The sequence below is a fragment of the Streptomyces massasporeus genome (genome assembly GCF_014648995.1).
Taxonomy (GTDB): domain Bacteria; phylum Actinomycetota; class Actinomycetes; order Streptomycetales; family Streptomycetaceae; genus Streptomyces; species Streptomyces massasporeus.
This window is the reverse complement of record NZ_BMSE01000003.1, coordinates 57,672-114,636: the sequence shown is the minus strand read 5'-3', so window position 1 is coordinate 114,636 and position 56,965 is coordinate 57,672. Positions and strand designations below refer to the sequence as shown.

52 protein-coding genes and 1 riboswitch (2 of these 53 only partly in view) are annotated in these 56,965 nt (G+C 72.3%); of the genes, 34 read left to right on the top strand and 18 right to left on the bottom strand.

Annotation, left to right across the window (positions count from 1 at the left end; genetic code table 11):
* From coaBC to IE153_RS09750, 3 genes are all read left to right on the top strand, one after another.
* Positions 1–217 carry the 3' portion of a bifunctional phosphopantothenoylcysteine decarboxylase/phosphopantothenate--cysteine ligase CoaBC gene (gene coaBC, locus IE153_RS09760; RefSeq protein WP_189589362.1) on the top strand. It extends 986 nt beyond the left edge of the window, so only the last 217 of its 1,203 coding nucleotides appear in the window; its start codon lies off the left edge, out of view; it ends in the stop codon at positions 215–217.
* A gap of 237 nt (positions 218–454) precedes the next feature.
* A complete protein-coding gene (metK, locus tag IE153_RS09755) occupies positions 455–1,663 on the top strand; it encodes a methionine adenosyltransferase (protein WP_185009075.1) in 1,209 nt (402 codons plus the stop codon).
* Positions 1,664–2,081: 418 nt separating this feature from the next.
* On the top strand, positions 2,082–4,235 hold the full coding sequence (locus IE153_RS09750) for a primosomal protein N' (RefSeq protein WP_189589361.1): 2,154 nt from the start codon (positions 2,082–2,084) through the stop codon (positions 4,233–4,235).
* 129 nt (positions 4,236–4,364) lie between these two features.
* Here IE153_RS09750 and IE153_RS09745 read toward each other — a convergent pair whose 3' ends face one another.
* Positions 4,365–4,916: a hypothetical protein gene (locus IE153_RS09745; RefSeq protein ID WP_189589360.1), complete on the bottom strand. Its 552-nt coding sequence runs from the start codon at positions 4,914–4,916 to the stop codon at positions 4,365–4,367.
* Positions 4,917–5,239: 323 nt separating this feature from the next.
* Between IE153_RS09745 and fmt the strand changes: the two genes are divergently transcribed.
* Positions 5,240–6,172, top strand: coding sequence for a methionyl-tRNA formyltransferase (fmt, locus tag IE153_RS09740; protein ID WP_189589359.1), 933 nt, complete (start codon positions 5,240–5,242; stop codon positions 6,170–6,172).
* A gap of 139 nt (positions 6,173–6,311) precedes the next feature.
* Complete coding sequence (locus IE153_RS09735) at positions 6,312–7,730, top strand: RsmB/NOP family class I SAM-dependent RNA methyltransferase (RefSeq protein ID WP_189589358.1); 1,419 nt, start codon at positions 6,312–6,314, stop codon at positions 7,728–7,730.
* On the opposite strand, the gene IE153_RS09730 is transcribed toward IE153_RS09735, so the two are convergent.
* Positions 7,711–9,852, bottom strand: coding sequence for an MMPL family transporter (locus IE153_RS09730; protein WP_189589357.1), 2,142 nt, complete (start codon positions 9,850–9,852; stop codon positions 7,711–7,713). The two genes, IE153_RS09735 and IE153_RS09730, sit on opposite strands and share 20 nt — an antisense overlap.
* A gap of 164 nt (positions 9,853–10,016) precedes the next feature.
* Here IE153_RS09730 and rpe point away from each other — a divergent pair, with 164 nt between their 5' ends.
* The 7 genes from rpe (at position 10,017) to IE153_RS09695 (ending at position 17,338) form a co-directional block, all read left to right on the top strand.
* On the top strand, positions 10,017–10,703 hold the full coding sequence (rpe, locus tag IE153_RS09725) for a ribulose-phosphate 3-epimerase (protein ID WP_189589356.1): 687 nt from the start codon (positions 10,017–10,019) through the stop codon (positions 10,701–10,703).
* A gap of 78 nt (positions 10,704–10,781) precedes the next feature.
* Positions 10,782–11,825, top strand: a complete 1,044-nt coding sequence (locus IE153_RS09720) for a sugar-binding transcriptional regulator (protein ID WP_189589355.1) — start codon at positions 10,782–10,784, stop codon at positions 11,823–11,825.
* Between the two features lie 24 nt (positions 11,826–11,849).
* Complete coding sequence (locus IE153_RS09715; RefSeq protein ID WP_189589354.1) at positions 11,850–12,203, top strand: barstar family protein; 354 nt, start codon at positions 11,850–11,852, stop codon at positions 12,201–12,203.
* A 108-nt stretch (positions 12,204–12,311) separates the two neighbouring features.
* Positions 12,312–13,754: a GuaB1 family IMP dehydrogenase-related protein gene (locus IE153_RS09710; protein ID WP_189589353.1), complete on the top strand. Its 1,443-nt coding sequence runs from the start codon at positions 12,312–12,314 to the stop codon at positions 13,752–13,754.
* 318 nt (positions 13,755–14,072) lie between these two features.
* Positions 14,073–15,542 (top strand): amino acid permease, encoded by a 1,470-nt coding sequence (locus tag IE153_RS09705; protein WP_189589352.1) that lies wholly within the window; start codon positions 14,073–14,075, stop codon positions 15,540–15,542.
* Positions 15,543–15,552: 10 nt separating this feature from the next.
* On the top strand, positions 15,553–16,005 hold the full coding sequence (locus tag IE153_RS09700) for an Lrp/AsnC family transcriptional regulator (RefSeq protein ID WP_189589351.1): 453 nt from the start codon (positions 15,553–15,555) through the stop codon (positions 16,003–16,005).
* 136 nt (positions 16,006–16,141) lie between these two features.
* Entirely contained in the window at positions 16,142–17,338 is a 1,197-nt protein-coding gene (locus IE153_RS09695) for an MFS transporter (RefSeq protein WP_189589350.1), read from the top strand.
* Here IE153_RS09695 and IE153_RS09690 read toward each other — a convergent pair.
* Complete coding sequence (locus IE153_RS09690; RefSeq protein ID WP_189589349.1) at positions 17,307–17,873, bottom strand: Repetin; 567 nt, start codon at positions 17,871–17,873, stop codon at positions 17,307–17,309. The genes IE153_RS09695 and IE153_RS09690 overlap by 32 nt on opposite strands.
* A gap of 299 nt (positions 17,874–18,172) precedes the next feature.
* Here IE153_RS09690 and IE153_RS09685 point away from each other — a divergent pair, with 299 nt between their 5' ends.
* Complete coding sequence (locus tag IE153_RS09685) at positions 18,173–18,961, top strand: carbon-nitrogen hydrolase family protein (RefSeq protein ID WP_189589348.1); 789 nt, start codon at positions 18,173–18,175, stop codon at positions 18,959–18,961.
* Between the two features lie 52 nt (positions 18,962–19,013).
* Positions 19,014–20,726, top strand: coding sequence for a flavin monoamine oxidase family protein (locus IE153_RS09680; RefSeq protein ID WP_189589347.1), 1,713 nt, complete (start codon positions 19,014–19,016; stop codon positions 20,724–20,726).
* Here IE153_RS09680 and IE153_RS09675 read toward each other — a convergent pair.
* Positions 20,723–21,442, bottom strand: coding sequence for a DUF5995 family protein (locus IE153_RS09675; protein WP_189589346.1), 720 nt, complete (start codon positions 21,440–21,442; stop codon positions 20,723–20,725). The two genes, IE153_RS09680 and IE153_RS09675, sit on opposite strands and share 4 nt — an antisense overlap.
* Positions 21,443–21,617: 175 nt before the next feature.
* Here IE153_RS09675 and IE153_RS09670 point away from each other — a divergent pair, with 175 nt between their 5' ends.
* Positions 21,618–22,748, top strand: a complete 1,131-nt coding sequence (locus IE153_RS09670; protein ID WP_189589616.1) for a glycoside hydrolase family 6 protein — start codon at positions 21,618–21,620, stop codon at positions 22,746–22,748.
* On the opposite strand, the gene IE153_RS09665 is transcribed toward IE153_RS09670, so the two are convergent.
* Positions 22,727–24,106 (bottom strand): uracil-xanthine permease family protein, encoded by a 1,380-nt coding sequence (locus IE153_RS09665; RefSeq protein ID WP_097215500.1) that lies wholly within the window; start codon positions 24,104–24,106, stop codon positions 22,727–22,729. The genes IE153_RS09670 and IE153_RS09665 overlap by 22 nt on opposite strands.
* An 88-nt stretch (positions 24,107–24,194) precedes the next feature.
* Positions 24,195–25,400 (bottom strand): MFS transporter, encoded by a 1,206-nt coding sequence (locus IE153_RS09660; RefSeq protein WP_189589345.1) that lies wholly within the window; start codon positions 25,398–25,400, stop codon positions 24,195–24,197.
* Positions 25,401–25,534: 134 nt separating this feature from the next.
* Between IE153_RS09660 and IE153_RS09655 the strand changes: the two genes are divergently transcribed.
* On the top strand, positions 25,535–26,983 hold the full coding sequence (locus IE153_RS09655; RefSeq protein WP_189589344.1) for an ROK family transcriptional regulator: 1,449 nt from the start codon (positions 25,535–25,537) through the stop codon (positions 26,981–26,983).
* Positions 26,984–27,022: 39 nt separating this feature from the next.
* On the opposite strand, the gene IE153_RS09650 is transcribed toward IE153_RS09655, so the two are convergent.
* Positions 27,023–27,799, bottom strand: a complete 777-nt coding sequence (locus tag IE153_RS09650; RefSeq protein ID WP_189589343.1) for an SDR family oxidoreductase — start codon at positions 27,797–27,799, stop codon at positions 27,023–27,025.
* A gap of 101 nt (positions 27,800–27,900) precedes the next feature.
* Positions 27,901–28,788 (bottom strand): RNA polymerase sigma-70 factor, encoded by an 888-nt coding sequence (locus tag IE153_RS09645; protein ID WP_189589342.1) that lies wholly within the window; start codon positions 28,786–28,788, stop codon positions 27,901–27,903.
* 331 nt (positions 28,789–29,119) lie between these two features.
* Positions 29,120–29,250, top strand: a riboswitch (FMN riboswitch).
* A 144-nt stretch (positions 29,251–29,394) separates the two neighbouring features.
* On the opposite strand from IE153_RS09645, the gene IE153_RS09640 reads away from it, so the two are divergent.
* The 9 genes from IE153_RS09640 (at position 29,395) to IE153_RS09600 (ending at position 36,759) form a co-directional block, all read left to right on the top strand.
* A complete protein-coding gene (locus tag IE153_RS09640) occupies positions 29,395–30,003 on the top strand; it encodes a riboflavin synthase (RefSeq protein WP_142165081.1) in 609 nt (202 codons plus the stop codon).
* Positions 30,000–30,641, top strand: coding sequence for a nicotinamide mononucleotide transporter family protein (locus IE153_RS09635; protein ID WP_189589341.1), 642 nt, complete (start codon positions 30,000–30,002; stop codon positions 30,639–30,641). The genes IE153_RS09640 and IE153_RS09635 overlap by 4 nt, the downstream gene beginning before the upstream one ends.
* Entirely contained in the window at positions 30,638–31,927 is a 1,290-nt protein-coding gene (locus IE153_RS09630) for a bifunctional 3,4-dihydroxy-2-butanone-4-phosphate synthase/GTP cyclohydrolase II (protein WP_189589340.1), read from the top strand. The genes IE153_RS09635 and IE153_RS09630 overlap by 4 nt, the downstream gene beginning before the upstream one ends.
* A gap of 20 nt (positions 31,928–31,947) precedes the next feature.
* A complete protein-coding gene (gene ribH / locus IE153_RS09625; protein WP_185009030.1) occupies positions 31,948–32,433 on the top strand; it encodes a 6,7-dimethyl-8-ribityllumazine synthase in 486 nt (161 codons plus the stop codon).
* Positions 32,434–32,467: 34 nt separating this feature from the next.
* On the top strand, positions 32,468–32,740 hold the full coding sequence (locus IE153_RS09620; protein WP_019983911.1) for a phosphoribosyl-ATP diphosphatase: 273 nt from the start codon (positions 32,468–32,470) through the stop codon (positions 32,738–32,740).
* Positions 32,741–32,785: 45 nt separating this feature from the next.
* Positions 32,786–33,634, top strand: a complete 849-nt coding sequence (gene hisG, locus IE153_RS09615; RefSeq protein WP_031108172.1) for an ATP phosphoribosyltransferase — start codon at positions 32,786–32,788, stop codon at positions 33,632–33,634.
* 14 nt (positions 33,635–33,648) lie between these two features.
* On the top strand, positions 33,649–34,104 hold the full coding sequence (locus tag IE153_RS09610) for a PH domain-containing protein (RefSeq protein ID WP_189589339.1): 456 nt from the start codon (positions 33,649–33,651) through the stop codon (positions 34,102–34,104).
* Between the two features lie 247 nt (positions 34,105–34,351).
* Entirely contained in the window at positions 34,352–35,686 is a 1,335-nt protein-coding gene (locus IE153_RS09605; protein WP_189589338.1) for a hemolysin family protein, read from the top strand.
* A complete protein-coding gene (locus IE153_RS09600; protein ID WP_189589337.1) occupies positions 35,683–36,759 on the top strand; it encodes a hemolysin family protein in 1,077 nt (358 codons plus the stop codon). The genes IE153_RS09605 and IE153_RS09600 overlap by 4 nt, the downstream gene beginning before the upstream one ends.
* Positions 36,760–36,910: 151 nt before the next feature.
* Here IE153_RS09600 and IE153_RS09595 read toward each other — a convergent pair whose 3' ends face one another.
* Both IE153_RS09595 and IE153_RS09590 read right to left on the bottom strand, forming a co-directional pair.
* The gene (locus IE153_RS09595) at positions 36,911–38,770 is read right to left on the bottom strand and encodes an AAA family ATPase (RefSeq protein WP_189589336.1); all 1,860 of its coding nucleotides are present in this window, start codon (positions 38,768–38,770) and stop codon (positions 36,911–36,913) included.
* Between the two features lie 430 nt (positions 38,771–39,200).
* A complete protein-coding gene (locus IE153_RS09590) occupies positions 39,201–39,857 on the bottom strand; it encodes a uridine kinase family protein (RefSeq protein ID WP_189589615.1) in 657 nt (218 codons plus the stop codon).
* A 194-nt stretch (positions 39,858–40,051) separates the two neighbouring features.
* On the opposite strand from IE153_RS09590, the gene IE153_RS09585 reads away from it, so the two are divergent.
* The 3 genes from IE153_RS09585 to IE153_RS09575 all read left to right on the top strand — a co-directional run bounded on the left by IE153_RS09585 (position 40,052) and on the right by IE153_RS09575 (position 42,395).
* Positions 40,052–41,431, top strand: a complete 1,380-nt coding sequence (locus IE153_RS09585) for a C39 family peptidase (protein ID WP_189589335.1) — start codon at positions 40,052–40,054, stop codon at positions 41,429–41,431.
* 91 nt (positions 41,432–41,522) lie between these two features.
* On the top strand, positions 41,523–41,663 hold the full coding sequence (locus IE153_RS09580) for an SCO1431 family membrane protein (protein ID WP_107426733.1): 141 nt from the start codon (positions 41,523–41,525) through the stop codon (positions 41,661–41,663).
* Positions 41,664–41,738: 75 nt separating this feature from the next.
* Positions 41,739–42,395 carry a TetR/AcrR family transcriptional regulator gene (locus IE153_RS09575; RefSeq protein ID WP_189589334.1) on the top strand — a complete coding sequence of 219 codons (657 nt, stop codon included), beginning with the start codon at positions 41,739–41,741 and terminating at the stop codon, positions 42,393–42,395.
* 48 nt (positions 42,396–42,443) lie between these two features.
* Here the strand turns inward: IE153_RS09575 and IE153_RS09570 are convergent, their stop codons facing one another.
* Positions 42,444–43,709, bottom strand: a complete 1,266-nt coding sequence (locus tag IE153_RS09570; protein ID WP_189589333.1) for a glycoside hydrolase family 18 protein — start codon at positions 43,707–43,709, stop codon at positions 42,444–42,446.
* A 332-nt stretch (positions 43,710–44,041) separates the two neighbouring features.
* Here IE153_RS09570 and IE153_RS09565 point away from each other — a divergent pair, with 332 nt between their 5' ends.
* Complete coding sequence (locus IE153_RS09565; protein ID WP_189589332.1) at positions 44,042–45,214, top strand: acyl-CoA dehydrogenase family protein; 1,173 nt, start codon at positions 44,042–44,044, stop codon at positions 45,212–45,214.
* Here the strand turns inward: IE153_RS09565 and IE153_RS42870 are convergent.
* Together IE153_RS42870 and IE153_RS09560 are read right to left on the bottom strand one after the other, a co-directional pair.
* Positions 45,177–45,425, bottom strand: a complete 249-nt coding sequence (locus IE153_RS42870; RefSeq protein ID WP_078615159.1) for a hypothetical protein — start codon at positions 45,423–45,425, stop codon at positions 45,177–45,179. The two genes, IE153_RS09565 and IE153_RS42870, sit on opposite strands and share 38 nt — an antisense overlap.
* A 173-nt stretch (positions 45,426–45,598) precedes the next feature.
* Positions 45,599–46,033 (bottom strand): hypothetical protein, encoded by a 435-nt coding sequence (locus IE153_RS09560; protein ID WP_031108160.1) that lies wholly within the window; start codon positions 46,031–46,033, stop codon positions 45,599–45,601.
* A gap of 203 nt (positions 46,034–46,236) precedes the next feature.
* Between IE153_RS09560 and IE153_RS09555 the strand changes: the two genes are divergently transcribed.
* From IE153_RS09555 to fxsA, 4 genes are all read left to right on the top strand, one after another.
* The gene (locus tag IE153_RS09555; protein ID WP_004002750.1) at positions 46,237–46,677 is read left to right on the top strand and encodes an Lrp/AsnC family transcriptional regulator; all 441 of its coding nucleotides are present in this window, start codon (positions 46,237–46,239) and stop codon (positions 46,675–46,677) included.
* Between the two features lie 95 nt (positions 46,678–46,772).
* The gene (locus IE153_RS09550; protein WP_189589331.1) at positions 46,773–48,374 is read left to right on the top strand and encodes an amidohydrolase; all 1,602 of its coding nucleotides are present in this window, start codon (positions 46,773–46,775) and stop codon (positions 48,372–48,374) included.
* 533 nt (positions 48,375–48,907) lie between these two features.
* Positions 48,908–49,711: a polyprenol monophosphomannose synthase gene (locus IE153_RS09545; protein ID WP_189589330.1), complete on the top strand. Its 804-nt coding sequence runs from the start codon at positions 48,908–48,910 to the stop codon at positions 49,709–49,711.
* Positions 49,712–49,799: 88 nt separating this feature from the next.
* Positions 49,800–50,375 (top strand): FxsA family membrane protein, encoded by a 576-nt coding sequence (gene fxsA / locus IE153_RS09540; RefSeq protein WP_189589329.1) that lies wholly within the window; start codon positions 49,800–49,802, stop codon positions 50,373–50,375.
* Positions 50,376–50,522: 147 nt separating this feature from the next.
* Here fxsA and IE153_RS09535 read toward each other — a convergent pair whose 3' ends face one another.
* The 4 genes from IE153_RS09535 to yczE all read right to left on the bottom strand — a co-directional run bounded on the left by IE153_RS09535 (position 50,523) and on the right by yczE (position 53,978).
* Positions 50,523–50,897 carry an RNA polymerase-binding protein RbpA gene (locus IE153_RS09535; RefSeq protein WP_030247095.1) on the bottom strand — a complete coding sequence of 125 codons (375 nt, stop codon included), beginning with the start codon at positions 50,895–50,897 and terminating at the stop codon, positions 50,523–50,525.
* Positions 50,898–51,163: 266 nt separating this feature from the next.
* Positions 51,164–52,510: an MFS transporter gene (locus IE153_RS09530; protein ID WP_189589328.1), complete on the bottom strand. Its 1,347-nt coding sequence runs from the start codon at positions 52,508–52,510 to the stop codon at positions 51,164–51,166.
* A 50-nt stretch (positions 52,511–52,560) separates the two neighbouring features.
* Complete coding sequence (locus IE153_RS09525) at positions 52,561–53,328, bottom strand: glycerophosphodiester phosphodiesterase family protein (RefSeq protein ID WP_189589327.1); 768 nt, start codon at positions 53,326–53,328, stop codon at positions 52,561–52,563.
* A complete protein-coding gene (yczE, locus tag IE153_RS09520) occupies positions 53,325–53,978 on the bottom strand; it encodes a membrane protein YczE (RefSeq protein WP_189589326.1) in 654 nt (217 codons plus the stop codon). Before yczE ends, IE153_RS09525 begins: the two co-directional genes overlap by 4 nt.
* Positions 53,979–54,078: 100 nt before the next feature.
* On the opposite strand from yczE, the gene IE153_RS09515 reads away from it, so the two are divergent.
* A complete protein-coding gene (locus IE153_RS09515) occupies positions 54,079–55,578 on the top strand; it encodes an SCO1417 family PLP biosynthesis transcription factor (RefSeq protein WP_189589325.1) in 1,500 nt (499 codons plus the stop codon).
* A gap of 59 nt (positions 55,579–55,637) precedes the next feature.
* Here the strand turns inward: IE153_RS09515 and IE153_RS09510 are convergent, their stop codons facing one another.
* On the bottom strand, positions 55,638–56,965 hold the 3' portion of the coding sequence (locus tag IE153_RS09510; protein WP_189589324.1) for a hypothetical protein. The gene runs 370 nt beyond the window's last position; only the last 1,328 of its 1,698 coding nucleotides appear in the window; the start codon falls outside the window, past its right edge; it ends in the stop codon at positions 55,638–55,640.

Genomic DNA, 56,965 nt, shown 5'->3' with positions numbered 1-56,965 from the left:
GACGGACGACGTCCTCGCCAACGGCCGCGCCAAGCTCAAGCGCAAGGGCTGCGATCTGCTCGTCGTGAACGAGGTGGGGGAGCGCAAGACCTTCGGTTCCGAGGAGAACGAGGCGGTCGTGCTCGGCGCCGACGGCAGCGAGACCGCGGTGGCGCACGGACCCAAGGAAGCCCTGGCCGACACGGTGTGGGACCTGGTGGCCGAGCGCCTGCGCTGATGTCTCGGACGCCGTGCACGCCCTCGAAAGCCGGTCGATCGGGGCGTGGCGCCTCTGGCCAACGTCGCTCGGCATTGGGCAGAATGCCCGTGCCGCAGGTCACAGCACTCCCGAGTGGCGAGACAGGGGGCCCGTGGCCGAAGCGTGACCCGTAAACTGTTCCACGGACGGCGCCGGGTGCAGCCCCCGCCGTCCGCCAATGATCAGCCAGCAGCCGCTGCAACCCCAGGGAGCGTTGTGTCCCGTCGCCTTTTCACCTCGGAGTCCGTGACCGAGGGTCACCCCGACAAGATCGCTGACCAGATCAGCGACACCATTCTCGACGCGCTCCTGCGCGAGGACCCGTCCTCCCGGGTCGCCGTCGAGACCCTGATCACGACCGGCCTGGTGCACGTGGCCGGCGAGGTCACGACCAAGACGTACGCGGACATCGCGACGCTGGTCCGGAACAAGATCCTCGAGATCGGCTACGACTCCAGCAAGAAGGGCTTCGACGGCGCCTCCTGCGGCGTCTCGGTGTCGATCGGCGCGCAGTCCCCGGACATCGCCCAGGGTGTGGACACGGCGTACGAGTCCCGTGTCGAGGGCGACGAGGACGAACTCGACAAGCAGGGTGCGGGCGACCAGGGCCTGATGTTCGGCTACGCGACGGACGAGACGCCGACGCTGATGCCGCTGCCGATCTTCCTGGCCCACCGCCTGTCGAAGCGCCTGTCCGACGTGCGCAAGAACGGCACGATCCCCTACCTGCGTCCGGACGGCAAGACGCAGGTCACCATCGAGTACGACGGCGACAAGGCGGTCCGCCTGGACACCGTCGTCGTCTCCTCGCAGCACGCCTCGGACATCGACCTGGACTCGCTGCTGGCTCCGGACATCAAGGAGTTCGTCGTCGAGCCGGAGCTGAAGGCGCTCCTGGACGAGGGCATCAAGATCGACACGGAGAACTACCGTCTCCTGGTCAACCCCACCGGCCGCTTCGAGATCGGCGGCCCGATGGGTGACGCCGGCCTGACCGGCCGCAAGATCATCATCGACACCTACGGTGGCATGGCCCGCCACGGCGGCGGTGCCTTCTCCGGCAAGGACCCGTCCAAGGTCGACCGCTCCGCGGCGTACGCGATGCGCTGGGTCGCGAAGAACGTGGTCGCCGCCGGTCTCGCCACCCGCTGCGAGGTCCAGGTCGCGTACGCGATCGGCAAGGCCGAGCCGGTGGGCCTGTTCGTCGAGACCTTCGGCACCGCCAAGATCGACACGGAGAAGATCGAGAAGGCGATCGACGAGGTCTTCGACCTCCGCCCGGCCGCCATCATCCGCGACCTCGACCTGCTCCGCCCGATCTACTCCCAGACCGCCGCGTACGGCCACTTCGGCCGCGAGCTCCCCGAGTTCACGTGGGAGCGGACGGACCGCGTGGACGCGCTGCGCACGGCCGCGGGGCTGTAAGTCCCGTCCTTCAGGGCATCGCGTGAGGCCCGGCACCCTTCGGGGGGCCGGGCCTCGCCGTTCTCTCCGGGCCTGGGGCGGCCCACTCCGCCTCGCGCCGCCCGCTCCGCCTGGGGCGGCCCACTCCCGCCTCCTGCCGGGTCCGCCCCCGCCTCGCGCGGGCCCGTTCCTGCCCTGCGGGCCTTCAAAACGGCTCGCGGGCGGTGGCGGGCGCTCTCTACGGTGGAGAGCGCCGGGGCGCCCGGTGCGAAGGTGACGGATACTTCTGGGCTCGAAGCAGCCCCCGCGGGTTCGAATCCCGCCGCCGGCCGGGCGGAGCCCGGTGGCGTGGCCGAGTGGTCCAAGGCGAGTGCGCGCCGTCACCGCGAGGGAACTCGGGCGCCCCCGCTTGTCAGTGGTGTTTGGTAAGAATGCAAGCGTGAGCAGCGAGAACGAACAGGCGGGCGGCGGGGCGGAGGGTGCCCCGCCCGAGCAGCTCGCGCTCATCCGGGACAGTGTGCGCAAGGCCAAGACGCCCCGGGCCAAGCCGCGGACCTGGCGGGGGGCCTCGCTCGCCAAGGAACGGCCCGTCGCGCGCGTCCTGGTCGACAAGGGCGTGCTCCATCTCGACCGGTACTTCGACTACGCCGTTCCCGAGGAACTGGACGCGGACGCCCAGCCGGGCGTGCGGGTGCGGGTCCGGTTCGGGGCCGGGCGGCATCGCGTGCGCGAGGGGCGGCGCGAGGGCGGCGGGCTGATCGACGGGTTCCTCGTCGAGCGGCTGGCCGAGTCCGACTACTCCGGCCCGCTGGCCGCCCTCGCCCAGGTCGTCTCGCCCGAGCAGGTGCTCAGCGCGGAACTGCTGGGTCTGGCCAGGGCGGTCGCCGACCGGTACGCAGGCAGCCTCGCCGACGTCCTGCAGCTCGCCGTACCGCCGCGCAACGCACGGGCCGAGCAGCGGTCCTCACCCGACCCGCTGCCACCGCCCCCGGCGCCGGAAGCGGGCTCCTGGCAGCGGTACGAGCGGGGGGCGGCGTTCCTGGAGGCCCTGGCCTCCGGCGGGGCGCCCCGGGCCGTGTGGAACGCGCTGCCCGGTCCGCAGTGGAGCGAGGAGCTGGCCCGGGCCGTCGCCGCGACGCTGGCCTCCGGGCGCGGGGCGCTCGCCGTCCTGCCCGACGGACGGGCGGTCGCGCGGGTCGACGCCGCACTGACCTCGCTGCTGGGCAAGGGGCGGCACGCGGTGCTCACCGCCGACGCCGGCCCCGAGAAGCGGTACGCGCAGTGGCTCGCGGTGCGGCGTGGCTCCGTACGGGCCGTGATCGGGACGAGGGCCGCGATGTTCGCACCCGTCCAGGACCTCGGCCTGGTCGCCCTCTGGGACGACGGCGACGACAGCCACAGCGAGCAACACGCCCCGCAGCCCCACGCCCGCGAGGTGCTCCTGCTGAGGGCCGCGCTGGACAAGTGCGGCTTCCTGCTGGGGAGCTGGGGCTGCACGGTGGAGGCCGCGCAGCTCGTCGAGAGCGGCTGGGCCCGGCCGCTCGTCGCGGGGAGGGAGCAGGTTCGGGCCACCGCTCCGCTGGTACGGACCGTCGGGGACCAGGATCTCGCCCGGGACGAGGCCGCCCGGGCCGCCCGGCTGCCCACCCTCGCCTGGCAGGCCGTCAGGGAGGGGCTGCGGAGCGGCCCGGTGCTGGTGCAGGTGCCCCGCAGGGGGTACGTGCCGCGCATGGCCTGTGCCAACTGCCGGGCGCCCGCGCGCTGCCGGCACTGCGCCGGGCCGCTGGAGGCGCCGGACGGCGGTGCCCTGAACTGTGGGTGGTGCGGGCGCGAGGAGAGCGGCTGGCACTGCCCTGACTGCGGAGCCTTCCGTCTGCGCGCCTCGGTCGTCGGGGCGCGGCGGACTGCCGAGGAACTCGGCCGGGCGTTCCCCGCCGTGCCGGTCCGCACCTCGGGGCGGGAGCACGTGCTCGACACGGTGCCGGGGGCGCCCGCACTGGTCGTGAGCACGCCGGGTGCCGAGCCCGTTGCCGAGGGCGGGTACGCGGCGGCGCTGCTGCTGGACGGGTGGGCCATGCTCGGGCGGCCCGATCTGCGGGCCGGGGAGGACGCGTTGCGGCGGTGGCTCGCGGCCGCGTCCCTCGTCCGGCCGCAGTCGGCCGGCGGCACGGTGGTGGTCGTGGCCGAGCCGACGCTGCGGCCCGTGCAGGCGCTCGTCCGCTGGGATCCCGTCGGACACGCGGTGCGGGAACTCGCCGAGCGGTCCGAGCTGGGATTCCCGCCGGTGTCGCGGATGGCGGCCGTGTCGGGCCCTGCGGAGGCGGTGGCCGACTTCCTCCGTGCGGCCGAACTGCCGCCCGAGGCCGAGGTGCTGGGGCCGGTGCCGTTGCCCGTCCCCGACGCCGGGCGGCCTCGGCGGGCCGGGGCGCCGCCGCCCGGGGAGCAGTGGGAGCGGGCGATGCTGCGGGTGCCGCCGGGCAGGGGGGCCGCGCTGGCCGCCGCGCTCAAGGCCGCGCAGGCAGCGCGGATGGCCAGGGGAAGCGGAAGCGGCGCAGGTGTGTGGGTGAGGGTCGACCCGGCCGACATCGGCTGATCCGCGGGCGGTGCTTGAGGACCCTGGCGGTCCGCGCATGGCGGTGGTGGGTGTCTCCTGGGGTCCGGTGTTGCCCGGAGACGCGGCTGCCCTCCCGGAGGCGTTCCGGGAGGGCATGGAGAGGGTGTGTCAGCCGTTGCGCGGGCCCGGGAAGGCCGTGGGCCGCGCCTCGTCGCGGAGTGCGGGGCTGCCGGCCGTCGGCTGCGTGGGCATGGAGCGGGCCGCGGGGACCGTCGGGACCGTGGGCAGACCGGTGGTCACATTGACCGCGCGGCCGCCCGTCGGCGTCGGCTCCGGCGTGCGCTCCGGCTCCGGCACGGCCGACTGGGCCGTGGCACGGCGGGCGCCGTAACGGCGGTGGACCGCCTGCTTGGTGACTCCGAGGGCGGAGCCCACCGCGTCCCACGAGAAGCCGAGTGAGCGGTCGAAGTCCACGGCCGCCGTCACCAGGGTCTCGACACTGTCCCGCAGCTCCTGGGCGAGACGTACCGTCGGGGCGGGGGCGCGTCCGTAGACGACGAAGCCCGTGGAGGGGCCGGAGCGGCGCGGGCGGTAGACGTTCCCCAGCTGGGCGGTGAGGGTGCGCAGTGCGTCCACCTGCCGGCGGACCCGCTCGATGTCCCGCACCAGCAAGTGCAGGCTGGCCCGAGCCTGGGCGTCGTGGGTTGCGTGGTCGGCCATGAACAAGCCTCTCGAACCGGCGTTGAAAGGAATGGGCCGCGATCGCGGCCCGCTGTGGTCAACTCTGTCTTGACCAACGCGGATTCGCTCCGCTGGTCACGGTGTGGGGGCGTGGGGGCATATGCGTGCGCCCGTTTGCGCGGGGTGTGCGCCTCGGCCTGTGGCCTTCGCCGCTCGTCTCCCGCCCGCGCACCGTCGCCGGCAGCCTCTCAAGAGGCCGAGCTCTCCTGGGGGGCTGAGCGCCGTCGGCGGCTTTCCGTCCCGGGCTCATAGACTTGGGCGTCGCCCGTCCGATTCCCGCCCCGAGAGGCCGCCACCACCCCATGAAGCTCGTCTTCGCCGGTACACCCGAGGTCGCCGTTCCCGCTCTGGACGCTCTGCTCGCCTCCGGGCGGCACGAGGTGGCCGCCGTCGTCACGCGGCCCGACGCGCCGGCCGGGCGCGGACGCAGGCTCGTCGCGTCGCCCGTCGCCGAGCGGGCGGAGGAGGCCGGGATCGAGGTGCTGAAGCCCGCGAAGCCGAAGGACCCCGAGTTCCTGGAGCGACTGCGGGAGATCGGGCCGGACTGCTGCCCCGTCGTCGCCTACGGGGCGCTGCTGCCCCGGGTCGCCCTCGACATCCCCGCGCAGGGCTGGGTCAATCTGCACTTCTCCCTGCTGCCGGCCTGGCGCGGTGCCGCGCCCGTGCAGCACGCCATCATGGCCGGCGACGAGATCACCGGAGCCTCGACGTTCCTGATCGAGGAGGGGCTCGACTCCGGGCCGGTGTACGGGACGGTGACGGAGGAGATCCGGGCCACCGACACCAGCGGGGACCTGCTGACGCGCCTGGCGTTCGCCGGTGCCGGGCTGCTCGTGGCGACCATGGACGGGATCGAGGACGGCACGCTGAAGGCCGTACCGCAGCCGGCCGACGGGATCAGCCTCGCCCCGAAGGTCAACGTCGAGTACGCGCACCTCGACTTCGGCGCGCCCGCGCTGCGCGTCGACCGGATGGTGCGGGGCTGCACCCCGGCCCCCGGCGCCTGGACCACCTTCCGGGGTGAGCGTCTGAAGCTGATCCAGGTCGCCCCCGTGCCCGACCGGACGGACCTCGCCCCGGGGCAGATCGCCGCCGGGAAGAACACCGTCCACGTCGGCACCGGCTCGTACGGCGTCGAGCTGCTGTGGGTGCAGGCCCAGGGCAAGAAGCCGATGCGGGCGGCGGACTGGGCGCGCGGGGTGCGGATCGTCGAGGGCGAGCGGCTCGGCGGCTGACGCCGGCGCGGGCCGGGTGTCCGTCTTCCGGTCCTGCCGTGCTCCTGCCGGTGCTCGTGCCCCGCTTGCGGGTTTCGCCGAGCTCCCGGCGGCGTAGGCTGGACGGCGCACTTCACCTCACCCCCGGAGCACCTTTTTCGTGAGCGAACAGCCCCGTCGAGCCCGCACGTCAGGCAAGCCCTACCGCCGGCCCAAGAAGGACCCCGTCCGCATCCTCGCCTTCGAGGCGCTGAGGGCCGTGGACGAGCGGGACGCCTACGCCAACCTCGTTCTGCCGCCCCTGTTGCGCAAGGCGCGCGAGAAGGACGACTTCGACGCCCGGGACGCGGCGCTCGCCACCGAGCTGGTGTACGGGACGCTGCGGCGGCAGGGGACGTACGACGCGATTCTGGCGTCGTGTGTGGACCGGTCGCTCCGCGAGGTCGACCCGCCGGTGCTGGACGTGCTGAGCCTCGGCGCGCATCAGCTGCTCGGCACACGGATCCCGACGCACGCGGCCGTGTCCGCCACCGTCGAGCTCGCGCGGGTGGTGCTCGGCGACGGGCGGGCCAAGTTCGTCAACGCCGTGCTGCGCAAGGTCGCGCAGGACGATCTCGACGGCTGGCTGGAGCGGGTCGCACCGCCCTACGACGAGGATCCCGAGGACCATCTCGCCGTCGTGCACTCGCACCCGCGGTGGGTCGTGTCCGCGCTGTGGGACTCCCTCGGCGGCGGGCGGGACGGTGTCGAGGAGTTGCTCCGCGCCGACAACGAACGGCCCGAGGTGACCCTGGTGGCACGGCCCGGACGGGCCACCCCGGAGGAACTGCTCGACGAGGACGCCGCCGTGCAGGGGCACTGGTCGCCCTATGCGGTGCGGCTGACCGAGGGCGGGGAGCCGGGCGCCATCGCGGCCGTGCGGGACGGGCGCGCGGGCGTGCAGGACGAGGGCAGCCAGCTCGTCGCGATCGCCCTCGCCAACGCGCCCCTGGACGGACCCGACCGGCGCTGGCTGGACGGGTGCGCGGGACCCGGCGGCAAGGCCGCGCTGCTCGGTGCGCTCGCCGCGGAGCGAGGGGCCCTGCTCGTCGCCTCCGAGAAGCAGACCCATCGCGCGGGCCTCGTCGCGAAGGCGCTGGCCGGCAACCCGGGGCCGTACCAGGTGATCGCCGCGGACGGGACGCGTCCGGCGTGGCGGCCCGGCAGCTTCGACCGGGTGCTGGTCGACGTGCCGTGCACCGGCCTCGGCGCGCTGCGCCGCCGCCCCGAGGCGCGCTGGCGGCGCCGCCCGCAGGACCTGGAGGGCTTCGCGCCGCTCCAGCGCGGCCTGCTGCGCACCGCCCTGGAGTCCGTGCGGGTCGGCGGTGTCGTGGGCTACGCGACCTGCTCGCCGCACCTCGCCGAGACCCGGGCCGTCGTCGCCGACGTGCTCAAGCAGCACCCGGACACGGAGCTCGTGGACGCCCGGCCGCTGCTGCCCGGCGTACCGGACCTGGGCGACGGGCCGGACGTGCAGCTGTGGCCGCATCTGCACGGGACCGACGCGATGTATCTGGCGCTCATTCGTCGGACCGGCTGACCCCCGCTCCCACGGCCGTCCGGTCGGGCGCCCCGCCGTCGTGGTGCGCCAGCCGGTGCGGCCACCACACCTTCGGCCCGACGTCCAGGAACAGCGAGGTCACCAGGACCGAGCGGACGATGAAGGTGTCGATGAGGACGCCGAGGGCGACCGTGAATCCGATCTCGGCGAAGGCGACCATCGGCAGGGTGCCGAGGGCGGCGAAGGTACCGGCCAGGACCAGGCCGGCGGAGGTGATGACCGCCCCGGTGGCCGCGAGGCCCGTGATGACGCCCGGTCTGGTGCCCTGGCGGGTCGCCTCCTCGCGGATGCGGGTGGTCAGGAAGATGTTGTAGTCGATGCCCAGGGCGACCAGGAACACGAAGACGAACAGCGGGAAGTCGGTCGCCTCGCCCGCGTAGTCGAAGATGTACCGGAACGCGAGCGCGCTGATGCCGAGGGCCGCCGCGAACGACAGGATCACCGTCCCGATCAGCAGCAGCGGGGCGATCAGGGCGCGCAGCAGGCCGCACAGGATCAGCAGGACGACCACCAGCACCAGCGGGATGATCAGCACGTTGTCGTGCGTGGTCGCCTCGTCCATGTCCAGCAGGGCCGCCGTACCGCCGCCGACCTTGGCGTCGGCGTCCGGCACCGCGTGCACGGCGTCCCGCACCCGCTCCACCGTCTGCTTGGCGGCCTCGCTGTCCGCCGGGGCGGTCATGGTGGCCTCGAAGAGGACCTTGCCCTCGAAGGCCGGTCTGGTGCCGGGTGGCAGACCGAGTGACTGGGGGACCACGCCCTGCGTCCCGGCGACCGCACGGCCCACCTGCACGGCCTGCGCCTGGTTGCTGACGATGACCAACGGGTCACCGCTGCCCGCCGGGAAGTAGCGCGCCGAGATCTCCTGCCCGGTGATCGAGTCCGGTTTCCCGGTGAACGCGTCCGCGTTGCCGATGCCCTCCGCGCGCAGCTGGATCAGGCCCAGCGAGCAGACCGCCAGCGCGAGCGCCGTCACGGCCCAGACCATCCGCGGGCGGCGGGCGAAACGGCGGCCCATGCGGGCCCATACGCCGCTCTCGGTCGGGTCGGGGCTGCCGTAGTGCGGGACGACCGGCCAGAAGATCCAGCGGCCGAAGATCACCAGCAGGGCCGGGAACAGGCTCATCATCGCCACCAGGGCGACGGCGACGCCGATCGCGGCCACCGGGCCCAGGCCGCTCGTGGAGTTCATCTCGGCGGCCAGCAGCACCAGCATGCTCAGCACGACCGTCGCGCCGGAGGCGAGCACGGCAGGGCCGGCGCGGTGCAGGGCCAGGGCCATCGCCTCGTGCCGGTCCTCGTGCCGGCGCAGTTCCTCCCGGTAGCGGGCCACCAGCAGCAGGGCGTAGTCCGTCCCCGCCCCGAAGACCAGCACCGTGAGGATGCCCGCACTCTGACCGTTGACCGTCAGGCCCCCGTGCTCGGCCAGCAGGTAGATCAGCGCCTGGGCGGCGAACAGCGCGCAGACGACCGCGACCAGGGGGACCAGCAACAGCGTCAGGCTGCGGTAGGTGATGAGCAGCATGACGATGACGACGGCCATCGCGGAGAGCAGCAGGGTCGAGTCGATGCCCTCGAAGGCCTCCGCGAAGTCCGCGGACGTGCCGCCCGGGCCCGTGATGTGCACGGTCATCCCGTCGACGCCCGTGCCGACGTCGTCCCGGATGGAGTCCACGGCGGGTGAGATCCGTTCCCAGCCCTCCTCGTCCATCATGATCGGCACGAAGACCTGGGCCGCGCGCGGATCGGCCTGCCGGTCGAACACCGGCCCCCGCGTCTGCTCCCCGATGATGCCGTGGTCGCTCAGCTGCTTCAGCTGCCGCACGTCCTCGGCGATCACCGCCCGGTCCTGGACCGTCAGGCCGCTCTCCCGCGCGTAGATCACCACCGCCGGGATCTGCTCCGGCCGGAAGTCCTCGGAGATCTGCAGCACCTGAGTCGACTCCGCGGACCCCGGCAGCCACGACGCGGCGTCGTTGTCCTGCGCGTCGGTGAGCTTCATGGCGAACGGGGCGGCGATGAACAGCACGACCACCCACAGGCCCAGGACCAGCCACTTGGCCCGCCGCCCGCAGACGAGATGAGCGACACCCTGCTTCATGACGGCCCCCTCGACGGCAGCGCCCCCTCGGGGGCGTGGGGCAATGACATCCGCGGCTCCGCCGCGTGGGCGCGATCAGCGACAAACGGTCCGCACCCGACGAACCACCCTGGCCACCCGGGACCGATGCCCACGACCCCTGGAGGGCATGGCAGTCTTAGGACATGGCCGCGCAGATCAACCCCAGCATCCTGTCCGCAGATTTCGCCCGCCTCGCGGACGAGGCGAAGGCCGTGGAAGGAGCCGACTGGCTCCACGTCGACGTCATGGACAACCATTTCGTCCCGAACCTCACGCTCGGCGTGCCGGTCGTAGAGTCGCTGGCCCGTGCGACGGACACCCCGCTGGACTGCCATCTGATGATCGAGGCCCCCGATCGGTGGGCGCCCCAGTACGTGGAAGCGGGGGCCGGTTCGGTCACCTTCCACGTCGAGGCCGCCGCGGCTCCCGTCCGGCTCGCCAGGGAAATCCGTGCCAAGGGCGCCCGCGCCTCCATGGCGCTGAAGCCCGCGACCCCCATCGAGCCGTACGAGGACCTGCTCCCCGAGCTCGACATGCTGCTGATCATGACGGTCGAACCGGGCTTCGGGGGACAGGCCTTTCTCGACATCATGCTTCCGAAGATTCGCCGCACCCGCGAGTTGATCAACAAGCACGGACTGGAGCTCTGGCTCCAGGTCGACGGCGGAGTTTCCGCTTCCACGATCGAGCGGTGCGCGGACGCCGGAGCCGACGTCTTCGTGGCCGGATCGGCGGTCTACGGGGCAAACGACCCGGCCCAGGCGGTACGTGCACTACGCACACAGGCCGAGGCGGCCACGGCGAAGGCCTCCTGGGCCTGCGACCACTGAGCCACAGCAAAGTGAACGGCTCTCATCAGGGCTGATCAACCGCGCCACATCTGCAAGGATGAACGGCGAATCCAGAGTGTGAACAGCAGTGAGGAGATCGCCGTGTCGGGTATGTCGGCGGGCCGGTCAGCCATGCGGATGGGACCCGCTGAGCTGGTGCAGGCGGCGGCCATGGCCCGCCGCTTCTACCTCGAGGGCAAGTCCAAGATCCAGATCGCGGAGGAGTTCGGCGTCAGCCGCTTCAAGGTGGCCCGGGTCCTGGAAACCGCTCTCGAACGGGATCTCGTACGAATCGAGATCCGTGTGCCTGCCGAGCTGGACGCCGAGCGCTCGGACGCGCTCCGCGCCCGCTACGGCCTCAGGCACGCCGTCGTGGTCGAGTCTCCGGCCGAGGCCGAGGAGTCGCCCGACCCCGAGAACCTGGGAGAGGTGGCCGCCGACCTGCTCGGCGAACTGGTCGACGAAGGTGATGTGCTGGGCCTGGCCTGGGGTCGCTCCACCATCCACATGGCGGCGGCGCTCGACCGGCTGCCCCCGTGCACGGTGGTGCAGCTGACGGGCGTGTACGACGCCGGGACCGCCGAGCGCGGCTCGGTCGAGGCCGTACGCCGAGCCGCCCAGGTGTCCGGCGGCGACGCCCACCCCATCTACGCGCCGATGCTGCTGCCCGACGCGGCCACCGCCACGGCACTGCGCAACCAGACCGGGATCGCCCGGGCCTTCGAGCACTTCGACAAGGTCACGGTCGCCTGTGTCTCCATCGGCTCCTGGGAGCCGGGCATCTCCACGGTGCACGACATGCTCAGCGACGAGGAGCGCGCGCACTACGCCTCGCTCGGTGTCGCCGCCGAGATGTCCGCGCACCTCTTCGACGCCGACGGCCGCCGGGTCGGCCGGGACCTGGGCGAGCGGTGCATCACGGTGAAGGCCGACCAGCTCCGCCGGATCCCCGAGGTCGTGGCGATCGCGGGCGGGCAGCGCAAGGGGCCCGCGATCGACGCGGTGCTGCGGTCCGGGCTCGTCACCAGCCTGGTGACGGACACGTCGGCCGCGGACTACCTGATGACGGCCGGCCCGGCACCGAAGTCCGCGCTCAACCGGTCCGACCCGGACGGGGTCTGACGGGTGGTCGGGGAGCCGCGCGGGGTGACCGGCGATCCGGCGGGCCGGATCGTGGTCGTCCTCGATCTGGGCGGGGTCACGGACAAGGCGGGTCTCATGGACCGCTGCGCCCGCGACCTGGCCCTGCCCGACTGGTTCGGCCGCAACTGGGACGCGCTGGCCGACTGTCTGGCCGACCCCGCCCTCTGGCCCGAGGAGGCCGGGGAGCGGGGGCTGCTGCTCGTCGTGCAGGGCTGGCGCAGGTACGCCGAGACGCGGCCGGACGAGTGGCAGGTCGCCGAGGAGATCTTCGCCGAGGCGACGGACCGGGGTCCGGGGCTGTTTGTGACCCTCGGCCTTGGAGAATCCTCCGAGACGCCCCCTGACCAGCCTGGATGATCCGCTGGGGGTTGTTCGGGCGGGTGGCATGGGAGAATGAAGTACGTGCTCTTTCCCCCTGGCCGGCCGGTCCGGGGGTCACCTCTGATCGACTGGGATGTGCAGCACGTGCGTTTCCTCAATGACATCCAGCCCGGGTACGACCTGACGTACGACGACGTCTTCATGGTGCCGAGCCGTTCCTCGGTGGGCTCGCGGCAGGCCGTCGACCTCAGCTCCCCGGACGGCACGGGCACCACCATCCCGCTCGTCGTCGCCAACATGACCGCCATCGCCGGCCGCCGCATGGCCGAGACCGTGGCCCGCCGCGGCGGCCTCGTGGTCATACCGCAGGACATCCCGAACGACGTGGTCACCGACGTCGTCTCCTGGGTGAAGAGCCGGCACCTGGTGCTGGACACCCCGATCATCCTGTCCCCGCACCAGACGGTCGCGGACGCGCTGGCCCTGCTGCCCAAGCGCGCGCACGACGCCGGTGTCGTCGTCGACGAGAACCACAAGCCGGTCGGCGTGGTCACCGACGCCGACCTGACCGGCGTGGACCGCTTCACGCAGCTCGCCGAGGTCATGTCCCGGGACCTGCTGCTCATCGACGCGGACATGGACCCGGGCGAGGCCTTCAACACCCTCGACCAGGCCAACCGCCGCTACGCCCCCGCGGTCAACCAGGACGGCACGCTCGCCGGCATCCTGACCCGCAAGGGCGCCCTGCGCGCCACGCTCTACCAGCCGGCCACCGACGCGCAGGGACGGCTGCGCATCGCCGCCGCCGTCGGTGTCAACGGCGACGTCGCGGGCAAGGCCAAGGAACTGCTCGACGCGGGCGTCGACGCGCTCGTCATCGACACGGCCCACGGCCACCAGGAGTCGATGATCAGCGCCCTGAAGCTGGTGCGCGACCTCGACCCGCGGGTGCCGATCGTCGCGGGCAACGTGGTCGCCGCCGCGGGGGTGCGCGACCTCATCGAGGCCGGCGCGGACATCGTCAAGGTCGGTGTCGGCCCCGGCGCCATGTGCACCACGCGCATGATGACCGGCGTCGGCCGGCCGCAGTTCTCCGCGGTCCTGGAGTGCGCCGCCGAGGCGAAGAAGTACGGCAAGCACGTCTGGGCCGACGGCGGTGTCCGCCACCCGCGCGACGTCGCCATGGCCCTCGCGGCCGGTGCCTCCAACGTGATGGTCGGCTCCTGGTTCGCGGGCACCTACGAGTCCCCGGGCGACCTCCAGCACGACGCCCAGGGCCGTGCCTACAAGGAGTCCTTCGGCATGGCGTCCGCCCGCGCCGTGCGCAACCGCACCTCGGAGGAGTCGGCGTACGACCGCGCCCGCAAGGCGCTGTTCGAGGAGGGCATCTCCACCTCCCGGATGTTCCTCGACCCGGCCCGCCCGGGCGTCGAGGACCTGATCGACTCGATCATCGCGGGCGTCCGCTCCTCGTGCACCTACGCCGGAGCGGGATCCCTGGAGGAGTTCGCGGAGAAGGCCATCGTCGGCATCCAGAGCGCCGCCGGCTACGCGGAGGGCAAGCCCCTGCACGCCAGCTGGAGCTGACGGCCCCAACGCACCGTCGAACGGCCCCCGTCGACCCGCCCAGCGGGACGTCCGGGGGCCGTTTCGTTGCGTCGTCGGGGCCCTTTGAGGAGCGCCGGTGCAACACTCGACAGCCGTCCCGCAACGAACACCCGCCCAGCCCCGGGGAACGCAATGATCTTGCAGGTACGCGCAAGGTTGCTGCATTTCGACAGCAACGCCGTTGCTCATAGGCTGTCGCCTCGTACGTGGCGTGGCGGGGACTCCGCTCGGTGGGTCCCTGCTCAAGGGTGCCCGCGGTCCCTGCCGCCCTGACCGGCAGCGAAAAGGAGCCAGCGCGTGCTCGACCAAGGCGCACCCCCGCAGAACCCAGGCCAGAAAGCCGCCCCTGCGTCCCCCGGCATCGGCGCGCGCCTCATGCGCCGCAAGCCCGTGGAACGCCTGGTCGCGGAGGGTGGGCAGGGCGAGGGAGGCTCGCTGCGCCGCACCCTCGGGCTGTGGCAGCTCACCATGATCAGCATCGGTGCCACCCTCGGCACCGGCATCTTCGTCGTCCTCGGCGAAGCCGTCCCCAAGGCGGGCCCGGCCGTCACGCTCTCCTTCGTCATCGCCGGCCTCACCGCCCTGTTCTCGGCCCTGTCCTATGCCGAACTGGCCGGCACCATCCCGGTCGCCGGCTCCTCCTACTCGTATGCGTACGCAACGATGGGCGAGCTGATCGCCTGGATATGCGGCTGGTGCCTGGTCCTGGAGTACGGCGTGTCGGTCGCCGCCGTCGCGGTCGGCTGGGGCGAGTACCTCAACGAACTGCTCGACGGGACCATCGGCGTCACCATCCCGGCCGCCCTCTCCGCCCCGCCCGGCGACGGCGGCGTGTTCAACCTGCCGGCGCTGATCGTCGTCCTGCTCGCGATGGCGTTCCTGCTGGGCGGCGCCCGCGAGTCCGCCCGCGCCAACACCGTCATGGTCGTCGTGAAGATCGCCGCGCTGGTGATGTTCTGCGCCATCGGCGTCCAGGGCTTCCGCTCCGGCAACTACGAGAACTTCATGCCGCTCGGCATGGCCGGAGTCAGCGCGGCCGGCGCCACGCTGTTCTTCTCCTACATCGGCTTCGACGCCGCCTCCACCGCGGGCGAGGAGGCCAAGAACGCCCAGCGCGACCTGCCCCGCGCGATCATGCTGTCGCTGGTCATCGTCACCGCGCTGTACGTCCTCGTCGCGGCCGTCGCGGTCGGCGCCAAGCCCTGGAAGGGCTTCACCGACTCCGAGGCCGCCCTCGCCCAGATCATGCGCGAGGTCACCGGGCAGACCTTCTGGGGCACACTGCTGGCGTTCTGCGCCGTCATCGCCATCGCCAGCGTGGTGCTGACCGTGCTGTACGGCCAGACCCGCATCCTGTTCGCCATGTCCCGCGACGGCCTCGTGCCGAAGGTGTTCGCCAAGGTCCACCCGAAGACCGGCGCCCCCCGCGCCAACACCCTGATCGTCTCCCTCTTCTGCGGAGTCCTGGCCGCCGCGATCCCGCTCGGGCAGCTCGCCGACGCCACCAGCATCGGCACCCTGTTCGCCTTCGCCCTCGTCAACGTGGCCGTCGTCGTCCTGCGCCGCACCAAGCCGGACATGCCCCGCACCTTCCGGGTGCCGCTCTCGCCGGTCCTGCCCGCGCTGGGCTTCGCCTTCTGCGTGTGGATGATGGGCAGCCTGTCCACCGTGACCTGGGTGGTCTTCGGTGTCTGGATGGCCGCCGGTCTCGTGTTCTACTTCGGGTACGGCTACCGCCGTTCCCGACTCGCACCATCCGAAAAGTGATCAACCCACTGTGCTGAACGATCTCGACGAACGCATCGTGCACGCCCTCGCCGAGGACGCCCGCCGCTCCTACGCCGACATCGGCTCGCTCGTCGGCCTGTCCGCGCCCGCGGTGAAACGGCGCGTGGACCGGCTGCGGGCCACCGGAGCCATCACCGGATTCACCGTACGGGTGGACCCGGTCGCCCTCGGCTGGGAGACCGAGGGGTTCGTCGAGATCTACTGCCGCGGGAACACCTCCCCGGAGACCATCCAGCGGGGCCTGGAGCGCTACCAGGAGGTCGTGGCCGCGTCCACCGTCACCGGGGACGCGGACGCGATCGCCCAGGTCTTCGCCTCCGACATGCGCCACTTCGAACGGGTCCTGGAGCGGATCGCCGGGGAGCCGTTCGTCGAGCGGACCAAGTCCGTGCTCGTGCTCTCGCCGCTGCTGCGGCGCTTCTCGTCGGGTTCGCCCACGTAACTCCGTGGCCGCCGGCGGACGACACCCCTAGCCTGGGTGTCATGACCTGGCGACATTGATCCACCAGCCGTGCCTCCCGAGGACCTCCTCGGCCGCCGTACCTCCGGCGTCCGATCCGTCCCTCCGGGAAGGCCCCATGACACTCTCACCCGCCCGCGTGCCCGCCACCGGCGTCCGCCGCCTGACGCGCACGCTGTACGGCTACGCGTTCCTCGACGACTTCGTCCTGCTCTACCCGGTGTACGCGCTGCTGTTCGCCGACACCGGCATGCCGCTCTGGCAGATCTCCTCCCTGTTCGCCCTGTGGTCGGTCACCGGTGTGGTGCTCGAAGTGCCCTCCGGCGCCTGGGCCGACGCGATGTCGCGACGCAGGCTGCTGTGGATCGGCCCGCTGCTGACCGCCGCCGGCTTCGCGCTGTGGGTGGTCGTCCCGTCGTACGGGGCCTTCGCGGCCGGCTTCGTCCTGTGGGGCGCGGGCGGGGCGCTCGGCTCCGGCGCGCTGGAGGCACTGGTCTACGACGAGCTGGACCGGCTCGGTGCCGCCGACCGGTACGCGCGGGTGATGGGCCGGGCCCGGGCCGCGCGCCTGCTGGGCACCGTGGCCGCCACCGGCCTCGCGGGGCCCGTCGTCACCCGGGGCGGCTACGAGGCGGTCGGTGCCGCGAGCTTCCTGGCCTGTGTGCTGACCGCCCTCACCGCGACCCGGTTCCCGGAGCACCGGGTGCGGCCGGAGAGCACCGGCGACAGCTGGGCGACGACCCTGCGTACCGGACTCGCCGAGGCCCGCGGGAACCGCGCGGTGCGTGGCGCCCTGCTGCTGATCCCGGCCGTCGCCGCGGTATGGGGCGCGCTCGACGAGTACACCCCGCTGCTGATCCGCGATCTCGGCGTCGCCGAGGTCACGGTGCCCTTCCTCGTCATGCTGATCTGGGCGGGCGTCACCCTCGGCAGCCTGCTGACCGGACCGGCCGAACGCCTCGGCCCGACGGGGCTCGCGGTGCTGCTCGCGGGCGCCGCCCTCGCCCTGGCCGTGGGAGCCATGGCCCGCTCCCTGGCCGGTGTCGTCCTGGTGAGTCTCGCCTTCGCCGGGTTCCAGCTGGCCGAGGTGCTCGCCGACGTCCGTCTCCAGCACCGCATCGACGAATCCCGCCGGGCCACGCTCACCTCGGTGGCGAGTCTGGGCACCGAGCTGGCGACGGTCGCCACGTTCGGCGTGTACGCGCTGCTCGGGACCGACATGGCGCACAGCACCGTCTTCGCGGTCCTGGCGATCCCCTACCTGGTGACGGCCCTGGCGCTGGCTAGAGCTCGGGCTGCCACGGCACGACCGTGAAGTCGCCCGTCCCCTTCGCGACCTTTTCGAAGGGGGCGGAGCTCACGCACTTGGGCAGCTCCTTCGTGTCGACGGGGCTGCCCGTCGAGGCCCAGCTGTAGCCGAGCCGGTCGTGGCGGCCGAGGTCGTGGACGGTGACGCCGACCCGCTTGCCCTCGGCGCCCGGCAGATCGGACTCGGTGACGACCCCGGAGACGACGGCGACCTTGCCCCCGGTCAGCAGGCAGTCGACCTTCACCTCGGCCCGGGCGCCCTCGCCGTTCAGATAGTGGCTGAACTCGAAGGTGCCGGTGGCCTTCGACGGGTCGGCCTTGTCCTTGGCGGCCAGGTGCGCGTCGAACGAGAACGTGATGTCGTCCCCGGCCGAGCGGTACAGCTTGGCGGTGCCGGTGAGGGCCGCGGCCTCCCGCTGCCGGGGCGCGTCCGAGGCGGTCGCCCGCTCCCGGGGCGCGTCCGACGCCGTCGCGGCCGAGGCCACCCCGGCCGTGAGCAGCAGCGCGGAGCCGAGCACGACGATCTTCGTACGGCGCTTCATTTCGGGTCCTTCCGCAGGTCGTGTGGACAGCCCCTACTCTTCCGGCCCGGCGCGGCCCGGACATCGCGCCCGGGGCGGGACCCCGCCTCCGCCGTACGGCGGGGGAGGTCATGGGCGGATGCGCTCCGAGGAGGAGCGGGAGTCCGACCCGGGGCGCGCAACGAATCGCCGCCCGGCCCCGCACGCACGCAACGAACCGTTCACCGGCGCGCAACGGCTCCTTCTTGTCCGCCCTGGTCAGCCGCCCGTACCGTCTACGTGGCCCCTCCAACCACCCGTCCGCCCGGTGAGGAACACGCATGCGCACCGCCCTGCTCCAGAGCTCCGGCCGCCCCGGCTCGACCGTCGAGAACCTCAAGGTCCTCGACGAGGCCGCGGGCCGGGCCGCCGCCGCCGGGGCCGGGCTGCTCGCCACGGCGGAGATGTTCCTGACCGGCTACGCGATCGGCGACGACATCGGCCGACTCGCCGAATCCGCCGACGGCGACTGCGCCGACGCGATCGCCGAGATCGCCACGAACCACGGCCTGGCGATCGCCTACGGCTACCCCGAGCGGGCCGGCGACACGGTGTTCAACTCCGCCCAGCTGATCTCCGCCGACGGCACCCGGCTCGCGAACTACCGCAAGACCCACCTCTTCGGCTGCTTCGAGCGCGACCACTTCACGCCGGGCGACCTGCCGGTCGTCCAGACCGAGATCGACGGCCTGCGGGTCGGCATCCTGATCTGCTACGACGTGGAGTTCCCGGAGAACGTCCGCGCCCACGCCCTGGCCGGCACCGACCTCCTGATCGTCCCGACCGCGCAGATGCACCCGTTCCAGTTCGTCGCCGAGTCGATGATCCCGGTGCGCGCCTTCGAGAACCAGATGTACGTCGCGTACGTCAACCGGACCGGCCGGGAGGGCGAGTTCGAGTTCGTGGGCCTGTCCACGCTCGCCGGCCCCGACGGGGTCGCCCGGACCCGGGCCGGACGCGGTGAGGAACTCGTGCTCGCCGACGTCGACCCGGCCTTCCTCGCCGCGTCGCGCGAGAACAACCCGTATCTGCGGGACCGGCGGCCCGGCCTGTACGGCCCGCTCGTCTGAAGCCCCTGAACCCGAACCGCCCGTTCGTCCCCGTGCAAGGAGTCCGTACCCCATGACGTCCACCGTGCCCAACGCCGTCGAGCACGCTGACGCGCAGCAGCCGCCGATCACCATGTTCGGCCCGGACTTCCCGTACGCCTACGACGACTTCCTGGCCCACCCGGCGGGCCTCGGGCAGATACCCGCGACCGAGCACGGCACGGAGGTCGCGGTCATCGGCGGCGGCCTGTCCGGCATCGTCGCCGCGTACGAGCTGATGAAGATGGGCCTGAAGCCGGTCGTGTACGAGGCCGACCAGATCGGCGGCCGGCTGCGGACGGTGGGCTTCGACGGCTGCGACGAGTCCCTCACCGCCGAGATGGGCGCGATGCGCTTCCCGCCCTCCTCCACGGCCCTCCAGCACTACATCGACCTCGTCGGCCTTGAGACGCGGCCGTTCCCCAACCCCCTCGCCGAGGCGACCCCGTCGACCGTCGTCGACCTCAAGGGCGAGTCGCACTACGCCGAGACGGTCGGCGACCTGCCCCAGGTCTACCGGGACGTCGCCGAGGCGTGGAACCGCTGCCTGGAGGAGGGCGCCGACTTCTCCGACATGAACCGCGCGCTGCGCGAGCGGGACGTGCCGCGCATCCGCGAGATCTGGTCCAGGCTCGTCGAGAAGCTCGACAACCAGACCTTCTACGGTTTCCTCTGCGACTCCGAGGCGTTCAAGTCCTTCCGGCACCGCGAGATCTTCGGCCAGGTCGGCTTCGGCACGGGCGGCTGGGACACCGACTTCCCCAACTCCATCCTGGAGATCCTGCGCGTCGTCTACACCGAGGCCGACGACCACCACCGCGGCATCGTCGGCGGCTCCCAGCAGCTGCCGCTGCGCCTGTGGGAGCGTGAGCCGCAGAAGATCGTCCACTGGCCGCTCGGGACCTCGCTCGCGACCCTGCACGAGGGCGGCGAGCCCCGCCCGGCCGTGACCCGGCTGCACCGCACCGCCGGCAACCGCATCACGGTGACCGACGCGGACGGCGACATCCGCACCTTCCAGGCGGCGATCTTCACCGCACAGTCCTGGATGCTGCTGTCGAAGATCGCCTGTGACGACTCGCTCTTCCCGATCGACCACTGGACGGCGATCGAGCGCACCCACTACATGGAGTCCTCGAAGCTCTTCGTGCCGGTCGACCGGCCGTTCTGGCTGGACAAGGCCGTCGACGACAGGGGAAATCCGACCGGCCGTGACGTCATGTCGATGACCCTCACCGACCGGATGACGCGCGGGACCTACCTCCTCGACGACGGTCCGGACAAGCCGGCCGTCATCTGCCTCTCGTACACCTGGTGCGACGACAGCCTGAAGTGGCTGCCGCTGTCCGCGAACGAGCGGATGGAGGTCATGCTCAAGTCGCTCGGCGAGATCTACCCGAAGGTCGACATCAGGAAGCACATCATCGGCAACCCGGTGACGGTGTCGTGGGAGAACGAGCCCTACTTCATGGGCGCGTTCAAGGCCAACCTGCCCGGCCACTACCGCTACCAGCGGCGCCTGTTCACTCACTTCATGCAGGACCGGCTGCCCGAGGACAAGCGCGGCATCTTCCTCGCCGGCGACGACATCTCCTGGACGGCCGGCTGGGCCGAGGGCGCCATCCAGACCGCCCTCAACGCGGTCTGGGGCGTCATGCACCACCTGGGCGGCGCGACCGACGCGACCAACCCGGGCCCCGGCGACGTCTACGACGAGATCGCGCCCGTCGAACTGCCGGAGGACTAGGGGGACTGGCGGCACCCGGGCGCGGTCAGGGGCGTGAGCAGCATGCGCCCCGCGAAGCCCACCGCCGTGTCCAGACGTTCGGTGAACTCGCCCGCGACATCGGGCAGTTCACGCAGGGCCCACAGTGCCCGGGCCGCCGTCCACGCGGCGTCCCGGGCGCGGTCCAGGCTCCAGGAGCCGAGCAGATGGGTCAGCGGGTCGGCGATCCGGAACAGATCGGGGCCCGGCATCAGATCTTCGCGGATGCGCTCCTCCAGCGAGAGGAGGAGATCGCCCACCATGTCGAACTCGTCCTCCAGATCGGCGGGAGCGCAGCCGAGCGTACGGCAGGTGTCCACGACGGCCAGCGCGAGATCGTGCCCGATGTGCGCGTTGATGCCCGCCAGCGCGAACTGCAACGGCCGTACCCCGGGATGGCGGCGGAACTGGAACAGCGGCCGCCAGCAGGCGGGCGGGCGCCGCTCGTCCGCGACCGTCTCGACGGCCGCCAGGTACCGCTGTGCGAACCGTACGTCCAGCGTGATCGCCGCGTGGGCGTCCGCGAACCGTCCGGTGTCGACCCACCGGTCCACCGCCTCCGTCACCGCGAGGTAGACACGGTTGAACACCGCCACCCCGTCCCGCGGGTGCAGCGCCGCGTCGAGGGCGCGCATACGGGAGACGACGGCGTCGACCGGAGTGTCCACGGCTGGGGGGAGTTGTTCGCATCGCGGCATGCGGGCAGAGTCGCAGCTCTAGGCTGGCGGGAGTACCGGCGGGCCCGGCGCTTCCCCGAAACGGGGGAACACCGCCCGCCACAGGGGGAGGGGGAGCAGCACTGTGTCAGGCTCGCGTGCCCAGCGCCTGGCCGCCCGCAGGGCCGGGCGCAGGCGAGCCGCCCGGCGCGGCGCGATGGTCGCGGCGGCCTCGCTCGTCGTGGCGGCCGGAGCGGTCGCGGGCGTCCTCGCCGCGTTCGACGACCGGCGGGCCTCGGACGAGGCCGCGCCCCCCGAGGTGTCGGCGTCGCCCCGCCTCGCCCCCCTGCCGGCCGTTCCCTCGCCGTCCGCGCCGGCCACCGCCGTGCCCGCCTCTGCCTCGCCGTCCCCGTCCGCACGCCGGACACAGAGCCCCGCGCCGTCGAGGACCGACACGAGGAGGGAGCGCCCCGGCGCCGTGACCGGACGGCTCTACCGCCACCCCGACTCCCAGGTGCTCGCCTGGGTCCGCTCCCACTCCGGCGACCCCCGGCACGCGGTCATCGCGTCCCGTATCGCCGAACAGCCCGCGGCCGTCTGGTTCGCCGACTACGCACCGGACACCGTCACCGCCCGGGTCGCCGCCGTGACCTCCGGCGGAGCCGCGCTCGGCCGGGTGCCCGTCGTCGTGCCCTACGCGATCCCCGGCCGCGACTGCGGCGGCCACTCCCAGGGCGGGGCGCCCGACCTGGACGCCTACGACGCCTGGATCGACCGGTTCGCGGCCGGGCTGGGCTCAGGTGAGGTCATCGTCGTCCTGGAGCCGGACTCGGTCGCCCAGACCGAGTGCCTCTCCGCCGGTGACCGGGCGGACCGCTTCGCCTCGCTGGCCCGGGCCGGACGCGTCCTGAAGTCCGCCAACCCCCGGGCCCGCGTGTACTTCGACGCGGGGCACTCCGGCTGGAACCCGCCCGCCACACAGGCGGCCTGGCTCAGGCAGGCCGGGGCCGCCTCGCCCGAGTCCTCCGACGGCGTCTTCAGCAACGTCTCCAACTTCCACACCACCGCCGACGAGGTCGCCTACGACCGGCGGGTCCTCGACGCGCTCGGCGGCCCGGCGGGCCTCGGCGCGGTCATCGACACCAGCCGCAACGGCAACGGCGCCCCGGCCGACGGCGAGTGGTGCGATCCCTCGGGCCGCAGACTCGGCCGGACCCCGACCCTGAGCACCGGCGAGTCCCGGATCGACGCCTACCTGTGGGTGAAGCTGCCGGGGGAGTCGGACGGCTGCAAGGGCAGGCCGGGGACGTTCGCGGCGTCGTACGCCTACGACTTGGCGTCGTCGTAGGAGGAGGTGCCCTCGTCCAGCAGCGGCGCCTGCGTCTTCAAGTGGGCCGGGGCGAAGGCCCGCAGGGCGTGGTAGCCGGTGATGACGACCACCGTGCCGAGCGCGATACCGCTCAGCGAGAACGTGTCCGAGAACTTCAGGGAGACGTTGCCGACGCCGATGATGATGCCCGCCGCGGCCGGGACCAGGTTCAGCGGATTGCGCAGATCCACCTTGGCGTTGATCCAGATCTGCGCGCCCAGCAGGCCGATCATGCCGTACAGGATGACGGTGATGCCGCCGAGCACGCCGCCCGGGATCGCCGCCACGACCGCGCCGAACTTCGGGCAGACGCCGAACAGCAGGGCGAAGCAGGCGGCGGCCCAGTAGGCGGCCGTCGAGTACACGCGGGTCGCGGCCATCACGCCGATGTTCTCGGAGTACGTGGTGTTGGGCGGGCCGCCGACCGCGGTGGACAGCATCGAGCCGACGCCGTCGGCCGCGATGGCCGTGCCGAGCTTGTCGTCCAGCGAGTCGCCGGTCATCTCGCCGACCGCCTTGACGTGCCCGGCGTTCTCCGCGACCAGCGCGATGACGACCGGCAGGGCGACCAGGATCGCCGACCACTCGAAGGACGGGGCGTGCAGGGTGGGCAGCCCGATCCAGTCGGCCTTGCCCACGCCGGAGAGGTCGAGCCGCCAGTGGTCGGTCAGCCTGCCGCTCGCGTCCACGGAGTGGATCTTGCCGAAGACCAGGTCGAACACCCAGGAGATGCCGTACCCGAAGACCAGCCCCAGGAAGATCGCGATCCGGGACCAGAATCCCCGCAGGCAGACGACCGCCAGACCGGTGAACAGCATCACCAGCAGGGCCGTCCACTGGTCCTGCGGCCAGTACGTCGAGGCTGTCACCGGCGCCAGGTTGAAGCCGATCAGCATCACCACCGCGCCGGTCACGATCGGCGGCATCGCGGCGTGGATGATCCGCGCCCCGAACCGCCGCACGGCGAGCCCCACCAGGAACAGCGCGCCCCCGACCACGAACACCGCTCCCGTGACGGTCGCGCTGCTGCCGCCCTGCGCCCGGATCACCGCCGCCACGCCCACGAAGGAGAGCGAGCAGCCCAGGTAGCTGGGCACGCTGCCGCGGGTGGCCAGCAGGAACACGACGGTCGCGACGCCCGACATCATGATCGCGAGGTTCGGGTCCAGGCCCATCAGGACCGGTGCGACGAAGGACGCCCCGAACATCGCCACCACGTGCTGGGCGCCGAGTCCGGCCGTGCGGGGCCAGGAGAGCCGCTCGTCGGGGCGGACCACCGCGCCGGGCGCCGGGGTGCGTCCGTCGCCGTGCAGTTTCCAGCGGACGCCGAGATCCATGGTGCGGTTTCGCTTTCGTCGTGCCTGTGCGTGTCCGGACCATTGTCGGGGTGCGCCCACCGTGCTGATGACCGGGGCGGGCGTCCGTTCAGGGCCGCGGGTCGGCGACCACCGTGTCCGGACGGCCGATCCTCGTCCGCTCGCCGGGGCGCAGCACACCCGCGAACGCCACCAGGCCGCAGGACAGCGCAGTCACCAGGCAGAACGACACCATCAGGCTGGTCGCCTGCGCCAGCATGCCGATCGCGCTCGGCGCGATCAGGCCCGAGGTGTAGGTGATGGTCGCGACACCCGCGATGGCCAGGCTCGGGTTGGAACCGCTGCGGCCGGCCGCGGCGAAGCACAGCGGCACGACGACGGCGATGCCCAGACCCATCAGCGCGAAGCCGCTCATGGCCAACGCCGGATGGTCCGCGACGACGATCAGCAGCCCGCCGAGTACGGCGAACACACCGCTCGCCCGCACGGTCCGCACGGCGCCGAAGCGGTCCACGACCCGGTCACCGGCGAGCCGGGCGACGGCCATGGTGAGCGTGAAGCCCGTCGTGCACGCCGCCGCGAGACCGGCCGAGGTCTCCAGCTGCTCGCGCAGATAGACCGCCGACCAGTCCAGGCTCGCGCCCTCCGCGAACACCGCGCAGAACCCGATCGCGCCGATGAGCAGTGCCGAGCGGGGCGGCAGGGCGAAGCGCGGCGGCGGCTCCTCGTCCTCGGCCGGCTGCAGGTCGAGCACCCACTGGCAGGACAGCACGCCGACGACGGTGAGGACCGCGGCGGCCAGGACGTGGTGCAGCCGGGCGTCCGAGCCGAGGTGTGCGGCGAGCGTGCCGGCGGCCGAGCCGACCAGGGCGCCGGCGCTCCACATGCCGTGCAGCCCGGACATGATCGACCGGCCGAGGCGGTTCTCGACCTCGACACCCAGGGCGTTCATCGCCACGTCCGCCATGCCCGCCGTCGCGCCGTACGTGAACAGGGCCAGGCAGAGCGTCAGGAGGTTGGGGGCGAGCGACGGCAGGACCAGCGACAGCGTCCACAGGGCGATCAGTCCGCGCAGCGCGTTGCGGGCGCCGAAGCGGTGGCTGATGCTGCCGGCGAGCGGCATCGCCACGGACGCGCCGAGCGCGGGGAAGGCGAGCGCGATGCCCAACTGGCCCGCGCTCACGCCCGCGTGGTCCTGGATCCACGGCACGCGGGTCGCGAACGAGCCGGTCACGGCGCCGTGCACGGCGAAGACGGCGGCCACGGCGTACCGGGAGCGCTTCACCTCGCGCTGTTCGTCGACCACGCTGCCCATTCTGCGGTCCTCCTCCAGGTCCCTGCCGTGCTCGCGTCCGGTGCGGGCGTAAACTATCAGGAACCCTGCCTGATAATAAGAGGGTCTCCCGGCGGCCCCGGTCTACGGTGCCGCCGATCTGGAAGGATCCCGGCATGCCCGCATCCCCGAGCACCGCCCGGGCCATCAACGACCGGCTCGCCCTGCGTCTGCTCCAGCAGGAAGGCCCGTTGACGGCAGGGCGGTTGAAGCAGCTGACCGGTCTGTCCCGGCCGACCGTCGCCGACCTCGTCGAACGCCTCGGTGCCGCCGGACTCATCGCGGTCGTCGGTGAGGCGGGCGAGCAGCGACGCGGCCCCAACGCGAAGGTCTACGGCATCGTCGCCGACCGGGCGCACCTGGCCGCACTCGACGTCCGCACCGAGGGCGTCGCCGTGGCCGTCGCGGACCTGGTGGGGCGGGTGCTGGCCGAGGCGTCGGTGCCCATCGCCGGTGACACGGGAACGGGTCCCGCCCTGGAGCAGGCGGTCACGCTGGTCGAGCGCGTGGCGAAGGAGGCCGGCGCCGAACGCCTGCACACCGTGGGGATCGGGGCGCCCGGCCTGGTCGACCCGTCCAGTGGCGAACTCCGCGACTCCACCGGGCTGCCGGAGTGGCACCGCCGGCTCGTCGCCACCCTCCAGGAGCGGTTGCCCGAGGCCCGCGTCAGCGTCGAGAACGAGACCAACCTCGCGGCGCTGGCCGAGCAGCGCGACGGGGCGGCCCGGGACCGGGACACGTTCGTCCTGCTGTGGCTGGGCCATGGAACGGGGGCGGCCGTGGTCCTCGACGGCGCCCTCCGGCGCGGCGCCTCCGGCGGCACCGGAGAGATCGGCTTCCTCCCGGTCCCGGGCACCACCGTGCTGCCGTCGGCCACGGGCTGCGAGGGCGGCTTCCACTCGCTGGCCTCCTCGGCGGCAGTCGTGTCCCTCGCGGCCGAGTGCGGCATTCCGGCGGCGCCGGGGGAGCAGACGCACGCGGTGGGGGTGGTGCGGGCAGCCGTCGCCGTGGTGCGGGCGGCGGCGGGCGGAGGGCCGGGGGAGGAGCCGACCGCGAACGACGCGGAGGGAGCGGTGCGGGCGAGCGGAACCGGGAGCCCCACGCTGACGCCGGGAGGGGGCGTGGGGGCTGTTCGCGCAGTTCCCCGCGCGCCCACACCCGGGAGTTCGCCGCCGCTGCTGCCGGGAGGGGCCGCGCCCGTGCCCGGGGCCGAATCTCGCACCCCCGGGGCCGAGGCACCCCCACGCCCAGCCCCTGCCCCCGCCGCCCGCTTTCTGGACGCCCTCGCTGATCGTCTCGCCGTCGGGGTCGCCTCCGTCGTGGCGATCCTGGATCCCGGCTGCGTGGTGCTCGGCGGTGAGGTCGGTCAGGCCGGTGGCGAGGAGCTCGCGTCACGGGTGCGGGACCGCATCGCCCGGATGACGCCCCTGCCCACGGAGGTCCGGGCGACGACCCTGGGCGGCGGCGCGGTCCTGCGCGGCGCACTGCTGACGGCCCGGGACCGCGCCCAGGAGGAACTGTTCACGCCCGGAGAGCCCCCACCCCAGCCCTCCCCGGGCTGGTAGGCCGTCCGGCCCGGAACCGTCCCCCTGCGTCCTCCTCCCTCAGACCCCGGACCGCCCGCTCCCCGCCTGGATCCGGCCGCCCCCGAACCGCCTCTCCAGGTGCTCTTCGAACGACCCCTTGCCCACCGCCCGTCGCGGCGCCAGATGGCCCCCGCTCCGGAAGCCCCGGTACGCCGCCCCCCACAGCGGCACGTTCACCACCGCTCGCCGACGGCCCGACGCCTTCAGATACGCGCGGGCCAGGGACTCCAGCGGCCGCACCTCCGGCCCGCCCATGTCCTCGACCCGCCCCGCCGGCGCGGCCGCCGCCAGCTCGACCAGCCGGTCCGCGACCTCGGCCACCTCCACCGGCTGATCCCGCACGCCCGCCGGGAGGAACATCACGGGCAGCTTCGACAGCCCCTGGAACATCATGATCAGCAGGTCGTGGAACTGCGTCGCCCGCAGTACGGTCCAGCCGATCCCCGACTCCTCGACCAGTTTCTCCACCGCGAGCTTGCTCCGGTAGTACGGGAACGGCACCTCGTCGACACCCACGATCGACACGTAGACCAGATGACGCACGCCCGCACCGCGCGCCGCACTGATCAGGTTCCGAGCCGCCTGCTCGTCCCCCTTCTGCGCCGACGCGCAGTGCACGATCGTGTCCACACCGGCGACGGCCGCGTCCAGCGCGGCTCCGCCGGCCCGCAGATCCACCGCGTACGGCTGACTGTGCCGGCTGAGCACCCGCACTTCGTGCCCGTCCGCGCGCAACCGCGCGACGACGAGCCGCCCCAGCGTTCCGGTGCCGCCGGTCACCAGGATCGTGGTCATGCTGTTCAGCCCCTTCGGACGCCGGGCGCTCCCGGGTGGAGCGCCCCTCGCCAACTGAGACCGAACACCCCCGCCGAATGTGACAGGCGCGCCCTGCGGTCCTACGGCCGGGTGAGCTGACGCCGTGCGAACGCCAGCTTCTCCGGGTTGACCACGGCCCGCACACCCGTGACCAGCCCGTCGCGTACCTCGACCACTGACAGCCCGACGAGCGTGTCGCCCGCCCAGCTGGCCAGCCCCGGCGCCCCGTTGACCTCGGTCGGCACGAAGTCCAGGCCCCGTGCGAACTTCGGCCCGCCGCCCGCCAGGAAGCGGGCGATGCCGGCCCCGCCCTCGATGGGCCACCGCGCCGCGGTGACCTTGCCGCCACCGTCGCTCCACCAGGTCGCGTCGGCGGCGAGCAGCTTCTCCAACCCGGCCAGGTCCCCGTCGCGGGCCGCCGTGATGAACGACGTGACCAGCTCTTCCTGCCGCTCGGAGGCGGGCTCGAACCGGGCCTGCGGTTCGCCCACCCTCAGCACGGCACGCCGGTACAGCTGACGGCAGTTGGCCTCGCTCAGGTCCAGCACCCCGGCGATCTCCCGGTGCCCGTAGCCGAACGCCTCCCGCAGCACGTACACGGCCCGTTCGGTCGGCGTCAGCCGCTCCAGCAGCACCAGCATCGCCATCGACACGGCGTCCCGCTGCTCCGCGGACTCCAGTGGGCCGAGCGTGCCGTCCGAGGTGACCACGGGCTCGGGCAGCCAGGTTCCGACGTACCGCTCGCGCCGGGCCCGCGCGGAGGTGAGCCGGTTCAGGCAGAGGTTGGTGACGACCTTGGCCAGCCAGGCCGCCGGGTGCTCGATCCCCGCCCGGTCGGCGCCGCTGTAGCGCAGGTAGGCGTCCTGGACCGCGTCCTCGGCCTCCTCGGCGGAGCCCAGCAGCCGATAGGCGAGCGAGAACAGCCTGGGCCGGTGGACTTCGAACTCCTCGGCGGTGGTCGTGGTCATACGACTCACCCTGCCAGAGGGCGGCCCGCGCGGTGTCGGGAGCCCGGGGCGGGGACCTGGCGTGGGAAGGCCCGACGGCGGGCAAGGGCCGTCGTCACCGCCGCCGGGCCGGTCAGTGGGGTTGAGCCGACCCTGGCGATGACCCTAGAAAGGACTAGACCACATCGTCAATAGGTGTGTACCAATGCCGGACCTCAAGAGGTCGACCCGGCGCGCGAGTTGGGGTGCCGGTCGCGCTCGGGAAGGGGTGCGACACGGTCTGTGAGGCAGCCCACACACCTCGCCCCTCGGAACATCGACTGGGCGTGGCACACTGGCCCTGTACCAGTAGCAGCGCACTCCGGGGTCGGTGAAAGTCCGAACCGGCGGTTACAGTCCGCGACCCGGTCGCCTCCAGCGACCGGTTGACCAGGTGAAATTCCTGGACCGACGGTTAAAGTCCGGATGGGAGGCAGTGCGCGGCGAGCGGGCATTCGTGCGCGCCGCCGAGAAGTTCGTCCTCGTGACGGGCTCCGTCCGGCGTCGTCCTCGGTGTCCCTGCTCGTACCTTCTGTCGTCATCGACAGCCCCGGAGTCCGTGCCCGAAGAGGCAGGAGGACCCGGGAAGTGTTCACCGGAATCGTCGAAGAGCTGGGCGAGATCACCGCCGTCGAGACCCTCGACGACGCCTGTCGCTTCCGCCTGCGCGGCCCAGTCGTCACCCAGGGCGCCAAGCACGGCGACTCGATCGCCGTGAACGGCGTGTGCCTCACGGTCGTCGACCACGAGGGCGACGAGTTCACGGCCGACGTCATGGCCGAGACCCTGAACCGCTCCAGCCTCGGTGCCCTGAAGGCCGGATCCCGCGTCAACCTCGAACGCCCCATGGCCGTCGGCGAGCGCCTCGGCGGGCACATCGTGCAGGGCCATGTGGACGGCACCGGCGAGATCCTGGAGCGCAAACCCTCCGAGCACTGGGAGATCGTGAAGATCTCCCTCCCCGCGGACCTCACCCGGTACGTGGTCGAGAAGGGCTCCATCACCGTCGACGGCATCAGCCTCACCGTCGTCGACGCCGGCCCCGACCACTTCACCGTCAGCCTCATCCCCACCACCCTCGACCTGACCACGCTGGGCCACAAGCAGCCCGGCGACCCGGTCAACCTCGAGGTGGACGTCATCGCCAAGTACGTCGAGCGGATGCTGGGCGACCGCGCGCAGGGGGCCGGCCGGTGAACACGCTGAACTCCGAGGCGTTCGTCCTCTTCGGCCAGCACATCCTCTGGTCCGACATGGTCGGCAACCTCTTCGGCCTGGCCGCCCTCGCCCTGGGCTGGCGGCGCTCCATCTGGACCTGGCCCGTGCAGTTCCTGGCCGGTCTCATCCTCTTCGGCGCCTTCTTCGGCCACCTCACCGGCAGCGCCGGCAAGCAGGCGGTCGTCATGCTCGTCGCGCTGTACGGCTGGTGGCAGTGGCAGCGCGGCAAGGGACAGGGAGAGGACGGCCTCATCGCCGTCCGGTTCGCCACCTGGCGCGAGCGCGGCGCGATGGCCGCGGCGGCCGCCGCCGGCACGGTCGCGGTGGCGCTGCTGTTCAAGGCGTACCCGACCCTGTCCTGGGACCCCTGGCCGGACGCCTACATCTTCGTCGGCACCGTCGTCGCCATGTACGCCCAGGCGCGCGGCATGGTCGAGTTCTGGTTCGCCTGGCTGCTCGTCGACGTCGTCGGCGTGCCCCTCAACTTCGCCAACGGCTACGCCTTCTCCGGCTTCGTCTACGTCATCTACGGCGCGCTCGTCCTGTGGGGCCTGCGCGACTGGTGGCTGCGCTCGCGCGCGGCAGCCCAGCCCACCCTGGAAGGAGCGCCGGCATGAGCGCCGCAACCACCCTGTACAGCACCGACGACGTCGAGAACTTCACGCTCGACCCCGTCGAGCAGGCCATCGCCGACATCGCGGCCGGCCGCCCCGTCGTGGTCGTCGACGACGAGGACCGGGAGAACGAGGGCGACCTCGTCATCGCCGCAGAGAAGGCCACCCCCGAGATCGTCGCCTTCATGATGAGCGAGTGCCGCGGCCTGATCTGCGCCCCCATGGAGGGCGACGAGCTGGACAGGCTGAAGCTGCCGCAGATGGTCGAGGACAACACCGAGTCGATGAAGACGGCCTTCACGGTCTCCGTCGACGCCTCCGCCGCGCACGGCGTGAGCACCGGCATCTCCGCCTCCGACCGTGCCACCACCCTCCAACTGCTCGCCGACGGCGTCTCGGGCCCCGAGGACTTCGTCCGCCCCGGCCACATCTTCCCGCTGCGCGCCCGGCCCGGCGGGGTCCTCACCCGCAACGGCCACACCGAGGCCGCCGTCGACCTCGCCCGCCTCGCGGGCCTGCGCCCGGCCGGCGCGATCGTCGAGATCGCCGGCGAGGACGGCACCATGCTGCGCCTGCCCGAGCTGATCCCCTTCGCCCGCAAGCACGGCCTGACGATCATCTCCATCGAGGACCTGATCGCCTACCGCCGCAGCAGCGAGCCCACCGTCCGCCGCGAGGCCAGGACCCAACTGCCCACCGCCCACGGCACCTTCACCGCCTACGGTTACCGCTCCACCGTCGACGGCGTCGAGCACGTCGCCCTGGTGCACGGCGAGATCGGCGACGGCCAGGACGTCCTCGTCCGCGTCCACTCCGAATGCCTCACCGGCGACGTCTTCGGCTCGGCCCGCTGCGACTGCGGCCCCCAGCTCGACGCCTCCCTCGCCCGCATCCAGGACGAGGGCCGGGGCGTCGTGGTCTACCTGCGCGGACACGAGGGCCGCGGCATCGGCCTGATGTCCAAGCTGCGCGCCTACGAACTCCAGGAGCGCGGCCGCGACACCCTCGACGCCAACCTGGAACTCGGCCTGCCCGCCGACGCCCGCGACTACGCCGCCGGCGCGCAGATCCTCGCCGACCTCGGTGTGCGCGGCGTCCGGCTGCTGACCAACAACCCCGACAAGACCGACGCGCTCGTCCGCCACGGCATCGCGGTCCAGGCCCGCGTGCCGATGCCCGTGAGCGCCGGCGAGCACAACCTCCGTTACCTGCGCACCAAGCGGGACCGGATGGGCCACGACCTGCCCTGGCTGGACACGACCACCGTGCCCGCCTGCGGCAACCAGTAAGAGAGCACAGAGGGAGAGACGTGAGCGGCAAGGGTGCACCGGAGCTGTCCGTACGCAATGTGGGTGACCTCCGGGTCGCCGTCATCGCGGCACAGTGGCACGAGAAGGTGATGAACGGTCTGGTCGACGGCGCCCTGCGCGCCCTGCACGACCTCGGCATCGACGAGCCGACCCTCCTCAGGGTCCCCGGCAGCTGGGAGCTCCCGGTCGTCGCCAAGGTCCTCGCGGGCCGCGGCTACGACGCGATCGTCGCCCTCGGCGTCGTCATCCGCGGCGGCACGCCCCACTTCGAGTATGTGTGCCAGGGCGTGACCCAGGGTCTCACCCAGGTCTCCGTCGACACCGGCGTCCCCGTCGGCTTCGGCGTGCTGACCTGCGACACCGAGGAGCAGGCCCTGGACCGCGCCGGAATCGAGGGTTCCAACGAGGACAAGGGGCACGAGGCGGTGACGGCGGCGGTGGCGACCGCGGCCACCCTCCGCTCAGTATCCGAACCCTGGCGCTGACGGAAGCCGGGTGTGGCATAGGCTGAGCGTCACCATGTCCAAGAAGACGTTCGAGGAGCTCTTCACCGAGCTCCAGCACAAGGCCGCCCAGGGCGACCCCGCCACTTCCCGCACCGCAGAACTGGTCGGCAAGGGCGTCCACGCCATCGGCAAGAAGGTCGTCGAAGAGGCCGCCGAGGTGTGGATGGCCGCCGAGTACGAGGGCAAGGAAGCCGCCGCCGAGGAGATCTCGCAGCTGCTGTACCACGTCCAGGTGATGATGGTCGCCCGCGGCATCTCCCTCGACGACGTCTACGCCCACCTCTGAGCCGCACCCGTTCCCGTCCCGCACCACGCAAAGGAAGCCGACCTCATGCTGCGCATCGCCGTCCCCAACAAGGGTTCCCTGTCCGGCCCTGCGGCGGAGATGCTGCATGAGGCCGGCTACCAGCAGCGCCGCGAGTCCAAGGAACTGCGGATCGTCGACCCGGTCAACGAGGTCGAGTTCTTCTACCTCCGCCCCCGCGACATCGCGATCTACGTCGCCTCCGGGCAGCTGGACATCGGCCTCACCGGCCGGGACCTGCTCATCGACTCCGGAGCCGAAGCCGAGGAGATCCTCGCCCTCGGCTTCGCCCGCTCCACCTTCCGCTACGCCACCAAGCCCGGCACGATCAGCGGCCTGGCGGACCTGACGGGCAAGACGATCGCCACCTCCTACGAGGGCATCGTCGCCGCCCACCTCGCCGAGCACGGCATCGACGCCTCCGTCGTCCACCTCGACGGCGCCGTCGAGACCGCCATCCAGCTCGGCGTCGCCCAGGTCATCGCCGACGTCGTCGAGACCGGCACCTCGCTGCGCAACGCGGGGCTGGAAGTCGCCGGCGAGCCGATCATGCAGTCCGAGGCCGTCGTGATCCGCCGCACCGGCGCGGACGCCGACGACCCCAAGGTGCAGCAGTTCCTGCGCCGCCTCCAGGGCGTCCTGGTCGCCCGGACGTACGTGATGATGGACTACGACTGCCGCGTCGAGCAGCTGGAGAAGGCCGTCGCCCTCACGCCCGGCCTGGAGTCCCCGACCGTCTCCCCGCTGCACAACGAGGGCTGGGTCGCCGTCCGCGCGATGGTCCCGGCCAAGGAAGCCCAGCGGATCATGGACGACCTGTACGACATCGGTGCCCGGGCCATCCTGACCACGGCCATCCACGCCTGCCGTCTCTGAGGGGCGTACGCGAGATGTCCGATCTGCCCACCCTGCCCGTCACGTTCCGGCCGGGCAGCACCCGCGTGGTGCTGCTCACCGCGGCCGTCGCCATCCTCGTGGTGATCACGGCGGTCGCGATGCTGCTGAAGCAGCTCAGCCCCGCCGAGCGCGTCAGCTTCGTCTTCACGGCGCTCCTGCTGGACGCCGTGCTGCTCCTCCTGGCGCGTCCCAAGGTCGTCGTCGACGAGAACGGCGTCACTGTCGTCAATCTCACGAACAAGCGCCGGCTGGAGTGGGCGGAGATCCTCCAGGTGACCCTCCGGCCCGGCGACCCCTGGGTGTTCCTCAACCTCAGCGACGGCACCAGCCTGCCTGCTCTGGGCATCCAGCCGGGCCTGGCCAAGCAGCGTGCGATCGCCGACGCCCGAGCCCTGCGGGCGCTCGTCGAGGCCCGTTCCGTGGCGGACCCCGAGCGGCGTCAGGGCTGACTCGGGGAGATCCTCAGGACGGTCACCCTGCCGCATCGGGCCATGTCTTGATTAATCTGTTTCCGGAGGCGCGAACGGACGCGCCTCCGCCCCTGCCGCCCCGCCCGGTGCGCCAGGGGCTCCTGCTAACCGAGGAGTGACTCCCTCCGGCGATGGACGGATCGTCCTGCAGTACCTGCGCCGCCCCCTGCCGACATAGCGCGGACCTCGTATCCGAGGTACGTGACCGTGTGGAGGCGGCGGCATCATGACCACCCCCCTGCTGCTCCTGGCAGCCGCGTTCCTGCTGATTCTCGCCAACGGATTCTTCGTGGCGGCCGAATTCGGACTCGTGACGGTCGAGCGGCCCGAGGCCGAGAAGGCCGCCGCCGAGGGCGACCGGCGCGCCCACCGGGTCGTCGAATCACTCAAGGAACTGTCCTTCCAGCTCTCCGGCACCCAGCTCGGCATCACCATCACCTCGCTCGTCGTCGGCATGCTCGCCGAACCGGCGCTCGCCGAGCTGCTGCACGGCCCGTTCACCTCGATCGGCATCCCCGAGGGAGCCGTCTCCGGTGTCACGGTCGTCGTCGGCATGCTGCTGGCCTCCGCCGTGCAGATGGTGATCGGCGAGCTCCTGCCCAAGAACTGGGCGGTGTCCCGGCCGCTGCAGGTCGCGCGCTTCGTCGCGGGCCCGCAGCACGTCTTCGCCCGGCTGTTCCGCCCGGTCATCGCCGGCCTCAACGCCGTCGCGAACCGGCTCGTGCGCGCCCTGGGCATCGAACCCGCCGAGGAGCTGGCCTCCGCCCGCACCCCCGGCGAACTCGTTTCCCTGGCCCGCCACTCGGCCCTGGCCGGCGCCCTGGAGCAGGACACGGCCGACCTGTTCGTCCGGACCCTGTCGCTGGGCGAGCTCACCGCGCAGCACGTGATGACGCCGCGCGTGAAGGTCAGCGCCCTGCAGTCCTCGGCCACCGCCGAGGACGTCGTCAACCTGACCCGCGCCACCGGCCTGTCCCGCTTCCCGGTCTACCGGGAGAAGATCGACGAGGTCGTCGGCATGGCCCACCTCAAGGACGCCCTGGCCGTGCCCGTCCAGGACCGGTTGCGCACCCCTGTCGGCCACATCGCCCGCCCGGCGCTGCTCGTCCCCGAGACGCTGCCCGTCCGGCCGCTCCTCACGCGTCTGCGCAGTGAGCAGCCCATCGCGGTCGTCGTCGACGAGTACGGCGGCACCGCCGGTGTCGTCACGCTGGAGGACATCGTCGAGGAGATCGTCGGCGAGGTCCGCGACGAGCACGACGGGCACGACCTGCCCGAGCTGGCCGCCGCGCCGCCGGAGGACGGCAGGCCTGCCTGGGACGTCGACGGCAGCTGCCGGGTCGACATCCTGCTGCGCATAGGCCTCGACGTGCCCGAGGGCCCGTACGAGACGGTCGCGGGCCTGATCGCCGACCTGCTGGGCCGTATCCCGGCCGTCGGTGACAAGGCGGAGCTGCCCGGTTGGCGGCTCTCGGTGCGCCAGGTCGGCCACTACCGCGCGGAGCGGGTCCGGCTCGTGCGGACCGCCCCGGTGGTCTCCATGGCGGAGGCCGTCCGATGAGCGTGCTCCAACTCCTCTTCGCCGCGCTGCTCGTGCTCGCCAACGGCTTCTTCGTCGGCGCCGAGTTCGCGCTGGTCTCCGTACGCCGCAGCCAGATCGAGCCGCTCGGCACCGCCCGCGCCCGGCAGGTGCTCTACGGTCTTGAGCGGCTGCCGCAGATGATGGCGGCGGCCCAGTTCGGCATCACGATCTGCTCCCTCACCCTCGGCGCGGTCGCCGAACCGACGGTCGCGCACCTGTTGGAGCCGGTCTTCGAGTGGATCCACCTGCCGCACGGCATGATCCATCCGCTGACCTACGTCATCGCCCTCGCCGCCGTGGTCTTCTTCCACCTCGTCATCGGCGAGATGGTCCCGAAGAACCTGGCGATGGCGGCCCCCGAGAAGGTCGCGCTGTGGCTCAGTCCCGGCCTGGTCTGGTTCGCGCGCTTCTGCAAGCCGATCACCGCCGCGCTGGGCGCCGTCTCCCAGGGCATCCTGCGGCTCTTCCACGTCGAGCCCAAGGACGAGGTCGAGGCCGTCTTCACCAGCGAGCAGCTCAACCGGCTGGTCGAGGACGCCGGCCAGGCGGGCCTGCTCGACCCCGAGGAGGCCGAGAGCCTGGAGGACGCCCTGGAGCTGGGCTCGCGCCCGGTGACGGACGTCCTGCTCAAGCGGGAGTCGTTGGTGACGGTCAGCCCGGCGGTCACGCCCGGGCGGATCGTCGAGCTCACCGCCCGCACCGGGTACTCCCGGTTCCCGGTCGCCGCGGACAACGGCGCCTTCATGGGGTACCTGCACGTCAAGGACGTCCTCGACGCGGAGGACTCGGACCGGGCCGTTCCGCAGCACCTGTGGCGCCCCATGACGACCCTGCGGCCCGAGCTGCCCCTCGACGACGCCCTCACGGTGATGCGCCGGGCGGCGACGCACCTGGCCCAGGTCGCCGACGCGTCCGGCAAGGTGCTCGGGCTGGTCGCCCTGGAGGACGTGCTGGAGCTGCTGGTGGGGGAGGTGCGGGATCCCGCGCACCGGCAGGTGCGCGAGGTGAGGCTGACCGAGCCGAGGTCCGGTGAAGAGGTGCTGGCGACCTAGCATCGTAGCTGCGGGCGCGTGGGGGCTGGTCTGGTCGCGCAGTTCCCCGCGCCCCCAGGCGGGCGGGTGCGGCTCGACCGGCCTTCATGGCACCCACTCAGGGTCGCGGGGAACCGCGGGGCCGGCACCCACCGACCCGCGGCCGACGGACTCACCTGGCCGACGGATCCTGCGGCCCCCGCCCCGACAAGACCTCTCCGTACGCCTGCATCAGGTCCGGCAACCGCAGCGTCGCCAGGTCCTCCCTGCCCAACACCCCGGGATACACCGACAACCGCAGATCCCGGTACGCGCAGCTCTTCTCGTACAGCGTCCGCAGGAACCGTCCGTTGCCCAGCTCGTCGATCCACCCCTGGTCGACCACGTGCCCGGCGATGGACCGCAGTTCGTCCAGGGCCTCCTCGTCCCACAGGTCGCCGTTCTCCGCCGCGAGCACCTTGCCGATCTCGGTGAGTTCGAGGGGCCGGTAGGACGGGAAGTCGACGCGGGTGGTGAAGCGGGAGGACAGCCCGGGGTTCGCGGCGAGCAGGCGGTCCATGCCCTCCGGGTAGCCGGCCAGGATCACCACGAGGTGGTCGCGGTTGTCCTCGGCGCGCTTCAGCAGCACCTGGAGGGCCTCGTCGCCGTACGCGTCGCCCTTGCCGTAGCCCGAGTTGGACAGCGAGTAGGCCTCGTCGACGAAGAGGACGCCCCCGAGGGCCGAGTCGATCAGTTCGTTCGCCTTCACGGCTGTCTGCCCGAGGTACTCGCCGACCAGGTCGGCCCGCTGGGCCTCCACGAGATGGTCGCCGCCGAGCAGCCCGAGGGCGTAGAAGACGCGGCCGAGGATGCGGGCGACGGTGGTCTTGCCGGTGCCGGAGGGGCCGGAGAAGACGAAGTGGCGTTTCGGCGGTTGGACCGGCAGGCCCTGCCCGGCGCGCAACCGGGCCATGTTCAGCTGCGCCGACAGCGCCTTGACCTGGCGCTTCACCGGCTCCAGGCCCACCATGCGTTCGAGCTCGGCGAGTGCCTCGTCCAGTAACGCCGGGTCGGTGGGCCCGGCGGGCAGCGACGGGACGGGGCCGGTTCTCTCACGGACCGGGGGGCCGGTCACCGGCGGAAGGGGAGCGAGCGGCGGCTCGGGATCGGGCAGCCTCAGATCGCGCCCTTCGAGACCGAAGAGCGGGTCGAACCCGTCCGGACCGTCCACCGCGTCCTGGCCCGCCCCGGTGAGGGTGATCGCCGCGAGGCCGGTGGCGTCGTCGTAGCCGTCGCCCTCGGCGATGGCGGCCAGCCGGGCGGAGGTGTCCATGAACGCCGGGTCGACGCGGTGCACGGCCCGGTACAGGGGGAGCGCGGCGGCGCTGCGGCCGGTGCCCTCGTGCGCCCGGGCCAGCCAGTAGCGCAGCTCCTTGCGCTGGGGCTGCTCGCTGCGGCAGCGCATCAGAGCGGCGGACAGCAGGGGTTCGGCCTGGCCGTACATCTCCAGGCGGACCCGGGCCATGCCGCCGAACAGACCCGCCTCGATGCCGAGCATCGGATCGTCGAGCAGCGGGTCGGTGTGGCGGACCAGTTGCTCCCAGTCCTTGACCAGATAGGCGCGGCAGGAGTGCAGGAAGCGGACCTGGTGGTCGGTGTCCACGGGCGGCAGCCCGGCGAGCGCCCGGTCCAGCTCGGGGACGTGGCGGCCGTCCAGCCAGTGGGAAGCGTGCGCGAGCAGCAGATCACGGGGGCTCTCCAGCACCGGCTGCACCCACCAGCCCAGCCAGTACCAGGAGTTGAGCGTGCGGCGGTAGCGGGTGCGCTGCTCCCCGAACCGGTCCCGGTGCTGGAACATGCGCAGCAGCGCCGTCGTCGTGTCGACGCGCAGCGCGTGCAGCCCGAGCCAGCCGTCGGCCATTCCGGAGTCCATCCGCACCGCGGCGCGGAACTCTTCCTCCGCCTGCGGATAGGCGCCCATGGTGTAGGCGTCCACTCCTCGCAGCCAGGCGAGGTCGGCCGGGGCCTGTGGGCCCTGCGTGCCGAAGTCCATCACGTCCCCCACAAACCGTGCCCCCGTCGGAATGCCAACGAGCCGTCCCCCAGCCGGCTGCCCTGCTCGAACCGCTGTGCCACGGACCGGAGTTGCACAGTGCGCGAAGCAACCGTCCGTAGGTCGCGACGAGGGCATCGTACCTGCGGACGCGGCGCCCCCGTAGGGTGCCGCACGCGCCGTTCGGCGAGGTGGGAGCGGATGCCGCGGCCGCGCGGACGGTGACCCAGGGTGAGCGCTCGGCGCCCCGCGGCGGCCGGAAAACCGGAAGAAGGCAGAACGAAGCCCCCGATCACGGGGGAACAACCGGGGGCTTCGCGTCTGCGGGCGGCTCCGATGCCGCACATTGAGAACGTAAGACCTGTACGGCCCGACGGTCAAGCCGAGTTGAAGCACTCCGGCAAGTTGTCCCGCAAGGCCCTTCACAAGTTCAGCACACTGCGGGCGGTCCGTCACCGTGCGTGAGGGACTGGTCCGGTCCAACGGTCCCAGCGGGTCCCGCGAGCACCTCGTACCCCTCGTCTCGCTGCCGCACCAGGAGGTCGGCGAACGGCCGCGAGGGATCGTCGGCGAAATGCCGGCGCTCCGCCGGAACCCATCCGTCCCAGAACTCCCGCTGCTCCTCCCCGTCCCGGGACCGTCCCCGCTGCCAGGCCTCCTCCCGCGGCAGATCCATCCACAGCAGCAGGGCCAGGTGCGGGCGCAGCGCCCGGCGCCCCGCGCCGACGCCCTCCATGAGGATCACCGGCGCGGGCGGGACCGGGCGCGGGGAGCCGAAGCGGCGGGCCCGCCAGTCGTAGGGGGCGTAGTGCGCGGTCCGGCCGCGGGAGAGCGGCTCGATCAGCTGGTCCAGCAGGCGTCCCGTCCAGTCGAACAGCGCGTCGTGGCTGGCGATGTCGTCGAGGCGCAGCACCGGCGCGCCGTCCAGGGCCGCCGCCAGCCGCTCGGCGAACGTGCTCTTCCCGGACCCGGCGTGCCCGTCGACACCGACGAGCCGGACCGGGCCGCAGGAGGGGGAGAGGTGGCGGACCCGGGCGGCCAGGTCGCGGACGGCGTGGCCCGGTGCGGGGCGGAAGGACGGATTCATCTCGATCGGCACTCTAACCACCGGGTCCGCCGCGGATGCCACTGGTCGACGCCAATATTGGTGGGCGCGGCGCGCGTCGAAGTGCTGGCAGGACACGGCGGGCTGTGCTCATATGTGGCGCACGCACGGATACGACCGACCGTGCACGGACCTGCCCCGCACCTGCCCGACTCCGACATCCGGGGGTCTTCGCCATGCGCAGCGCCGAACAGCCGTCCCGCAGAACCGTCCTGGCCGCCGCGGTCGCCGCCGCCGTCACCGCGGGGGCGGGTCCGGCGGCCGCCGATCCCGAGGCCCCCATGACGACCGACGCCGCAGACCTCGCCCGGAAGGTCCCGGCCCGCACCGTCGACAACCGGGCCTGGGTCTCGTACGGCGACTGGTCCGGCGGCACCGCCAAGGGCACCCGGGCCGTCGCGGGCACCCGCCCGGGCCTGGCGATCGCGAAGCCCGCCGGCACCACCGCCTACACGGATCCGCACACGGGCAGGACCGCCACGTGGGAGTACGGCACCTGGACCTCCCCCGTCCACCGGCTCGCCGTCCCCGCGACCGAGGCGATCGTCTCCTGGAACGCGCGCACCCCGGCCGGCACCTGGATCCAGGCCGAGATCAAGGGCACCTACACCGACGGCACCAGCACCCCCTGGTACGTGATGGCCCGCTGGGCCTCCGGCGACCAGGACATCCGGCGCACCTCGGTCGACGACCAGAGTGACGGCAAGAGCACCGTCTGGACGGACACCCTGGCCATCGACGACGCGTCGACCGGCCTGCGCCTGGCCTCGTACCGGCTGCGCCTGACCCTCTACCGCGAGCCCGGCACCGAGGCCACGCCCACCGTGTGGCGGCTCGGCGCCATGGGCTCCGACGTGCCCGACCGGTTCACCGTCCCGGCGTCCGAGCCCGGCCTCGCGAAGGAACTGGCCGTCCCGCGCTACTCGCAGGAGATCCACAAGGGCCAGTACCCCGAGTACGACAACGGCGGCGAGGCCTGGTGCAGCCCGACGTCCTCCCAGATGATCGTCGAGTACTGGGGCGGCCGGCTCACCGACGGGCAGCTGGACTGGGTCGATCCCGCGTACGCCGACCCGCAGGTGTGCCACGCGGCCCGCTTCACCTACGACTACCAGTACGCGGGCTGCGGCAACTGGCCCTTCAACGCCGCCTACGCCGCCACGTTCAAGGACCTCCAGGGCGTCGTGACCCGGCTCGGCTCGCTCACCGACCTGGAGACGCTGATCGCCGCGGGCATCCCGGCCATAACGTCCCAGTCGTTCCTCAAGGAGGAGCTGACCGGCGCCGGGTACGGCACCGCCGGGCACCTGATGACCGTCGTCGGCTTCACCGCCGGCGGTGACGTGATCGCCAACGATCCCTTCTCGGCGAGCAACGAGGCCGTGCGGCGCGTCTACCGGCGGCGCGAGTTCGAGAACATCTGGCTCAGGACCAAGCGGTACAACGCCTCCGGCAAGGTCGCCTCGGGCACCGGCGGCATCTGCTACCTGTACTTCCCGGCACGCCCGAGCGCGGCCCAGCGCAAGGCCCTGGCGGCCGTGGGCGTCCGCGTGTGAGCAAACTCTCGGCCGCAAAAGCCGCGACCGGTGGCAAGGTGGACGCGACCCCGGGGGGAGTCCGTCCGCACCACCGACCCAGCGAGAAGCCATGACCGTGCACTCAGCCACCGCCACCCGCGTCCGCACCGGCGGCCCCCAGGACGACGGCCCGAAGATCGTCGAGCACGTCATGGGGTGGGCCCTCGTCGTGGTCGTCGCGATGCTCGTGACGCAGCTCGGGCTGCTGTGACCTGACCCACGGCGCGGAGGTGAGGCCTGCCATACTGCGGAGGTCCCGCCCCGCCCGTTGAGACCAGGGTCGAAATTGAATATCAGCCCCCAGCCTGCCGCCCGTCCCCGGGCCCGCGGCACCGAGCGCTCGATGGCGCGCCGAGCCGAACTCATCGCGATCGGGCGGAGGTTGTTCGCCGACACCTCCTACGACGCCCTGTCGATGGACGACATCGCCCGGCAGGCGCACGTCGCCAAGGGGCTGATCTACTACTACTTCCAGTCCAAGCGCGGTTACTACCTGGCCATCATCCAGGACTCGGTCACCGAGCTGGTCACCCTGGCGGCGAGCGGTCTCGAACTGCCCCCGGTGGACCGGGTCCAGCGCACCGTCGACAGCTATCTGAGCTACGCCGAGCACAACCAGGCCGCGTACCGCACGATCGTGAGCGGCGGTGTCGGTTTCGACACCGAGGTGCACGCCATCCGCGACGGGGTGCGCGAGGCCGTCGTGACCACCATCGCCGAGGGCGCCTACGAGCGGGTCGACATCACCCCGCTGGCGCGGATGGCCCTGCTGGCCTGGGTGTGCAGTGTCGAGGGCGCCACGCTCGAATGGATCGACCGGCCCGACCTGCCCCGCGACACCATGTGCGAGCTGCTGGTGAAGACCCTCGGCGGTGCCCTGCGCGCGATCGAGGAACTCGACCCGGCCTACCCGGCCCCGCAGTCCGCGCGCCGGGGCGCGTGAGAGAGGGGCGGAGGGTCCGCAGCGGACCTCCGCCCCCCGCTCCGGGCGCTACTTGATCGCCTTGATCAGCTCACCGTTCGCGGTGTCGCCGCTCAGCTCCCAGAAGAACGTGCCGCCCAGGCCCTGCTGGTTCTTGTAGTTCATCTTGGTGCCGATGGTCGCCGGAGTGTCGTAACTCCACCAGTTGCCGCCGCACTTGGCGTACGCCGTGCCGGCGACCGTCCCCGTCGCCGGGCACTTGGTCTTGAGCACCTTGTAGTCGTCGATGCCCTGCTCGTACGTGCCCGCCGCCGGGCCGGTCGCGGTGCCCCCGGGGGCCGCCTGGGTGACGCCGGTCCATCCGCGGCCGTAGAAGCCGATGCCGAGCAGCAGCTTCGAGGCGGGGATGCCGAGGCCCTTGAGCTTGGCGATGGTCGCCGAGCTGTGGTTGTCCGCCTTCGGGATGCCGGCGTACGAGGTCAGCGGCGAATGCGGAGCCGTCGGGCCGGCGGCGTCCCAGGCGCCGAAGAAGTCGTACGTCATTGGGTTGTACCAGTCGACGTACTGGGCGGCGCCCGCGTAGTCCGCCGCGTCGATCTTGCCGCCCGGGGTGGCGTCGGCGGTGATCGCCGCGGTGACGAGGTTCTTCGAGCCGAACTTCGCCCGCAGCGCCTGCATCAGGTTCCGGAAGGCCGCCTTTCCGCTGGTGTCGCAGGTGGCGCCGCAGGTATTGGGGTACTCCCAGTCGATGTCGATGCCGTCGAAGACATCGGCCCACTTGGAGTTCTCGACCAGGTCGTAGCAGGACTGGGCGAACGCGGCCGGGTTCTTCGCGGCCTCGCCGAAGCCTCCCGACCAGGTCCAGCCGCCGAAGGACCACAGGACCTTGAGGTTCGGGTGCTTCTGCTTCAGCTTGCGCAGCTGGTTGAAGTTGCCGCGCAGCGGCTGGTCCCAGGTGTCGGCCTTGCCGTCGACGGATTCGGCGGCGGTGTAGGCCCGGTCGGTGGCGGCGTAGCCGTCGCCCATGGCGCACTTGCCGCCGGTGACGTTGCCGAAGGCGTAGTTGATGTGGGTGAGCTTGCCGCCCGATCCGGACGTCTCGATGTTCTTGACGTAGTACTTGCGGTCGTAGGTGCCCCATTCGGTGAAGTAGCCGATGACCTTGGAGCCGGCGGCCCTGGCGTCGGGGGCGGCCTTCGAATCTGCGGCGGCCTCCTGAGCCGAGGTCGCCGCGGTGGCGGAGGTGCCCGCGCCGGCCAGCAGACCGGCGCCGAGGACGGCGCAGCAGGCCGCGGACACGATGGTCCGGAAGCGGGAAGGGTGGGGGGTGTGCATCCGGTGTCTCCTCGTGGGGAGAGGGTAACGCGCGCTCATTGGCATGAACGCGGTGAATCGGTGGAGCGAAACAGTAGGAGGACTAGACCAGTTGGGTCAATGGTTCGGACCAATTTCGCCGCTCCGTACGTGCTCGGCCATTTCTTGAAGTAAGCGGTCGTTAACTGGTGACTGGATGCCTCCGATCGGGCATACTCACAGCGCACAGCCGCTGGTCAGCAGCTTCCGAGACCCGGGACTGCAAGCATCGGCAAGGCACCAGAACGACCCGGCGGCGCCGCCCCCACCCATGGGCCCGTCCGCCAGTGCCCGACAGGGAGGAGAGCGTCGCCATGCCCGACCGCGCCCCGCAGCCGGTGGACCGACAACTGCCCACGGAGGAGGCCCGGGACCTGATCACACTCGTCCGCGACATCGCGGCGCAGGAGATCGTCCCGAGCGCGGCCGAGGAGGAGGACGCCGGCCGCTTCCCGCGCGAGCTGTTCACCCTGCTCTCCCAGTCGGGGCTGCTCGGCCTGCCGTACGACTCCGAGTACGGGGGTGGCGACCAGCCCTACGAGGTCTACCTCCAGGTGCTGGAGGAGCTCGCCGCCGCCCGCCTCACCGTCGGGCTCGGCGTCAGTGTCCACTCCCTGGCCTCGTACGCGCTCGCCGCCTACGGCACCAAGGAGCAGCAGGTCGAGCACCTTCCCGCGATGCTCGGCGGCGGCATGCTCGGCGCGTACTGCCTCTCCGAGCCGCACTCCGGATCGGACGCGGCGGCCCTGCGCACCCGGGCCGTGCGGGACGGCGACGACTGGGTGATCACCGGCACCAAGGCCTGGATCACGCACGGCGGGATCGCCGACTTCTACACGGTGATGGCCCGCACCGGCGACGAGGGCCCGCGCGGGATCAGCGCGTTCCTGGTGCCCGGTGATGCGCAGGGGCTGAGCGCGGCCGTGCCGGAGAAGAAGATGGGCATGAAGGGCTCGCCCACCGCCCAGGTCCACTTCGACGGCGTCCGCGTCCCGGACGCCCGGCGCATCGGCGAGGAGGGGCAGGGCTTCGCGATCGCCCTGTCGTCGCTCGACTCGGGGCGGCTCGGCATCTCGGCGTGCGCGATCGGCGTGGCACAGGCCGCGCTCGACGAGGCGGTGGCCTACGCGGCCGACAGGCGCCAGTTCGGCAAGCCGATCGCCGACTTCCAGGGACTGCGGTTCATGCTCGCCGACATGGCGACGCAGATCGAGGCGGGCCGCGCCCTCTACCTCGCCGCGGCACGGCTGAAGGACGCGGGCCGGCCGTTCGCGAAGCAGGCCGCCATGGCCAAGCTGCACTGCACCGACACGGCGATGCGGGTCACCACCGACGCCGTGCAGATCCTCGGCGGCTACGGCTACACCGCCGACTTCCCGGCCGAGCGCTACATGCGCGAGGCCAAGGTGCTGCAGATCGTGGAGGGCACCAACCAGATCCAGCGGATGGTCATCGCCCGCCATCTCGTGGGTCCAGAGGAACGCTGAACTGGTCGAGGCCCCGCCAAGGGGCCGCGAGCCGCATCCACTCCGGGTCGTGCCGGCCCGGGAGGGTGCGGCCGCCCTCGGCCCAGGTCCGCATCAAGTCGCGGTAGATCGGCGGGTCCTGATAGCGGGGCGGAGCCGGCCGAACCGATTCTGCGGGCGGCGGGACGTACAGGAGGCGCTGACGCCCGGTCGCTGAGGAGATGGGGGTCATACCAGGGCAACGCGGCAGAGCCCGGACAGGTCACCGGACGGTGGAATCGGGCGTTCGTTCAGTGCCGCACACGGCTCACGGCTCCGGGCACACCGAACCGCACCACGGCCGTCTGCGGGTCGTGGTGCGGGGCAGCTACGGGAGTGGAGCGGGCGGGCGAGGAGAGCCCGCGCTCAGGCCGCCTGGCGGCGCATGACAGGGACCCTGATGGGGCGTGAGCCCGGGCCGCCGACGTGCGAGAAGGGCTGGGTCCGCCAGTCGAGCCCCTGAGGGAGCGTCAACAGCAGTGCGGTGTCCTGCTCCTGGGGTTCCACGGACTCGTCCGCGGGGCGTGCGTCCGTGGCCCTGCGGCCGGTTCCGGCGCAGACGGTGAGTCCGAAGGGGTTCCACGGCGAGGCGCACATCGCGTGCTCCGGAAGGACCTCCTCGTCCGCCAGCAGGGCGATGGGCTGCGCGCAGTCCGGGCAGACGACCCGGAACATCTCGAACGTGTCGTAGGCGTCGAGTTCGTCGTCGAAGGCGTCGGGTTCGACACCCTCCGGCTCGGGCTCGACGACGAGCTGCTGCCGCTTGGGTGCGGTGCGACCAGGGCGCTTAAGACTCTGCATTGGGTTCTCCCCCTCGGACTGGGCCGTCACAGGCACTGCGGCCTCGGCCACAGCAAGCACTTCCCGTCCCCCCTGGGCGGTAATCACGAGAACATCACGGAGACTGTTCGAGGCCTGTGGCGTTCGTCACATGCCCTGCGCAGATGCCCTCCTGGGCTCCTCAGGTATCCGAGGAGATCAACCGCACTGTAGGTTCTTGCGCCATGGAGGAGCTGGACCGACAGATCGTGCAGCTGCTCGTCAAGGACGGGCGGATGAGCTACACCGACCTGGGCAAGGCCACGGGGTTGTCCACCTCGGCCGTGCACCAGCGGGTGCGGCGGCTGGAGCAGCGCGGTGTGATCCGCGGCTATGCGGCGGTCGTCGACCCCGAGGCGGTGGGGCTGCCCATGACCGCGTTCATCTCGGTGAAGCCGTTCGACCCCAGCGCGCCCGACGACATCGCCGACCGGCTGGCCGGCGTGCCCGAGATCGAGGCCTGCCACAGCGTCGCGGGAGACGAGAACTACATCCTCAAGGTGCGGGTGGCCACGCCGCACGAGCTGGAGGAGCTGCTGGCCCGGTTGCGGTCGCTGGCCGGGGTGTCCACGCGGACGACGGTGGTGCTGTCCACGCCGTACGAGGCGCGGCCGCCGCGGATCTGAACGCCGGTTTCCGGCGCGGGTCGTGCGGGGATGTTCGCGCAGCTCACCGCGCCCCTGATGCGGGCGTCGCCGCCGCCCCTGTGAGACTGTGCTCCATGAGTGAGTCCACCGCCCCGCCCAAGACCGTCCTTCTCCGCCGCGGAGAGGTCCACAGCCCCGCCGACCCCTTCGCCACCGCGATGGTCGTGGAGCGGGGACAGATCGCCTGGGTGGGGTCCGAAGGGGCCGCCGACGCCTTCGCGGACGGGGTCGACGAGGTGGTCGACCTGGACGGGGCGCTGATCACTCCGGCGTTCACCGATGCGCATGTGCACACGACTGCCACGGGCCTGGCCCTGACCGGGCTCGACCTCTCAGGCGCCCCCACGCTGGAGGCCGCCCTCGCCCTCGTCCGGGACTTCGCAGCCGCCCGGCCCGACGACCGGGTGCTCCTCGGGCACGGCTGGGACGCCGCCCGCTGGCCCGGAGGCAGGCCCCCGACGCGGGCCGAGCTCGACGAGGCCACCGGGCACCGGCCCCTCTACCTCAGCCGGATCGACGTCCACTCGGCGGTCGTGAGCACCGCCCTGCTCGACGCGGTCCCCGAGGTCACCCGTATGGATGGCCCCCTCACCGCCGACGCCCATCACGCCGTGCGGGCCGCAGCGTTCGCCGCCGTGACGCCCGGGCAGCGCGCCGAGGCGCAGCGCACCGCGCTCGCCCACGCCGTCTCGCTGGGGATCGGCACCCTCCACGAGTGCGCCGGGCCGGAGATCTCCTCCGAGGACGACTTCACCGGCCTGCTGCGCCTCGCCACGGCGGAACACGGACCGCGCGTCGTCGGCTACTGGGCCGAGCAGGACGTCGCCAAGGCTCGGGAGCTGGGCGCCGTGGGCGCCGCGGGGGACCTGTTCGTCGACGGCGCCCTCGGCTCGCACACGGCGTGTCTGCACCAGCCGTACGCCGACGCCGGGCAGACGGGCATCGCCTACCTGGACGCCGACGCGGTCGCGGCGCACGTCGTGGCGTGCACCGAGGCGGGCCTGCAAGCCGGTTTCCACGCCATCGGCGACGCGGCCGTGGACGCCGTGGTGGAGGGTGTGCGCGCCGCCGCCGAGAAGCTCGGGCTCGGCCGGATCCGGGCCGCCCGGCACCGCGTCGAGCACGCCGAGATGCTCACCCCGGAGAGCGTCGCCGCCTTCGCCGAACTCGGCCTCACCGCCTCCGTGCAGCCCGCCTTCGACGCCCTGTGGGGCGGCGAGGAGGGCATGTACGCCCAGCGGCTCGGGAAGGAGCGGGCGCGGGCTCTGAACCCCTTCGCGGCCCTGCTGCGCGCCGGTGTCCCGCTCGCCTTCGGCTCCGACAGCCCGGTCACCCCGCTCGACCCGTGGGGCACGGTCCGGGCCGCAGCCTTCCACCGCACGGCGGAACACCGCGTCTCCGTGCGCGCCGCCTTCACGGCGCACACGCGCGGCGGCTGGCGGGCCGTCGGACGGGACGACGCGGGCGTTCTGGTCCCGGGTGCCCCCGCCGACTACGCCGTCTGGCGCACCGGCGAACTCGTCGTCCAGGCCCCGGACGACCGCGTCGCCCGCTGGTCGACGGATCCCCGCTCCGGCACCCCGGGTCTGCCCGACCTGACTCCGGGCCGCGACCTGCCCGTCTGTCTGCGCACCGTGGTGGGCGGACGCACGGTCTTCGTACGGCCGGGCGAGTGATCTACGGGGGTGGCGCGCATGAAGTCGCGCGCCGCGCCCCCGGCACGCGACCTGCGCATCCTCGGCCCTGACCAGGGCTTTGCCGCTGAACGCGCAGCTCGAACGGCTGTTGACAGGCGGCCGCAGGAGGCCGGTAGGTTCGGCCGAGTCCACCACCGGACGCCCGACCGGGAACGTCCGAGCACTCGCCGCGGCGCCGCCGGGTCAGGGACGGTGTGCCGCACCGGGGCACCGCCACTGGGAGCCAGGCTCAGGCCGGCGCAGCGCCGAGGGAACGTTCCGGCCGGTCGGGGAGGTGCGACCCGGGTGGGGCCCGCGCGCTCAGTAGACAACGGCTTTAGGTCGATCCGCAGCCGGCGGATCCCAGGTCGGCCCGAAGGGCGCCGGGCCCCCATCCACCGGACACGCGCACAGGGAAGCGCGCTCCCACCCGCGTCTTGCGGATTCGACACCACGATTCGAACGTCCTGTCACGTCGGCGCAGGCCGGGCCCACTATGGTGGACCTCTGCGTATGGACATGAAGGGGCAGTAGTGAACGACGGCGACGGAACCCTCGCGGCAGAAGCCCAGGTGAGGAAGTTCGGCCCGCTCGGCACGGCCTTGGTGATCATCCCGACCTACAACGAGGCGGAGAACATCAAGAGCATCGTCGGCCGGGTACGCAAGGCCGTCCCCGAGGCGCACGTGCTCGTGGCCGACGACAACAGCCCGGACGGCACGGGCAAGCTGGCCGACGAGCTGACCGCCGAGGACGACCACGTCCACGTGCTGCACCGCAAGGGCAAGGAGGGCCTCGGAGCCGCCTACCTCGCGGGCTTCCACTGGGGCCTGGAGCGCGACTACGGCGTGCTGATCGAGATGGACGCCGACGGCTCCCACCAGCCCGAGGAACTGCCGCGTCTGCTCACCGCCCTCAAGAGCGCCGACCTGGTGCTGGGCTCGCGCTGGGTGCCGGGCGGCCGGGTGGTGAACTGGCCGAAGTCCCGCGAGGTGATCTCCCGGGGCGGCAGCCTCTACTCCCGGCTGGCGCTCGACCTGCCGCTGCGTGACATCACCGGCGGCTACCGTGCCTTCCGCCGCGAGACCCTACAGGGGCTCGGCCTCGACGAGGTGGCCTCCCAGGGGTACTGCTTCCAGGTCGATCTCGCCCGTCGCGCGGTCAAGGCCGGCTACCACGTGATCGAGGTACCCATCACGTTCGTCGAGCGCGAACTCGGCGACTCCAAGATGAGCCGCGACATCCTCGTCGAGGCGCTGTGGCGCGTCACGGCGTGGGGCGTGGGGGAGCGGGTCGGCAAGGTCACGGGGCGCGGCGGCAAGCCCTCGAAGCCGTAGCGGCGGACCGCTTCAGGCGCGGCCGTGCACAGAAACAGCTGATGGTGGCCTTATCCCGTGCTGAGCCGGGGCCAGGCACACTGGACGCATGACGACTGGCGCTCAGACCCCGCTGCCCCCTGCCCGGCCCAAGCGCTCCCGGCTGCGTACGTTCCTGCCGCTCGGCGTCGCCGCGTGGCTGGTGCTGGAGATCTGGCTGCTCACGCTGGTCGCGGGGGCGACCAGCGGGCTGGTGGTCTTCCTCGTCCTGCTGGCGGGTCTGGTGGCCGGCTCGGTCGTCATCAAGCGGGCCGGCCGGCGGGCCTTCCGCAAGCTCTCCGAGGCGCTGCAACAGCAGCAGAGCGGGATGATGCCGGAAGCGGCCCGGCCGGGCAGCGAGGGCAACGGCCTGATGATGCTGGGCGGTCTGCTCCTGATGATTCCCGGCCTGGCCTCGGACGCGGTGGGCCTGCTCCTGCTGCTGCCGCCGGTGCAGAAGGTGGTGAGCCGCTCGGCGGAGCGCACCTTCGAGCGCAAGCTCCGGGAAGCGCGCCCGGGCACCCTCGGCGGCGCCTTCCAGCAGGCCCGTATGCACCAGCCCGACGGCAAGGTCGTCCAGGGCGAGGTCATCAGGGACGAGCCGGGGGACACCCCGCAGCCGCCGCGCCCGCCGCTGACGCACTGAGCCGTCCCGGGCTCGCCCATCCGGCGAGCCTTCCGGCACGAGCCGCACCGGGGCCGTGGACATGCGGAAGACCGCGGGCGCCGTACTTCTCGTACGGCGCCCGCGGTCTTCTGATGCGCTGTTACTTCGGCCAGACCCTGTGAGGGACTATGCCGACTTGCGGCTGTCTCGGGGATGAACAGCGATGTTCATCGCACCGGAGCGCAGAACCGCCAGGCGCTCCTCGAGGACCTCTTCGAGTTCCTCACGGGTGCGCCGCTCCATCAGCATGTCCCAATGCGTACGCGCGGGCTTGCCCTTCTTTTCTTCAGGGACATCGCCGTCCACGAGGAGTGCCTGGGCCCCACAGACCTTGCACTCCCACTCCGGCGGGATCTCCGCCTCGACCGAGAAGGGCATCTCGAAGCGGTGCCCCTTCTCGCATGCGTACTCCACGGCCTGGCGCGGGGCCAGGTCGATGCCGCGGTCCGTCTCGTAGCTGGTCACCACGAGGCGCGTGCCGCGAAGAGCTCGCTCACTCATGAATCGTGCCTCCCGGGCTTGTCGCCCACAGGACAGGTGTCGCTGTCGTCGTCATCCGGTCAACGTCCGGTCGGCGGTAAAGATTCCCGTTCCGAGTCCCGTTCCGGGTCATGCGTCGCCGTCGTAGCCGCCCTTGTTGTACCCACCAGCGCCCGGTTTGTCACATCTGATAGCAGATATAACCCAGCGTTTCGGCATCTTTGACGCGCAGTAACGGTCCGCCTGGCAGGCCAAACGCGTACACTACAGCCCTTTCGCTCCGAGTGCTAAATCCTGTCAGGAACCGGATTCCCCGCTTCGCCGATCGCACGCCGCACCGGGACCCGCGCGAGCAGGGCGAAGCCGAGCACGAAGAAGACCACCAGCGAGATGATCGCGTCCCGGTAGCTCCCGGTCAGCTGGTAGGTGATCCCGAACAGCAGCGGCCCGAGCCAGCTCATCCCACGGTCGCTCATCTCGTACGCCGAGAAGTATTCGGCCTCCCTGCCCGGCGGGATCAGATGGGAGAACAGGGAGCGGGACAGCGCCTGGCTGCCGCCGAGGACCAGGCCGATCCCGGCGGCCAGGACGAAGAACCACACCGGCGCCCCGGCCGGCAGGAAGTACCCGGCCGCCAGCGTCACGGTCCATGCGACCAGCGAGCCGAGGATCGTGCGCTTGGCTCCGTACACCCGGGCCAGCCGGCCCATGGCCAGTGCGCCCGCCACCGCCAGCACCTGCACCAGCAGCACGGCGCCGATGAGGGTGGACTGTTCCAGGCCCAGCTCCTCGGAGCCGTAGACCGAGGCCTGGGAGATCACCGTCTGGATGCCGTCGTTGTAGACGAGGTAGGCGAGCAGGAAGGCGAGCGTCAGCGGGTGGCGGCGCATGTCGCGGACGGTCGCCGCGAGCTGCCGGAAGCCCGGGAGGGCCGCCTCGCGCCCGGCGGTCCTGCGGTCGCGCAGCCGCCGCAGCGGGATGACGGCGAACGCGCCCCACCACAGGCCGGCCGACGCCAGGCAGATGCGGACCGCCGCGCTCTCGGAGAGGCCGAAGCCCTCGTGCCCGGTATAGAGGATCAGGTTGGCGACGAGGACCAGCGAACCCGCCGCGTAACCGAAGGCCCAGCCGCGGGAGGAGACCGCGTCCCGCTCCTCGGGCGGGGCGATCTGCGGCAGGTAGGAGTTGTAGAGCATCATCGCCACGGACTGCGCGGCGTTCGCGACGACCAGGAGTGCACCGCCCAGCAGATAGCGGTCGCCGTCCAGGAAGAACATGGCCGCCGTGGCGGTGGCCCCGGTGTAGGCGGCGGCCGCGAGGAGGGGCTTCTTGCGGCCGGTGCGGTCGGCGGCGGCGCCCACCAGGGGCATCACCAGCACGGCCACGATCACCGACAGGGACACCGAGTACGCGAAGAAGGACCCGGCGCGCACCGGGATGCCGAGGGGGTGCACATACCCGTCGGCGTCGGCCGCCGACTTGGCGACCGACGTCAGATAGGGGCCCAGGAACACGGTGAGCACGCTCGTCGAGTAGACGGAACAGGCCCAGTCGTAGACGTACCAGCCGCGCTGCTCGCTCCTGCGCTCCGCGGCCCCGTCGGCCGGCGGTGTCCGCACGGTGTCGTTGCCCACCCGTGCCCCTCGCTTCCCCGTGAACGCGCAGAGGGGACGGGCCCGGGGTCTCAGACCCAGACGCCGCGGTCCTCCATGACCTTGCGCAACGTGTCGATGTGATCGGTCATGATGCCATCCACGCCCAGGTCGAGCAGCCGGTGCATGCCCTCGGGATCGTTGACCGTCCACACGTGCACCTGGAGCCCGCGTGCGTGGGCCGCGTGCAGGAAGCGCCGGTCCACGACCTGGATGCCGGACTGGATCTCGGGGACCTGGGCGGCTATCGCCGAGCGGCGCACCGCGGCCGGCAGCCCCCAGGAGCGCAGCCGCAGGGTGAGCACGCCCCGGGTGCCGTACGACGTGGCCAGGCGGGGGCCGGACAGCCGCTGGGCGCGCACCAGGCGGGCCTCGGAGAACGAGCCGAGGCAGATCCGGTCCCAGGAGTCCGTGCGTCCGACCAGGTCCAGGAAGGGCGACAGGGCGGCCTCCGCCTTGACGTCGACGTTCCAACGCACGTCGGGGAAGGTCTCCAGGAGCTCCTCGAAGAGGGGCAGTGGTTCCTCGCCCGCCACGCGCGCCTGGCGTACCTCCTGCCACGGCAGGTCGGCGATCCGGCCCGCGCCGTCCGTCACCCGGTCCAGGGTCGCGTCGTGGAAGGCGACGAGCTTGCCGTCCCGGGTGGTGTGGACGTCCGTCTCGATGTACCGGTATCCGGCCTCGACCGCGCACCGGAACTGCCGCACGGTGTTCTCCAGGCCGTCCGCGGCCCCGCCCCGGTGGGCGAAGGCGATCGGGCCGGGATGGTCGAGGTAGGGGTGGCGTATCCGCGGGGTCACGGACGCAGTATCGCCCCTCGGGGTTGACCGGTGGCAACGACCGTGCTGCCGCCGGATGCCGGGGGGACGGCGAACACGCGCAGGAACAGCTGGGCGAGCGGGCCGATCGAGACCGCGTACAGGAGGGTGCCGATGCCGACGGTGCCGCCCAGGGCGAAGCCCGTCGCCACGACCGCGAACTCGATGGCCGTGCGCACCAGGCGGATCGAGACCCCCGTGCGCTGGTGCAGGCCCGTCATGAGGCCGTCGCGCGGACCCGGGCCGAAGCGCGCCGCGATGTACAGGCCGGTCGCCGCGCCGTTCAGGACGATCCCCGTCACCATCAGCGTCACGCGCGGCAGCGGGCCGTGCGCGTCGGGTACCAGGGCCAGCGTCGCGTCCATCGCCATGCCGATGACCAGCACGTTGGAGACCGTGCCCAGGCCCGGCCGCTGGCGCAGCGGGATCCAGGTGAGCAGCACCGCCGCGCCCACGATCGTCAGTACCACGCCGATCGACAGCCCCGTCCGCTCGGCGAGGCCCTGGTGCAGCACGTTCCACGGCTCCAGCCCGAGCCCCGACCGGACGAGCAGTGCCGAACTGGCGCCGTACAGCGCGAGACCGGCGTAGAGCTGGACGAGCCGCCGGGCGAGATGCCCCCGCGTGGACATGATGTGCCCCCCTGTGGTGGTAGTGGACTGATGCATGTCACCATGTGGCTTGGATGCAGAAGCCATCCATGGCCAATCCGGGGAAGGTGGACTGATTTCGATGGCGGAGTGGACCTCGGCCGTGGGTGCGGCGCAGCTCGCCCGGCTTCTCAGCTCCCAGCAGGACCGCCCGGCGGGGCCCGGTTCGCGCCGGCCGCCGGCGTACCGTGCGCTCGCCGACGGCATCCGGCTGCTGGTGCTCGAGGGCCGGGTCCCGGTGGCGGCCCGGCTGCCCGCCGAACGCGAACTCGCCCTCTCCCTGTCCGTCAGCCGTACGACGGTGGCCGCCGCCTACGAGGCGCTGCGCGGCGAAGGATTCCTGGAGTCACGTCGGGGCGCGGGCAGTTGGACCGCAGTCCCGGCCGGGAACCCGCTGCCCGCGCGGGGGCTGGAGCCGCTTCCGCCGGAGGCCCTCGGCTCGCTGATCGACCTCGGGTGCGCCGCACTGCCCGCTCCCGAGCCCTGGCTCACCCGGGCCGTCCAGGGCGCGCTGGAGGAACTGCCGCCCTACGCGCACACGCACGGCGACTACCCCGCCGGACTCCCCGCCCTGCGGGCGATGATCGCCGAGCGGTACACCGCGCGCGGGATCCCGACCATGCCCGAGCAGATCATGGTGACGACCGGGGCGATGGGCGCGATCGACGCCATCTGTCATCTGTTCGCCGGGCGCGGCGAGCGCATCGCGGTCGAGTCGCCCTCCTACGCCAACATCCTCCAGCTGATGCGGGAGGCCGGGGCCCGGCTGGTACCCGTCGCGATGGCCGAGGGGCTCACCGGCTGGGACATGGACCGCTGGCGGCAGGTCCTGCGGGACGCCGCGCCCCGCATCGCGTATGTCGTCGCCGACTTCCACAACCCGACCGGGGCGCTCGCCGACGAGGACCAGCGGCGACGGCTGGTGGACGCGGCGCGGTCCGCGGGGACGGTGCTGATCGCCGACGAGACGATGAGCGAGCTGTGGCTGGATCCGGAGGTGCGGATGCCGCGGCCGGTGTGTGCCTTCGACCCGGCCGGCTCCACGGTGATCACGGTGGGGTCGGCGAGCAAGGCGTTCTGGGCCGGGATGCGGATCGGCTGGGTGCGGGCCGCGCCGGACGTGATCCGCAGCCTGGTCGCCGCCCGGGCGTACGCCGATCTCGGCACACCGGTCCTGGAGCAGCTGGCGGTGAACTGGCTGTTCGGGACCGGGGGCTGGGAGCAGGCCGTGGAGGTGCGGCGGGCGCAGGCGCGGGCGAACCGGGACGAGCTGGTGACCGCGGTGCGGCGGGAGCTGCCCGAGTGGGAGTTCGAGGTGCCCCAGGGCGGGTTGACGCTCTGGGTGCGCACCGGGGGTCTGTCCGGTTCGCGGCTGGCCGAGGCGGGGGAGCGCGTGGGGGTCCGGGTGCCGTCCGGGCCGCGGTTCGGGGTGGACGGGGCGTTCGAGGGGTATGTGCGGCTGCCGTTCACCGTCGGCGGGGCCGTGGCCGAGGAGGCGGCGGTGCGGCTGGCCGCGGCGGCGCGGCTGGTGGAGAGCGGCGCGGTGGGGAACGCGGAGGCACCGCGTACGTTCGTGGCCTGAGAGGAGACGGGGGGTGGCCGCCGGGGGGTGCGTGCCCGGCGGCGGCCTCAGGCCCGTGGCTACTTCTCCTTGGTCAGCACCGGTCCCGGGTTCTGCAGGGGCTCCTCGGCCAGAACGGGGGTCGCTTCCGGCTCTGATTCCGGCGCCTGCGGAGCCACCGGCACGGATTCCGGTTCCCTCTCCGCCGGTACCCGTTCCGGCTCGCCCTCCGACTGGTCCTGCTCCGGGATCGTCTCCCCGTCCGCAGGGGTCGTGCGCGGCGGGAGAAGGGCCAGGACCGCCTCGCACAGGGCGTCGGGCGTGGCGTCGTCGTAGGGGTTCGGGGTGGCGGGGACCTGGAGGCGGTGGACCGGGCCGCTGCCCAGCCGGGCGTAACCGCGGCCGGGTGGGAGCTCGTCGATCGGCGTCGTGTGCGGGGGTGCGCCCAGGACCGACTCGAGCTGCTCCGCCGTCGCGGGGCCCAGGACCACGCGGGCGCGGGTGTGCTGGCGTACCGGCTCGCTGAGGGCGTCGAGGCTGTCCAGCTGGTCGGCCACGACCACCGTCACGTTCGCCGGGCGGCCGTGCCGGAGGGGGACCTGGAGGAGGTACTGCGGGTCCTTGCGGCCGTCCGCCGTGGCCAGATGGGTGAAGGCCGTCGGGCGGTCGAGGAGGACCCACAGCGGGCGCTTGGTGTCCTCGGGCGGCGGGTCGCCCGCCTGGTGGGCCCGGTTGGCGGCGATGAGGCGGCGCTCCGTCTCGGTCGCCACCCACTCCAGACCGGCCGTGACCCCGGCCAGCCCGGCCTCCACGGCCAGGACGCCGTCCCGGCCGGTCAGGCAGGCGTACTCGCCGGTGCCCCCGCCGTCGACGATCACCACGTCGCCGTGGAGCAGGGCCTGCAGCGCGATGGACCGCAGCAGGGTGGAGGTGCCGCTGCCCGGCTGGCCGAGCGCCAGCAGGTGCGGCTCGGTGGAGCGCGGGCCCGTGCGCCATACGACCGGCGGCACGTCCCGCTGCTTCTCCCCGAGTGTGAGGGGGAGGGTGCGCTGGACCCGGGTGGGGTCGGTGAAGCCGAGGACCGTCTCGCCGGGGGTGGTGACGAAACGCTGGGCGGCGATGTCGACGGGCAGCGGCAGGAGCACGCCGACCGTCAACTGGTTGCCCTCCTCGTCCCACGTGAAGTGGTATTCGCGGCCCCGGCCCGACTTGGCCGCAAGAAGGTGCTCGACTCGGGCGCGGGCCTCGGCCTCGCCGTCGGTGAAGTACGCCGGGTAGCGGACCACCAGCTGCGAGATCCGGCCCCCGCCGTCGAAGGCGTAGGTGGGGAAGGCCTTGTCCCACGCGCCGCCGTGGGAGTACAGCGGCTCGGGGTCCTCGGCGGCGGAGAAGTGCGGCACGAGCGCCT

Bases quoted from the DNA above. Each gene is read 5' to 3' on its own strand.
- IE153_RS09675 (WP_189589346.1), bottom strand. From the start codon at position 21,442: ATGCCGCGATGCGAACAACTCCCCCCAGCCGTGGACACTCCGGTCGAC.
- IE153_RS09645 (WP_189589342.1), bottom strand. From the start codon at position 28,788: ATGACCACGACCACCGCCGAGGAGTTCGAAGTCCACCGGCCCAGGCTG.
- IE153_RS09535 (WP_030247095.1), bottom strand. From the start codon at position 50,897: ATGAGTGAGCGAGCTCTTCGCGGCACGCGCCTCGTGGTGACCAGCTAC.
- IE153_RS09730 (WP_189589357.1), bottom strand. From the start codon at position 9,852: ATGAAGCAGGGTGTCGCTCATCTCGTCTGCGGGCGGCGGGCCAAGTGG.
- IE153_RS09550 (WP_189589331.1), top strand. From the start codon at position 46,773: ATGAGTGAGTCCACCGCCCCGCCCAAGACCGTCCTTCTCCGCCGCGGA.
- IE153_RS09580 (WP_107426733.1), top strand. From the start codon at position 41,523: ATGACCGTGCACTCAGCCACCGCCACCCGCGTCCGCACCGGCGGCCCC.
- IE153_RS09560 (WP_031108160.1), bottom strand. From the start codon at position 46,033: ATGCAGAGTCTTAAGCGCCCTGGTCGCACCGCACCCAAGCGGCAGCAG.
- rpe (WP_189589356.1), top strand. From the start codon at position 10,017: ATGGCCGCGCAGATCAACCCCAGCATCCTGTCCGCAGATTTCGCCCGC.
- IE153_RS09695 (WP_189589350.1), top strand. From the start codon at position 16,142: ATGACACTCTCACCCGCCCGCGTGCCCGCCACCGGCGTCCGCCGCCTG.
- IE153_RS09670 (WP_189589616.1), top strand. From the start codon at position 21,618: ATGGTCGCGGCGGCCTCGCTCGTCGTGGCGGCCGGAGCGGTCGCGGGC.
- IE153_RS09555 (WP_004002750.1), top strand. From the start codon at position 46,237: ATGGAGGAGCTGGACCGACAGATCGTGCAGCTGCTCGTCAAGGACGGG.
- IE153_RS09665 (WP_097215500.1), bottom strand. From the start codon at position 24,106: ATGGATCTCGGCGTCCGCTGGAAACTGCACGGCGACGGACGCACCCCG.
- IE153_RS09690 (WP_189589349.1), bottom strand. From the start codon at position 17,873: ATGAAGCGCCGTACGAAGATCGTCGTGCTCGGCTCCGCGCTGCTGCTC.
- fmt (WP_189589359.1), top strand. From the start codon at position 5,240: ATGAAGCTCGTCTTCGCCGGTACACCCGAGGTCGCCGTTCCCGCTCTG.
- IE153_RS09605 (WP_189589338.1), top strand. From the start codon at position 34,352: ATGACCACCCCCCTGCTGCTCCTGGCAGCCGCGTTCCTGCTGATTCTC.
- IE153_RS09595 (WP_189589336.1), bottom strand. From the start codon at position 38,770: ATGGACTTCGGCACGCAGGGCCCACAGGCCCCGGCCGACCTCGCCTGG.
- IE153_RS09745 (WP_189589360.1), bottom strand. From the start codon at position 4,916: ATGGCCGACCACGCAACCCACGACGCCCAGGCTCGGGCCAGCCTGCAC.
- IE153_RS42870 (WP_078615159.1), bottom strand. From the start codon at position 45,425: ATGACCCCCATCTCCTCAGCGACCGGGCGTCAGCGCCTCCTGTACGTC.
- IE153_RS09585 (WP_189589335.1), top strand. From the start codon at position 40,052: ATGCGCAGCGCCGAACAGCCGTCCCGCAGAACCGTCCTGGCCGCCGCG.
- IE153_RS09655 (WP_189589344.1), top strand. From the start codon at position 25,535: ATGCCCGCATCCCCGAGCACCGCCCGGGCCATCAACGACCGGCTCGCC.
- IE153_RS09680 (WP_189589347.1), top strand. From the start codon at position 19,014: ATGACGTCCACCGTGCCCAACGCCGTCGAGCACGCTGACGCGCAGCAG.
- IE153_RS09650 (WP_189589343.1), bottom strand. From the start codon at position 27,799: ATGACCACGATCCTGGTGACCGGCGGCACCGGAACGCTGGGGCGGCTC.
- IE153_RS09620 (WP_019983911.1), top strand. From the start codon at position 32,468: ATGTCCAAGAAGACGTTCGAGGAGCTCTTCACCGAGCTCCAGCACAAG.
- IE153_RS09570 (WP_189589333.1), bottom strand. From the start codon at position 43,709: ATGCACACCCCCCACCCTTCCCGCTTCCGGACCATCGTGTCCGCGGCC.
- IE153_RS09565 (WP_189589332.1), top strand. From the start codon at position 44,042: ATGCCCGACCGCGCCCCGCAGCCGGTGGACCGACAACTGCCCACGGAG.
- hisG (WP_031108172.1), top strand. From the start codon at position 32,786: ATGCTGCGCATCGCCGTCCCCAACAAGGGTTCCCTGTCCGGCCCTGCG.
- IE153_RS09685 (WP_189589348.1), top strand. From the start codon at position 18,173: ATGCGCACCGCCCTGCTCCAGAGCTCCGGCCGCCCCGGCTCGACCGTC.
- IE153_RS09600 (WP_189589337.1), top strand. From the start codon at position 35,683: ATGAGCGTGCTCCAACTCCTCTTCGCCGCGCTGCTCGTGCTCGCCAAC.
- IE153_RS09590 (WP_189589615.1), bottom strand. From the start codon at position 39,857: ATGAATCCGTCCTTCCGCCCCGCACCGGGCCACGCCGTCCGCGACCTG.
- IE153_RS09630 (WP_189589340.1), top strand. From the start codon at position 30,638: ATGAGCGCCGCAACCACCCTGTACAGCACCGACGACGTCGAGAACTTC.
- IE153_RS09515 (WP_189589325.1), top strand. From the start codon at position 54,079: ATGGCGGAGTGGACCTCGGCCGTGGGTGCGGCGCAGCTCGCCCGGCTT.
- IE153_RS09610 (WP_189589339.1), top strand. From the start codon at position 33,649: ATGTCCGATCTGCCCACCCTGCCCGTCACGTTCCGGCCGGGCAGCACC.
- IE153_RS09660 (WP_189589345.1), bottom strand. From the start codon at position 25,400: ATGGGCAGCGTGGTCGACGAACAGCGCGAGGTGAAGCGCTCCCGGTAC.
- fxsA (WP_189589329.1), top strand. From the start codon at position 49,800: ATGACGACTGGCGCTCAGACCCCGCTGCCCCCTGCCCGGCCCAAGCGC.
- yczE (WP_189589326.1), bottom strand. From the start codon at position 53,978: ATGTCCACGCGGGGGCATCTCGCCCGGCGGCTCGTCCAGCTCTACGCC.